Source organism: Acinetobacter sp. CY05 (assembly GCF_059515805.1).
On sequence record NZ_JCAKMW010000007.1, the window covers coordinates 1 to 57,671 of the forward strand.

Sequence of the window (57,671 nt, forward strand, 5' to 3'; positions counted from 1 at the left end):
TGTAGTGGTCAACAAATATTGGACACAGTTTTAAGTTCATTTTCAGCCTGACAAGGACTGATACCATCGTTAAATCGATGAGGTCGTATCTGATTGTAGTATTCCATCAGATACAGACCAACATCTAGCTTCGCTTCTTCAATTGAGCTGTATCCCAATTTGGGAATCCACTCAGTCTTGAGACTTCTAAAAAGCCTTTCTGTTGGGGCATTGTCCCAACAGTTTCCTTTACGACTCATACTTTGTTGCATGGCGTAGCACGCCAACCTATGCCGAACTAAAAGGCTTTTATATTGGCTGCCTTGATCAGAATGGAAGATCACGCCACTCGGTTTACCTCGCCGATGCCATGCTTCATCTAATGCCTTAATGACTAAATGTTGGTCTGCTTGGGACGACATAGACCAACCAATCACTCGACGAGCATACAGATCAAGAACAACTGCAAGATAAGCCCATGTTTTACCTGTCCAAATATAGGTAATGTCACTGCTCCACACATGATTAGGCTGAACAGGTTTAAATTGCCTGTTTAATATATTTGGAACAGCAGGGACTTCAGCTACGTTGCTTTGATATTTGTACTTCTTACGTTGTTTGGAAACAAGACCTGATTCACGCATTAACTTACGTACCAGATAGCGTCCAATCTTAATGCCCTGATTCAACAACATAAATCGAATTCCCCGACTACCAAGAGAGTGACGACTTTGCTTAAATAGACTTTTAATCATCACTTTAAGCTTGATACGATCTGGATGAGGAGTTTTACTTGTTGAACGGTAATGGTAATAGCTTGAACGCAGTACACCAAAGGCACGACAGATTAATTTAACAGAGCTTAGCTTTCTTAATTGATCAATCAACGCATATGTTTGAATTCGTCTGACATTAAGAGAGCTGTAGCCTTTTTTAGGATCATCTTCTCCTGCTCGAGTTGATGGATACGAGCTTTAAGTTGTTGTATTTCCCTTTGCTCAGCTGTTAGAGCAGGCATTGTTGGAGATTGTCCTGTTCGTTCAAATTGAAGTTGATCAACCCAACGTTTTAATGCTGTCTGCCCAACATCTAAAGCACGACAGGCCTGTAAAATTGAATAGCCTTGATCAAGTACAAGGCTTGCTGCTTCTAATTTGAATTCTGGAGTAAATGTTCGTCTTGTTCTCATTGAGCACCTCTTTGGTGAATACATTATCACCTAAATTGGTGTCCAACTTTATTAAACCACTACAAACTAGGCTTATCCATGATTCAGGTTATATTAGCCCAACTCATAATCAGCCTTTATAAAATTCATTTCAATAAATTTACACACGAGTTACATGAAGTTTCTTAATCTTACAAAAATGAGTCATATGCAAGCCCGTTTGATTAAAAAATAATCTCAAGTATTACATTTTTTAAATTTCCTATATTTATTGATCTGATTTTCCTATGGTGTTGAGCAAACCTTGAACGCTTATGGAGAACAAATACACAGATGCTAGACTTTAAAACACATGTTATACACGGCGCAATTTTCGATATGGACGGTACGATGTTCGATACTGAACGTCTACGTTTCAATACTTTACAACAAGCATCAAAAGAACTGATTGGGGTAGAATTTTCGCATGATTATCTTATGCAATGTTTAGGCTTAAGTGCCAAAAGCGCAGAGCAGCTCGCTCAACAACAATATGGAACCGATATTCCCTACGCATTGATTCGTAAACGTGCTGATGAGTTAGAACTAGAGCATGTGCGACAATATGGCGTTCCTGTGAAGCCCGGCTTAGTACAGGTACTTGAACGCCTACGCAAATCTGGCTTAAAGATGGCTGTTGCGACTTCAAGTCGCCGTGCGATTGCAGAAGAATATTTAATTAATGCCAATGTCTATAAATTTTTTGATGTTTTGGTTTGTGGTGATGAAGTACAACGGGGCAAGCCACATCCAGAAATCTTTCTCAATGCGGCTCAGAAGATTAATCTCAGTCCAAAACAGTGTTTAATGTTTGAAGACTCGGATAATGGCTTAAAATCTGCGTATGAAGCGGGTGGCATTACCATCTTGTTTCAAGATATAAAAGTACCAAGCGCTGATATGTTAGATCGAGCTGATTACTTTTACCTTGATGTCCTCAGCTACTTACAGGATCTAGATCGCTGTGTACCCATTTTACCGATGCCCGAATTACATACGCCGTTTCCACAAACTTTAAATCAACATCAAGTGGCTATTCATGGCTTTGGTGCCATTGGTGGGGGATATTTAGCGCAAGTGTTATCCCACTGGGATGGCTATACACGTCCACAAAAAATTTATGCCTCTACCCGTAATCGACTGTATCAATCTACAGTCAATGCCTTTGGCAGCTACTGCATCCGTTATGGACAGCATTCATATGATGAGCGAATTGATCATATTCAGATTGTCGATGCCCATGATCAGTCACAAATGCATGAGATGTATATTCAGTCTAGCTTAGTGGCGATTTGTTTGCCTGAAGCTGCACTGTTAGAAGACATGCCGACCATTGCAAGTGCACTGTATGCGCGTTTTAAACACTATGGCGACCAAGAACAGGGACTGACCTTGTTACTGATTTTAAATAAAGTGGGTGCCAAAACCTTATTTGAACAGGCCTTAAAACACGCCTTGCTTGAACTTACCAATCCGCAAATTGCAGCAGATATTTTAAAACGCCATTTTATCTGCGATACAGTCGTCAACCGCATGGTATCTAAGCTCTCCGAGCAAAAACTCTATCGCCAGCTTCGTATTAAATACAACATTTTTAAGCAACAGCAAGCGGAAGAGGAAAATATCCAAGTTGATTTAGATGATGCAACCGCCTTAAGTCGTGAGCAAGAACATCAAGCCGGACTCTATGTGGCTGATCTACAAAAAAACTTTCAGCCCAGCCATAGTTTGCAGCATATCGATCTCATTTTGTTCCAAGCAGAAACAGATATGCCACTGTATGTGGAAAATAACAGTCCACTCTTGAAAAAAATGCGCCAAATGCATTTGGTGGATGATATCCATCAAATTCAACTTATTAAAAACCGCCTATGGAACGGTGTACATGCCATGTTGGCTTGGTATGCCATGCTGCGAGGCCATCAAAATATTGGGGTGGCCTTAGCAGATGATCAAGTGAAACGCTTTATGCTGCAATTGCTGGCACAGGTACAACAAGGCTTAAGGCAGGCGCTTCCACAGCATAGTCATGAGTTAACTCGCTTAAGCCAAAGCTTTATGGATTCATGTTCACATGCCTATCAAGACCCATGTTTACGTGTTGGACGTGACCCTTTACGAAAGCTCACTGCCAATGAGCGTGTCTTAGGCTCTATTGCCTGTCAATTGCGTTACGGCTTAGCCTATGATGTACTGCTAAAAGGCGCTGTGCTCGGTTACGTCTATGCGATTGAGCAGGGCGAATGTGACTATGTTGAAGCCTTGCTACACTTGCAAATGCAAGTCAAACAACTTGTGCCACAGCAGCAAGCCTATAGCCGCTTATATGATGTCATCGCAGAGCATATTGAAGCTTTAATTCAACAGGACATGAGTATTCAGCAATTTATGCAACATGATTTTCAGCGCCAACTGATTTAAACACAAGCGGCTTATCTTCAAGATAAGCCGCTTTTTCTATTTAACGCTGACTTGAGTCATGCGTGGAATTTTTGGCAAATCTGCCAATGCTGGATCAAGCTCATCATCATTGACATGAACCAGCGCATCGACACGTTGTCTTAGGGCTTTAAACTCAGCGCTTTGCATCACTTCAATATCACGTGGGCGCGGCAAATCGACCTCAATAATTTCTTTGATCTCACCAGGATTGGCTTTTAAAGCCACAATGCGATCGGCCAGTAAAATGGCTTCATCCATGTCATGGGTGACAAAAATAATCGTAATATCAATATTGGCCCATAAATCCATTAAGTGCTTTTGCATTTTTTGTCGAGTATGCGGATCAAGTGCGCCAAAAGGTTCATCCATAAGTAAAACTTTGGGTTCATTGACTAAGGCACGGGCAATGGCAACACGTTGTTTCATCCCGCCTGACAATTGATGCGGATACTGATCTTCATATTTTTCTAGACCAATGATATTGATCCATTCTCTGGCATGTGCTTCTGCCAATGAATGACTTTCGCCTTTCATCAATGGCCCAAACATCACGTTTTCTTTGACGGTTTTCCAAGGAAAAAGGGTATAACCTTGAAACACCATGCCACGTTCAGGGCTTGGACCTGTCACTAAAGCATCGTTTACCCGTAATTCGCCAGAAGTGTAAGGGTCTAGACCTGCGATCACTCGGCTTAAGGTTGATTTACCACAACCTGATGGCCCAATGACACAAATAAACTCACGCTTATAAATTTTAAGATCGATTTGATTTAAAACGGTGCGCTCTGTTTTCGCTTGCTGAAATACTTGGCTAAGTTGTTTCGCTTCTAGGATCACAGGGCGCTGTTTAAGATTTTGAAAGTATGCGGCATGCATCATATTATTTTACTCCTGCTTTCCATTGAAAAAGACGTTGTCCGAGTTTCATTAGAACCACATCACAGATCAGACCAATGATGCCAATAATTAAAATTGCAGCAAATACGTTGTCGAAATTTTGGTAGCGGGCTTGTTGGGTAATAAACCAGGTAATCCCTGAGGTGCTTCCAATCAACTCTGCCACAATTAAGTAAGTCCATGCCCAGCCCAGTAATACCCTTAGATCTCGGTAAATATCAGGCAAGGCAGCAGGAATCACCACATGAAATAAGCTTTTGATTTTATTGGTGCCTAAGGTAAAACCCGCCTCGATGAGACTTTTATCGACGGCTTTGGTGGTGTTGGCAATAATTAGGATTTGTTGAAACAAAGTACCCACCACAATAATGGCGATCTTGGGTGCATCATTAATGCCCAAAATCGCGACGGCAAGTGCGCCAAAGGCAGGGGCTGGCAAATAACGAAAGAATTCAACAAAAGGTTCTGTCAGTTGTGACAAGGTTTTAGAAAAACCACACAAAATCCCTAAAGGAATACCAATCAGAGATGAAATCAAAAAGGCACTAAACACCAGTTGAATACTGTGCCATAAACTCTCATGAAACCATGGCGCATTGTCTTGCGCTGGAGCAGTGGTAAATGCGGTGACTAACGCTCGTGCAACCTCATGCGGTGCAGGCAGATAAATCGGATTGCTGAGTAGACCTTGAGGTGGCTCCAAGCCTTGATCCACGGCAATTTGTGCTTGCTGATAGAACTCTGCCCGATCTACACGGCTGTCGACTTGTAAAAAAGCACTACTACCTGCATCAGTAATGTGCACTTGAGGATGCCAAAACATAGGTAGATAGCTAATGGCACACCACATCAAAATTGGAATCAAAAAGGAGCCAAATCCAAAGAATATTTTCTTTTTTTGGCTGAGTTCTCTTGCAACATAACCCATAGCTTTGCCTTTTAGTCATACTTTTTTTAAAAAACGTAATACTAATAAGCAAAATGAATGCCATAAAAAAAAGCAGCCTAAAGGGCTGCTTGTTCAATCTTAAAGCCTTATTTGGCTTTATAAGGTGTATAAATCACATCACTAAGATCATAACCCATCGATTGCGCATAGTTTAAGTACTCTTGTACCACTGCTTTGTTTGGCTCTGGATCACGAGATAAGACCCATAAATATTTTTTCTTTGGCTCACCCACTAAAACAGTTTGATAGTCTTGGTCAATTTTTAACACCCAATAATCACCACGGGCAATCGGAATCCAACGAATCGCTTTGGGTAAGAAGCTGACTTTGAGTTTTGAGTTTGCAGGGGCATTTTGCACATAAGCTTCGGCTGTTGATTGTTTCATGCTGCCATCTGCTTTATAGCAGCGGTTATCTACATTGACGTTACCTTTGCTATTTAAACTGTAGTTGGCCGTCACGTTGTACGCACAGTCCTTTTGGAAAGTTAAAGGCTTACGTGCCACTTCATGCCATTGACCTAAATATTGATTTAAATCCAATTGATCTACGGCTTTGACTGACTCATTGGCTAAAGCTGGAGTAATCATACTTGCAGCAAGGAATGCACCAACAGTTATTTTTTTCAATTGCTTCATGTATTTATCCAAGTGGGTTGTTATTTGGCTATCATGCTGAATTTCATCTTTAATTGCATAGGGTAAATCACTTACATTTGTATACTTATTGTTCCAAAAACAGCTTAAGTGTTTTATTTTTAAAACTTATTTTTTTATATATCTATTAATAAAATACTGCAAAATGCACATAATTGGATATCTAGCCCTGCCAAATACCTAAAATGCCGGTCACAATCATATCAATGGCAATGGTACCAATGAGTAGGGCGGCCAGTCGCCCGACAATATCCACATACAAATCGATATAGCTGGAATAACGGGTTTTGAGATGATCATGTGCATATTTCATTAAGATTAACAAACTACAACTGAGCAAAAGTGTCGAAGCAATCACAGCTACGGTATGTGCAAATGGCAACTGCACACCCGTAATAACAGCAGCACTGATGGTTCCTGGACCAATCATAAACGGCATGGCAATGGTGCCAGCCAAATGCTGTGGCGCACCGCGCATGACGCCAATGGTATCCGCCCCCTCAAATACATAGCGATAACCAATCACTAAGAAAATAAGCCCACCAAAGATTTGAAACGATTCAAAACGAACATGCAGGACATCATTAAAAAAAGCTTCTCCGGTTTTTGCAAAAATTGTGAAAACAATCAGACTAATCAGACTGCCTTGGATCAACGCTTTGCTAAAGGTCGATGCATCGGTGTGGCGGATAATGCCGAGCATATAAATGCTCATTAAAAATGGGTTGAGTAAGGAAAAAAACAGCGCAAAACTATGTAACCACGGACTGGTCATGTATGTTCTCCTTCATGTTCAGGAAAGAGCGGGCGTGTTCCGGGACTACTACGATTGATATGAAGAAAGTTTAGATGACGCTCATATTTATCCAAGATATCGTTAATCACCTGTTCTTGACTGTAACCCACCAGATCATTGCCTTGAGAGCCTTCAAATAAATAGCTTTCTAAACGATAGTAATATTTTTCAGTGCGCTTACCACGTTGACTAAAACTTGGTGCGATATAGCGTACCGGCCAAATTTGATAAACGAAGTTTTCTTCTGCCTCTAAGGCAATCTGAATATCAAGATGATATAGCTCAGGTTCATCTTCTAGTGCGGTTTGAGCAAGCTGTACGCTGATACCACGTAATTCGAGTTCGTCTGCAACCGCACGCATGGCCGGTTGGCAAACACGATCTAACATTCCACGGGTTTGGCTGGCATTTGGATGTTGCATCACGCGCGTTAAGCGTCTTCGCCAATTGGAAATATCCACATTACCGACCACAGGTGCGGCACTGGCATAGGTACTGGCTTGTCGAAAATCCTCTAAACGCAAAGACTTAAATAACCCTGCTGCTACAAAGAAAATCACAAAGCTAAAAGGTAAGCCCATAATGATGGTGGCATTTTGCAGTGCTGTAATACCATTGGTCATCAACATGGCCAAGGTGAGTAAACCAATGGTAATGGCCCAAAATACACTTAGCCATCGTGGTGAATCATGATTAATATTACTAAATTTAGTGGTGAAATTACCTAGCACCAGCGCGCCGGAGTCCGCTGAAGTGACATAAAAGAGTAGACCTGTAATGGTCGCAACGCCGGCAATAAAACTAAAAAATGGGTATTGTGCCAGTAGGTCGTAGAACCCATGGGCAGGATTAGATAAAACCGTTTCAGCGAGTTGTTGATTGCCTTCAAAAATGACATTGTACAATGCACTATTACCAAAAATAGATAACCAAGTGAGGGTAAATAACAATGGAATAATGAGAGTACCGGCCACAAACTCACGAATGGTACGACCGCGTGAGATGCGGGCTAAAAATAAGCCTACAAAAGGCGACCATGCAATCCACCATGCCCAGAAAAACAGTGTCCAACTGTTCATCCACTCCTTAGGTTGCTCAAAAGGAAAGCTGGTCAAAGACAGTTTGGGGAATTGACTCAAATAGTCACCAAAGTTTTGAATCAATGCAGCCAACAAAAACTCGGTATTGCCTAACAATAAAATAAACAGCAATAAACCCACGGAAACATAAATATTAATTTCCGAGAGAATCCGTAAACCTTTATTGACCCCTGTCACGACAGAAATAATGGTAATAATCACCGCAAGTGCGATCAATGCAGTTTGCATCCAAAGATTTTCAGGTAAGTCAAACAGCACATGCAGACCGTAATTCAGCTGTACCACCCCAATACCACAGGTGGTGGCAATACCAAAAATAGTGCCTAGCACGGCTGCGGTATCGACCGTATGACCAATCGGACCATGAATGCGTTTACCAAAAATGGGATACAGCGCTGAGCGAATGGTTAAAGGTAGGTTATAACGATAACTAAAGTAACCGAGCGCGACGCCCACTAAGGCATACATACTCCAGCCAGTAATGCCATAATGAAACAAAGTCCACACTAAACTTTGCCGTGCTGCTTCATAGGTTTCACCGCTGCCCACAGGTGGATTCATATAATGTGATAAAGGCTCCGCCACGGAGAAGAACATCAGGTCAATACCAATGCCGGCTGAAAACAGCATGGCGGACCAACTGAGTAGGCTAAATTCAGGTTTAGAGTGCTTAGGGCCAAGTTTAATTTCGCCATAACGAGAGCAGGCAATAAACACCACAAAGACAAAATACAGCGCTGCAGCCAAGAGGTAATACCAACTGAAGGTGCGGCTGACCCAATTCAAGGCATGCAAAATGCCTTGATTAACAGGTTTATTAAAAAAAATAGTAATGATAGAAAAACATAAAATCAAAAAAGCCGAACAAAAAAAGACCACTTTATTGAGTTGATCACGATTTTCAGGTTGTTTGTTGTCCATCACGCGTTAAATCGCACCTTTATTATTTACAAATTCACAGCAATTTAGAATTGCTCCTGTCCATAGCTTAAGACTATGATCTTTTTTAATTGAACGTTCAATTAACAAAAAGTTTTTAAATGTAAGTGTAAAGGAAACGCCATGCCTAAGGTGGGAATGCAGCCGATCCGTCGCCAACAGCTCATTGAGGCGACCTTAAGTGCAGTGAATGAGCTTGGCTTTCATGATGCAAGTATCGTGCAAATTGCACGGCGGGCAGGGGTATCAAGCGGCATTATTAGTCATTATTTTAAAGATAAGCATGGTCTGATTGAGGCAACCATGCGCTATTTACTCAAACAGCTCAGTCAAGATGTGGCACTGTGTTTAGCCCAAGCCAAACCGACCGCAGAGGCACGCTTATATGCCATTGTGGCCGGTAATTTTTCCCAATCGCAAGTGGAGCATGCAGCTATGAAAACATGGCTGGCTTTTTGGGCCAACAGCTTACATCACCCTGACTTACAGCGTTTACAGCGCATTAATCATGATCGTTTACATTCTAATTTAAAACATGAATTTGCCAAACAACTCACACCACAAGCTGCCGATCATGCTGCACGTGGACTTGCCGCGTTAATTGATGGTTTTTGGTTACGCGGTGCTTTATGTCCCCATGCATTTGATCCCGATTTAACCTTACACCTTTGTCACGACTACATCCAACAACAGCTTAAACAGATTTAAGGAAGCCTTCATGCCAAAATTTGCCGAACAATATCCGTATATTAACGGTCAATATGATCAAAAAGCGGGCCGTAAAAGTTTTGAAAGTATTAATCCAAGTAATGGTGAAGTTCTTGCTGTGCTGTATGCATGTGACCAGCAGGATATTGATCACGCTGTCAAAGCCGCACAAGCCGCACAACGTGATTGGGCCAAGCGCCCAGCCATTGAACGTGCCCGCATTTTGCGTAAAGCAGTTGATTTACTCCGTGCTCGTAATGATGAATTGGCCGTACTTGAAAGTTTAGACTCGGGCAAAGCCTTCAGCGAAACCTCTACGGTTGATGTGGTCACGGGTGCAGATGTCCTTGAATACTATGCCGGGCTTGCACCTGCGTTAGAAGGCCAGCAAATTCCGCTGCGTGATAGTTCGTTTGCTTATACCCGTCGTGAACCCTTGGGCGTGGTGGCGGGCATTGGCGCATGGAATTACCCAATCCAAATTGCATTATGGAAATCTGCACCTGCACTTGCTGCGGGCAATGCCATGGTGTTTAAGCCGAGTGAAAATACATCATTAACGGCACTCAAACTTGCTGAGCTGTATGTTGAAGCAGGTTTACCCGCTGGCTTATTCAACGTGGTGCTGGGCGGTGGCGAAGTTGGGGATGCGCTCAGCCGCCATCCTGAGATTGCTAAAATTTCATTTACTGGTGGTATTGTGACCGGTAAAAAAGTCATGTCGAGTGCAGCTGAATCGAGCCTTAAAGAAATCACCATGGAATTGGGTGGTAAATCACCTTTGATTATTTGTGAAGATGCCGATTTAGATCTGGCCGCTGATATTGCCATGATGGCCAATTTCTTTAGTTCTGGCCAAGTATGTACCAACGGTACCCGTGTCTTTATTCCTAAAGCCTTGCAAAGTGCCTTTGAAGAAAAACTCTTACAGCGAATCCCCTATATCAAAATTGGTGATCCATTAGCAGCAGGAGTTAACTTCGGTCCACTGGCCAGTTTCCCGCATATGCAAAAAGTGCTTGATTATATCGAGCAAGGCAAAGCCGCAGGTGCACGTGTGGTGACAGGCGGCCAGCGCTATCAAGAAGGCGCATGTGCAAAAGGTGCTTTTGTTGCACCCACCATTTTTAGTGATTGTCATGATGACATGTCAATTGTAAAAGACGAAATTTTTGGTCCTGTGATGTCTATTTTGACCTATGAAACTGAAGAAGAAGTCATTCGCCGTGCCAACACGACCACTTATGGTTTAGCAGCAGGCGTAGTTTCTCCAAATTTAGCCCGTGCCCATCGTATCATTCATCAAATTGAAGCCGGTATTTGTTGGATTAATACTTGGGGGGAATCACCCGCAGAAATGCCTGTTGGAGGATACAAGCACTCTGGCGTGGGTCGTGAAAATGGCCTCACCACCTTATTGGCTTACACACAATTAAAAGCCGTGCAAGTTGAGTTAGCCCCCTTTCAATCGATCTTTCGTGCCCAGGACTAAGGCGGTGTAATGCAATATTTTGATTATATTATTATTGGAGCAGGCTCAGCGGGCAACGTCTTGGCTGCCCGCCTGACTGAAGACCCTCAAGTTCAAGTGCTGTTATTAGAAGCTGGCGGACCTGATTACCGCTTAGATTTTCGCACCCAAATGCCAGCCGCTTTGGCCTATCCCTTGCAAGGTAAACGCTATAATTGGGCCTATTTAACCGACCCTGAGCCTTATATGAACGGGCGTCGTATGGAATGTGGACGCGGCAAAGGTTTAGGTGGTTCATCACTGATTAATGGCATGTGCTACATTCGCGGCAATGCCATGGATTTAGAACAATGGGCCAGTTTAAAAGGCTTAGCGCATTGGCATTATCGTGCCTGCCTGCCTTATTATAAAAAAGCTGAGAGCCGTGACATTGGTGGCAATGACTACCACGGAGATTCAGGGCCAGTCTGTGTAGCAACGCCTAAAAACAACAATAACCCCTTATTTCACGCCATGGTAGAGGCTGGGGTACAAGCCGGTTATCCACGCACCGATGACTTAAATGGCTACCAACAAGAAGGCTTTGGCCCTATGGATCGTACTGTGACGCCACAGGGGCGCCGTTCGAGTACTGCTCGCGGTTACTTAGATTTAGCCAAAACGCGTGACAATTTAACCATTGTGACGCATGCCATGACCAACCGTATTTTATTTTCGGGTAAAACGGCGATTGGTGTAGAGTATATTCAAGGTCAAAATACCCAAGCCCCTATACAAGTTTTTGCTGATCGTGAAGTTTTACTCTGCGCAGGCGCGATTGCATCACCGCAAATTTTGCAACGCTCAGGCGTAGGGGCAGCCCATGTGCTAAAAGAACACCATATTGATGTGGTGCAGGATTTACCTGGTGTTGGGGAAAACTTACAAGATCACTTAGAGATGTATTTACAGTATCGTTGTAAGCAACCTGTGAGTTTGTATCCTGCATTGAAATGGTATAACCAACCTAAAATTGGTGCAGAATGGTTATTTTTAGGTACAGGGATTGGCGCCAGCAATCAATTTGAAGCAGGGGGCTTTATTTGCTCATCTGATGAGTTTACTTGGCCAAATATTCAGTATCACTTTTTACCTGTGGCGATTAACTATAATGGCAGCAATGCCATTCATGAACATGGTTTCCAAGCCCATGTGGGATCTATGCGTTCACCCTCACGAGGCCGCATCCGTTTAAACTCCAAAGATCCGTTTGCACATCCGAGTATCTTGTTTAATTACATGAGTCACGAGCAAGATTGGCGTGAATTTCGTGATGCCATTCGCATTACCCGCGAGATCATGCAGCAACCAGCCCTTGATGAGTATCGTGGCGAAGAAATTAGCCCAAGCCGTCATGCCCACAGCGATGATGAACTCGATGCATTTGTACGTCAGCATGCTGAAACGGCTTATCATCCATGTGGCAGCTGTAAAATGGGGGAGGATGATCTCGCTGTGGTTGATGGCTTTGGCCGTGTGCATGGGGTGGCGCAATTACGGGTGATTGATGCATCGATCATGCCGCTGATTATTACGGGTAACTTAAATGCAACCACGATTATGATGGCAGAAAAATTAGCTGATCACATTCGGGGCAAAGCGCCTTTAAATGATGCACAGGTCGACTTCTATCACCGTTAAATCGTTATTTTTATTGTTTTTCCTGCTACTTTTTGTAAGTGATGCATGAACTTTCAACATTTCATATTATGGTTGAAAGCACCTATAACAATGACGCTAATTTTAACAATGATAAAAAAAGCTGTATTACCGGTTGCAGGTTTTGGAACTCGCTTCCTGCCTGCAAGTAAAGCCATTCCCAAGGAGATGGTAACCATTGTTGATCGTCCTGCCATCGACTATGTGGTGCAAGAGGCCATCGCTGCAGGAATTGAGCATATTATTCTTGTCACCCATGCCAGTAAGGGGGCGATTGAAAATTACTTTGATCGCCATGCTGAGCTTGAGCAATTACTCACCCAAAAAAACAAGCCAGAATTGCGCGAACGTTTACAGGTCATACCCGAACATATTCACATCACCAGCGTACGCCAAGGCCAAGCCTTAGGTTTAGGTCATGCCATTTACGCAGCACGCCATTTAATCGAACCTGACGAAGCATTTGCCGTTTTGCTCCCCGATGTGCTGATTGCAGGTGATCAGGCTGATTTAAAAGATATGATTCATGCCTATGATCGCCACCATGCAGCGCAAGTGATGGTCGAAACAGTAGATGCCTCTCGTGTCGATCAATATGGCATCGTGGCGCTACAAGGGGACTTAGCGCCAGGGCAAAGTGTTGCCATGCAGGGGATTGTCGAAAAACCAGCGCTTGATCAAGCACCTTCTCAATTGGCCGTGGTCGGGCGATATATTCTGCCCGGTCAGATTATGCAAATCTTAGCAGACACACCTGCTGGACAAGGCGGTGAGATTCAACTCACCGACGCTATTGCACAGCTGGATCATGTAGAAGCGTATTTGATGCAAGGGCAGAGCTTTGATTGTGGTAGTCAATTGGGCTATTTACACGCCGTTCTACATTATGCCCATCACCATCCAACTTTTGGAGCTGCCTTTCGTGAGTTAATCAAACATTATAATAATTAGAGGAACCGTATGAAAGTTGCCGTATTTGGAAAAACGCTCTATGCCGGCGTCATCAGTGCCTTATTAGCAGAATCAGGTCATGAAGTGTATTGGTGTGACCACTTGGCAGAAGATTTTAATCTTGAAGATAACTTTGATGATCCAGTTTTAAAACTCATTATTGTCAAACAAAAACAACAAGGCTTTTTAAACTACTGTTATTTTGAAGATTTAGATTTAGATATTGATGCCTACTGGTTTTGTCTGGGGCCGCATGAACAACAACAATCGCTCTCATTAGCACAGCGTCTCAAACAACGTCCCTTAATTCATCCAAAACTCATGATCAATACCGCAACCTTTGGTCTATATGGCACACAGCGCTTACAACAGATCCTAGAAGATGATGAGTGGGTGTATTTACCTGATAACATTCGTGAAGGGGATGCATTGGGCAGCCTCACCGATGCAGAGCAACTGATTGTGGGGTGTGATTGTGGTCACAGTTTAAATAAATTACAAGAGTTGTTGAGACCGCTTTTTCCACTGCCACAGCAATACGTCTGTATGCCCATTTTAGACGCTGAATTTAGTAAGCTCAGTATTTCAGGCATGCTCGGTTCCAGAATCAGTTTTATTAATGATTTGGCAGCAGTTGCTGAAAAAATTGGCGTAGATATTCATCACGTACGTTCTGCCATGGCTGCCGACCCACGTATTGGTGGGACCTATTTGTTTCCAGGGGTGGGTTTTGGGGGAGAACACTTCTCACATGATATTTTAACGTTGACACGGGCTGTGGCAGATGCTGGCGGTAAAAGCCGCTTACTCGAGCAAGTCTGGGAAATCAATGAAGAACAAAAAGAATTCATGTTTCGTAAACTGTGGCGTTATTTTAATGGCGATTTAAATGGGAAAACTATTGCCATTTGGGGTGCATCCTATAAAGAAAATACCGCAAGCGTACACCAGTCGCCTATTCATCCGATGCTCACCGCCTTATGGTCACAAGGCGCCATAGTGCGTTTACATGATCCTGCAGCATTAGATGCCATTTCTCGGATGTATGGCGAACGGGATGACCTGATTTTATGTGATCAACAATATGATGCCATTATTGGTGCACATGCTTTATGTGTACTCACCCCTTGGCGTCAATACTGGAGTTTAGACTATCGACACTTGCTGAATCGCATGCAGCATCCTTTATTGCTCGACGGACGCAATATCTATCGACCTGAATATGTCAAAAATCAAGGCTTAGCTTATATCGGGGTAGGACGTAAATGACCAGACAAGAACAACAACGTTTAAAACATTTAGCCGATCAAATCCGCCAGCAACATTTGCATGATTTATTTCAACACGATCAACAACGTTTTGAACGTTTATCCCTCCAGCACGAACAAGTCATTTTTGATTTTAGCAAGCAACGCTTAAATGACAATATACTGGATGAACTGATTCAATTCGCTGAAAAAAAACAGCTCAAGCAGTGGATTGATCGTTTATTTTCAGAAGAAAAGATTAACTATACCGAACAGCGTGCTGCCATGCATTGGGCACTGCGTTTGCCTGAGCATGGCACACCACATCAAGACTTAGCGCAAGCAGTGCATGAGCAATTACAACGCATGTTCGCACTGGTGGAACAAATTCATGCAGGGCAATATCGCGGCGTGACCGGAGAAGTGATTCAAGACGTGGTCAATATTGGGGTCGGGGGCTCAGATTTAGGCCCCGTTATGGTCAGTCATGCCTTGTCAGATTTTAAACGCCAGACCGCTAAGGATTTAAATCTACATTTTGTCTCTACCATGGATGGCAGCCAACTCTCTGATATTTTGCATAAATTACGTCCTGAGACGACCTTATTTATTATTTCGTCTAAATCCTTTACCACCATAGATACGCTCTCCAATGCACAAACTGCACGGCTATGGTTAGAGGCAAGTTTGGGAGAGGCTGAACTCTTTTTAAAACATCATTTTGTTGGGGTGTCTACCCGAGCAGATAAAATGACAGCTTGGGGCATCGCGCCTGAAAAACAGTTTTTACTTTGGGACTGGGTAGGGGGGCGTTATTCACTGTGGTCATGTATTGGCTTACCCATCGCCTTATCCATTGGGGTCGGACATTTTAAGCGCTTACTTGCCGGTGCGCATTCCATTGATCAACATTTTCAATTGGCCGATTTACGTCATAACATTCCGGTTCTCATGGCTTTAATTGGGCTTTGGAATATTAATTTCTTACATATTAATACCCATGCTGTACTGCCCTATGACGGTCGTTTAAAATACTTTACCTCCTATTTGCAACAGCTTGAAATGGAGTCCAATGGCAAATCTATACAACGTAATCATCAACCGGTGGAAGTCAACACTTGCCCAATTATTTGGGGTGAAGTCGGACCCAATGCCCAGCATGCGTTTTATCAACTGCTACATCAAGGTACCAGTAACGTCAGTTGTGACTTTATTGCACCTATTCATCGTTATGATGACGAACAATTTGGCCATATTGAAAACGCGGCCTCACTGGTGGAGCAGCACTATTTGGCGTTGTCAAACTGTCTCGCACAATCGCGTTTATTGGCATTTGGCAACCATGCTTTAACAGAACAAAACCTGGCCGATTTACCGCTGTATAAACATTATAGTGGTAATCAACCCAGCAGCACCTTATTGATCAAGTCTTTGGATCCTTATTCATTGGGTATGTTAATTGCACTGTATGAACATAAAGTGTTTGTACAATCGGTGTTATGGAATATTAATCCTTTTGATCAATGGGGAGTAGAAAAGGGCAAAGAAATAGCCAATGAGTTATTGCCTGTGTTAACCCGAGAACATGCTGACTTATCGCATTTAGATGCCTCAACGCGCGGTTTGATACAAACGATTCAAATGTTCTAAAGCAACGCATGGCGAAGGCCATGCGTGATGTTATGATGTGCTCTCAATCAATTCGCTTAAGAGCTGCACATAATAATCCAGAGGCTGAGTTGCTTGCTCTTGATTGATTTCAATATTCAGTCTGAGTAAGGGTTCGGTATTTGAGGCTCTGACATTAAAACGCCATGTTTTAAAATCAAAACTTAAACCATCGGTTGTATCTAACTCAGGCTGATCAGCTGAGAAATGCTGGTGTAAGGCCTGCATGGTGGTGGCTGCATCTTTGACCGTAAAATTGATTTCGCCACTACAAGGGAAACGCTGCTGCATGACTTGGGTGAGTTCAGATAAGGGGCGCTGTTTGGCTGACAATAAGTTCACCACCAATAACCAAGGGATCATACCGCTGTCACAGTAGCCAAAATCACGGAAGTAATGATGGGCACTCATTTCGCCGCCATAAACTGCATTTTCTTCACGCATGACCTGCTTCATATAGGCATGCCCAGATTTAGACTGAACTGCAATGCCTTGATAACGCGCCACAATATCCAATGTATTCCAGATTAAACGTGGATCATGCACAATCTTTTGCTGGGCTTGTTTTTGTAAAAATGCTTCTGCCAATAAGCCGACCAAATAATATCCATCAATAAACTGGCCTTTTTCGTCAAATAAAAAGCAACGATCAAAATCACCATCCCAAGCCACACCAAAATCAGCTTGATGTTCAAGTACCGCAGCTGTTGTCGCATGACGATTTTCAATCAACATTGGATTGGGAATGCCTGTTGGAAAACGACCATCCGGTTCATGCTGAATTTTAATCAGTTCAATAGGAAGATGTGCTGCTTTAAAACATTGTTCCAAAGCATCCACCGCATGCCCAGCTGCGCCATGTCCGGGATTGGTGACAATTTTTAAGGGTCGAATCTGTTGATCCAGATAGCCCATAAGATGGGCGGTATAGGCAGGTAAAATATCATAGGCTGTGGTTTGACCCTGTGCTTGCGTAAAGGCAAACACGCCTTGTTCAATAAAGGCTTGAATGTCTTTTAATCCAGTGTCCATACCAATAGGACGTGCGCCTTTGCCCACCAATTTCATACCATTATATTCAATCGGATTATGGCTGGCGGTAATTTCAATGCCACCATCAATATCCAAGGCAAAAGCCGCAAAGTAGATTTCTTCGGTACCGGCTAAACCTAAGTCCAGTACGTCGACACCTGCATCGTTTAAGCCGTGAATCAAGGCTGTTTTGAGCATGGGGCTACTTAAACGAATATCTGCACCCACCGCAATACAACGTGGTTTAAAGATTTCTGCATAAGCGCGACCCAAGGCATAAGCAAATTTAGGGGTAATTTCTGTGTCTAGTTTCCCCCGAATATCATAGGCTTTAAAACAAGTCATTTTTATCTATCTATTTAATTTATATTAGAAATTAAGCTAACAGTGTTTTTAGATACTTTGGGTAAGTAATCATTATTTTTTGTTAAGCAAAAAATAGCCGCATTTTTAGCCCTACAGATTGCTTGACAAGCTGCTTAAAATTTAACTAAATAGAGACACTTTTAGGCAGGGGAGTCTCCAATAGAGACTGAGAGGCTAGTTGAGCTAGCGACCCTTTGAACCTGACCCAGTTAATGCTGGCGTAGGAAGACCATCTTAATACGGCCTGTGCTTTTAAAGCCAAGTCCGTCTTTTCCTGTACGTCGCATGGGTCTCTTGTCGGAGATCAACATGTTTCTTGAGTTATTGATATGAGCCACTGGTCAATTTTGGGCAGTGGCGTCACTGCCTTATGTGTGGCAACAGCCTTACATGCTCACGGCGAATCGCTAGAAGTGATTTGCTCAAATACGCATGCCATGGCTTCACATTTTGCCGGTGGTATGCTGGCACCGTTTTGTGAGGCAGAAGCTGCACCACATTTTAAAGCTTTATACGATTTTGACGCGATTGCTTGGTGGCAGCGCTATAGCACACAGGTGGTGCAACAGGGCACTTTGGTCTTAGCAAATAAGCGTGATCATGCCGAGTTGCAACGTTTTGCCACACGTACGACACAGCATCAATGGCTGAACCCACAGTGCCTGGAGCCTGAGTTGGAACATGTACAGCATGCCTTGTTTTTTAAAGATGAAGCCCATTTAGATCCACGTTTGGTCTTAGCTGAGCTCAAAAATAATTTAATTCAACAAGGCGTCGCCATCCACGCTGGCCAGCCCAGTGGCAGAATCATTGATTGCCGTGGTATTTATGCGCAAGATCAAATTCCCTTACGTGCAGTACGGGGTGAAATGCTGATTTTAGAGCAGCCGGAGTTACATTTTTCCCGACCCATTCGCTTATTACACCCCCGTTTTCCCTGTTATTTAGTACCACGTGCACATGGTCGCTTTATGCTAGGGGCAAGCATGCTTGAAAGCGATTCGCGTCAGCCCATCACAGCACGTAGCATGATGGAATTACTCAGTGCAGCTTATAGCATTCATCCTGCATTGGCAGAAGCTTCTATTGTAGAAACAGGTGTTGGGTTAAGACCAGCTTACTCAGACAATATTCCAAAAATTGCTTATCAACAGCAGACCTTTTACGTCAACGGCATGCATCGTCATGGGTTTTTATGTGCACCATGGCTGGCCGAACAACTGATTCATCAACTTGCAGGGAGCACAGTATGAAGATTTATTTAAATGGTAACCCAATCGACACGCACAGTGAAAATTTAAGCCAACTACTTGAAGAACAGCAGTTTGACGGTAGCGCAGTGGCCACGGCGGTTGATGGCAACTTTGTTCCACGCAGCCAATATACAACCACCTTATTATGTGCTGGGCAAAAAATTGAAGTCCTTGCACCAATGCAAGGAGGTTAACATGCAGGTTTATGGTACAACGCTAAAATCACGTTTATTGTTGGGCACAGCCGGTTATCCTTCCCCGGATTGTCTTCTACGCGCCATTCAAACTGCGGATGTTGATGTCATTACCGTCAGTTTACGCCGTGAAGGCACAGGTGGGCAGGGCTTTCGTGATTTACTCAAGCAAGTCAACTGCCGATTTTTACCCAATACAGCAGGCTGTTACAGTGTCAAAGAAGCGGTCACCACTGCACATATGGCACGTGAAGTGTTTAATACCGCTTGGATTAAACTTGAAGTCATTGGGCATCCAGACACACTCCAGCCCAATCCATTTGCCTTGGTCGAGGCAGCACGGATTTTAGCTGAAGATGGCTTTCAGGTATTTCCCTACACCACAGATGATTTAATTGTGGCTGAAAAACTCTTAGATGCAGGCTGCGAAGTGCTGATGCCTTGGGGAGCACCGATTGGTTCGGGTCAAGGTTTATGCCATCTCGATGCCTTAAAACGAATGCGTCATTATTTTCCCACCACGCCGCTGATTATTGATGCAGGCATTGGGGCACCGAGTCATGCTGCTTTGGCCTTAGAAATGGGGTTTGATGCGGTATTGCTCAATACCGCCGTTGCGCAGGCCCAAGATCCTGTAATGATGGCACAGGCTTTTGCCGCTGCAGTACAGGCAGGCCACTTGGCATATCAGGCTGGGTTAATGCCGAAACGCGATCTTGCCCAAGCCTCGACACCACTTTTTGGTTTGGCGGAGTTCTAATGTTAGACAACGCACGTTATGCCAGACAAATACAATTACCACAGGTGGGAAGCTACGGCCAACAGCAATTACAAGCTGCGCGGGTCTTGGTGGTTGGAGCAGGAGGATTAGCAGCCTCACTACTGCCTATTTTAGCGGCCAGTGGTGTTGGCTATTTACGTATTTATGATGCTGATCGCGTGGAGCTTTCCAATTTGCATCGGCAGATTGTATTTCGTATGGCCGACCTTGGCGCATTTAAAGCCATTGCTGTTGCGCAGCACTTAAAGCAACTGAATCCTGAGATTGATATTGAGCCCCGTACTGAGCATATACACAGCAGCAATCTTGCAGCAGCACTGCAAGACATTGATCTTGTGGTAGATGCAGCCGATCGCTTTGCCACCACGTATTTGCTTTCAGATGCCTGTTTTATGCAAAAAATTCCTTTGATCAGTGCCTCTGTATTGGCTGAACAAGGTTATGTTGGCGGCTTTTGTGGACAAAGTGCGCCAAGCTACCGTGCGCTTTTTCCTGAGTTGCCACAACAGGCAACCTCTTGCCAAAGCACAGGCGTACTGGCTTCAACCGTGGCCACCCTTGCCAGCCTACAAGCGCATATGGTGCTCAATGTCTTGTTAAATGGCCAAAACTCCGCCCTTGGGCAGCTCTTGGGCTTAAATTTACAACAATGGCATATCACGAGTTTACGATTTGATCAGCTGCCTGAACCTCAAGATTCATTGCTGTGGTTAGATCGAGCTCAGCTGCAGCCGGATGATCTGATTTTAGAACTGCGTGAGCCGAGCGAAATTGAATCTCCTCTTCAAGGAGCACATATGACAAGATTAGAGCAGTTACCGACACAGATCACACCACAACGGGTGGTCTGTGTGTGTAAAAGTGGTATTCGTGCGGCCAAAGCCGCAAAACTGCTCAAGCAACGTGGTTTCACTCACGTCTTTATTATGGCGGACTAAAAATACTTGACCTTCCCATTATGGGAAGGTTTATGCTATTGGCATGCTGGTAAAATTTATAGGTCTGATCATGCAAAGCGTTCAACTTCACATTTTAGGCATGAGCTGTGCTTCCTGCGTAGCGCGGGTGGAAAAAGCCTTAAATAAAGTTGAAGGTGTGACGGCAACGGTCAATTTGGCGACCGAATCTGCTCAAGTTCAGGCTGAAATCATCGACTATCCTGCTTTACAAAATGCCGTACACAAGGCGGGCTTTGACATTGAGGTACAGCAATTTCATTTAAAAATTGTCGGCATGAGCTGTGCCTCGTGCGTGGCACGTGTTGAAAAATCCCTGAAAAAAGTATCTGGTGTGCTTCAAGCCAAAGTTAATTTGGCGACAGAACAGGCTCAGGTACACGTTTTAGCACCAACCTCACAAGCAGAGTTAATTCAAGCCGTACAAAAAGCCGGCTTTGATGTTGCTTTAGAAAAAATACAGTTGCATATTTCTGGCATGACGTGTGCCTCCTGTGTGGCACGCGTGGAAAAAGCGCTCAAGAAAGTTGAAGGCGTAACAGAAGCTGGGGTGAATTTAACGACCGAACAAGCAACCATTCAGGTTGATCGTCAAGTTGAGCCACAACGTCTCATTGAACAGATTAAAAAAGCAGGTTTTTCTGCCAACCTATTGCAAGATCAAGTTATAGATCAAAAACAACAGCAACAGCAGACCCTCAAGCGTGATCTTATGATGGCCATCGTGTTGGCGCTACCTGTCTTTATTCTAGAGATGGGCGGGCATCTGATCCCTGCTTTTCATCATTGGGTTATGCATACGATCGGACAGCACAACAGTTGGCTGATCCAGTGCATCCTTACAACACTTATTTTGCTCTTGCCAGGCCGTCATTTTTATCAAAAAGGTTTGCCAGCCTTATGGCGTTTGCATCCTGATATGAACTCCCTTGTCGCCGTGGGAACGTTGGCGGCCTATAGCTATTCGCTGGTTGCTATTTTGTTACCACATGTATTGCCTGCTGGTAGTCAAAACGTCTATTTCGAAGCGGCCGCAGTGATTATTGCCTTAATTCTATTGGGACGTTATTTTGAAGCACGGGCCAAAGGGCGTACCTCTTTAGCCATTCAACACCTTATCGGATTACAGCCAAAAACTGCCGCCATTGAACAACATGGTCAGGCTGTTGAGCTGCCTATTGAACACGTGACGCCTGGGATGTCTCTGTTGGTCCGTCCAGGAGAGCGGATTGCCGCAGATGGTCAGATTATCACGGGTCATAGTTATATCGATGAATCCATGCTCAGCGGTGAATCCATGCCAGTCTCCAAGCGCATTGGCGATCATGTGGTTGCAGGCAGTATTAACCAAAATGGTCACTTAAAAGTTAAAGTGAGCGCCGTGGGGCATAACACGGTATTGGCAAACATTATTCATATGGTCGAACAAGCACAGAGTGGAAAACTCCCCATTCAAGCTTTAATTGATCAAGTCACGCTATGGTTTGTACCTGTGGTGATGGGCTTATCATTGCTGACCTTTGCAGTATGGTTAGCGTTTGGTCCTGAACCGAGTTTAAGCTTAGCGCTGGTTAATGCAGTGGCCGTACTGATTATTGCTTGTCCCTGTGCGATGGGATTGGCCACACCTACGTCTATTCTTGTGGGCACAGGACGCGGTGCGCAATTGGGGATTTTATTTCGTCAGGGTGAGGCACTACAACTATTGCAACAAGCCAAAGTGGTCGCATTCGATAAAACAGGCACATTAACTGAAGGCAAACCAACGCTGACCGATCTATATAGCCTCGATGCTAGAGATGACAACGACTTACTTAGCTTAGTGGCAGCAGTCGAGCGTCAATCTGAACATCCTATTGCGCATGCCATTATCAAAGCTGCTGATGATCTCCAGCTTCCTCATTATCCTGCAACAGATTTCCAAGCGCTCACTGGCTACGGTATTCAAGCTCGAGTCAATCAGCACATGGTACATATTGGTGCTGAGCGTCTCATGCAGCAGCTTCATCTCGATACTCAAAGCCTAAAGCAACAGATGCAGCAGTGGGGCAGCGAAGGAAAAACGCCAATTTTTGTGGCCATTGATCAAAAACTTGCGGGTATATTGGCTGTGGCAGATCCCATCAAACCCAGCAGCTTCGCGGCAATTCAAGCATTGCATCAGCAAGGAATTCGCGTGGCAATGATTACAGGCGACCAGCAACATACGGCCCACGCGATTGCTAAGCAGCTTAAGATTGATCAGGTGTTTGCTCAAGTATTACCAAATGCTAAAGTCGAAGCCATTCAAACATTGCAACAACAGGCTGGACGAGTTGCATTTGTCGGTGATGGCATCAATGACGCACCAGCCTTGGCACAAGCAGATATTGGCATCGCCGTGGGTACGGGTACCGATATTGCGATTGAAGCGGCCGACGTGGTCCTTATGTCAGGCAATATGCAGGGCGTGGCTCATGCAATCGCTTTAAGTCATGCAACCTTAAATAACATTCGTCAGAATCTATTTTGGGCTTTTGTTTATAATGCTGCATTAATCCCCATTGCAGCAGGTATTCTTTATCCTGCTTTTGGCATTTTACTCTCGCCTATGTTTGCCGCGGCTGCCATGGCGTTATCTTCAGTCTTTGTGGTCAGCAATGCGCTACGCCTGCGTCAATTTAAAGCCGTGAATGAGGCGAAAACATGAATATAGGTACAGTGGCGTTACACAGTGGGATTTCCGCCAAGATGATCCGTTATTACGAACAGATCGGCCTGATTCAAGTCAAGCGTCTTGGCAATGGTTATCGTGATTACCAGCCCGAAGATGTTGAAACTTTAAAATTTATTAAGCATGCCCGTGACTTAGGGTTTGATCTAGCGAAAATTCAGACCTTACTACAGCTTTGGCATAATCCAGAACGTCATAGCCGTGACGTCAAAGCCCTTACACGTCAACATATTGCTGATTTAGATCTTAAGATTCATAGCCTCCAACAGATCCACCAGACGCTGAGTAACTCGTTAGCCCATTGCCACGGCAATGATTCATCGGAATGTAGTATTTTAAGCCAGATTGAATTTGGCAACACCATCTTAACAGGAGAACCAAAGATGAAATTTCGTATTGATAATATGACCTGTGGTGGCTGTGCACGCAGTGTGACGGCAACCATTCAAGACTTAGACCCTCAGGCTCAAGTTAACATTGATGTGGCGACAAAGCTTGTTGAGGTCCACTCTACGCTAGATGCAGCGCAAATTGTGGCTGCGTTAACCGAAGATGGCTTCCCACCCGTCGATGCTTAATCGCTTAGGCGGGTTGCAGATGCTGCCCGCCTATTATGTTAAAAGCTGCTGAATTTATTGTTTAAGCTTTTGAATTATTACTATATCTACCCACTGTCCTAGATTGAGATAAGTACAATAACTCTGCACTAAAGTATAGATCGGTTGTTTATTCAAATAACAGGTTATATAAGCTATCTTTTTTGTCGTGTTGACAACCAACACAGCATTGCACCTAAAGTGACACACAATACCCCTTGCCAAAACATCCAGGACAAGGTGGTATTGAGCAAAAAGGCAGCAAAAAAAGCGGAAAATACTGGCGTGAAATAAGAAGCACCGGCCATCAAGGTCATATTGCCAGATAAAATGCCGATATTCCAAGCACCATAGCCTAAACCCAATCCAGCTGCAGCAAAAAAGAGGGCTACGCTATTATCAAAATTAAAAGCTAAGCTTGGAGCACCCATCAGCCAGTACTTCACCCACAGCACAATTGCCACCAAAGCAAAAAACAAAGTCACCACATTTTTGCCTTGCGAACGACTGACAGTGACTGAGCAATATAAGCCCCACAGCACAGCTGCTGCCAAAGCCAAACCATAACTGAGAGGATTACTCTGTATATTTCCCCACACCTGAGCCAGCTCAAGTCCTGTTTCCGCCGCTAACACCCAAAAGATCCCGATTAGCGCAGCCAAACAACCTGGAATAATCAAAATATTGGCTTTGACATTATTGAATAAGATTGCAAAGAGTAGGGTAAAGGTGGGCCACAAGTAATTAATCATACCCACTTCTATGGCCTGTTTTGGATGATGTGCATAACCGATTGAGAGGGCAAAACACAATTCATAAGCAATAAACAGTAAGCTTCCCCAAAATAAATAAGTTTTTGGAATGCTATTGAGTTTAGGTAAACCAATGGTAAAAAATAAAATGATGGTGGCCACACTGTAGATCAATGCAGCCCCTGCCACAGCGCCAAAACTTTCACTGACGCTACGCATTAGGCCAACATTGGTACTCCATAACAAAACAGCACTCAAACCAATCGCAGTTGCAGTATTTTTACTTAATGGTTTTGCAAAATGAAGTCGCATAGATTTGCTCTTATTGTATTATTTCCTACCAGTATGCAAGTAAACATGTCTTAGATACAGCATATTTTGAAAGAACATTTACAAGCCTCCATTCAAAAAATCCGAGCAATTGATTGAAGTATAATCAAAGCAATTACGGTGTGATCTCTGCTCTGTTATATTGAACACAATTTAAAACTCTAGGAATCACTATGTATACCGGTATTGTGCTTGGCACAGAACGTATTGAAAAAATTGAACAACATGACGGCTTCCATACTATTTTCGTAAGCAATACAAAAGGCTTTATGGATGATGTTTTTGTGGGCGCAAGTGTCGCGATTGATGGCACCTGCTTAACGGTAACAGGCATCACGGATGACAAAACTCAGGTCAGCTTTGACGTTGCAGCCTTGACACTTTCTCTCACCACATTAGCTGATTTGCAGGTTGGCGATTTGGTCAATGTAGAACGCTCATTTAAAGTCGGCATGGAAAATGGCGGGCATAACATATATGGTCATATTGAGGGTAAAGCAAGTATTGTGAATATCATCCATATTGGACAAACCCTACAATTTGATATTCAAATTCCTAAGCAATGTATGAAATACTTTTTCCTCAAAGGTTTTATTGGTTTACATGGCTGTAGCTTAACCGTCAATCAGGTGGATTTAGCACGCGATCAAATCTCCGTTAACCTGATTCCAGAGACCATTCGCTTGACCAAATTTGGACAGCTGCAGGTAGGTGACCAACTCAATTTCGAAATTGATCAAACCACACGCACCTTAGTCGATACCTTAGAAAATATTTACGCTCGCCAGCAAGCTATCTAGCTTAAATTCAGGCGCCTTTATATTTTAAAGGCGCTGAAATCCTTCAGATTTTCTTCATTAAAAAAAATCAACTATCAATCTAAATATTAAAATTCAATAAAAAACATAAACTTAATCTAAAAGACAGCAAATCTTTTTATATCCTATTGAAATAAAGACTCAAACTTGTGGTTTGGATTGCTAAAAACAATTCCTTTTTCATTGAAAAGTGTACAAGTTTTGCTACAAAATATAAATGATAATAATTATCTTTATTATATGGAAATGATCATGTTATTCAAAAACACACTTTTAAATCGTTCTATTAAACTTGCTTTATTGGGCATATCGAGTGTAGCTGTTACACATACCCAAGCCAGTGAGGTCACTGTACTAGAAACGATTGAAAGTATGGCTGAGCAAGAGAGTGCATATAAAGTTAAAAATTCGACATCAGCAACCAAGTTTAATTTAGCTTTAAAAGAAACACCGCAAGCGGTCAGCATCGTTACTAGTCAACAAATGCAAGACCAAAATTTAGATACGCTAGGTGATGTGCTGGCACAAACTGTGGGGGTCAGTGGCACACAATATGCAGCACCAGGGACGGACGATACCTTTAATAATTATTTTGCACGTGGTTTTAGTATTACCAATTATCAAGTAGATGGAATCAATAGCACCAGTGCTGCAATAGGCAATACCACTTCATTAAACACAAACGTATATGAAAATGTCACAGTCCTCAAAGGTGCAAATGGTTTGCTGAGTGGCACAGGTAATCCAAGTGCAACGATTAATTTAGTGCGCAAAAAACCTACCAAGGAATTACATAGTGATGCTCGTATCGAATTAGGCTCTTGGAATAAAGTTCGCTCTGAGGTTGATGTCTCAGGCAGCTTAAATCAAGATCAATCGCTACGTGCGCGTGTAGTGGCATCTTATGAAGACTATGACAGCTACCAAAAACGTGGAACAGGCAAGCAAGCAGGGATCTATGCGATTGTTGAAGCTGACCTTGATGAGTCGACTACATTACACGCAGGTATTGATGCTTATCAAAAAGAAAATGATGGTGTCACTGCTCATGGCTTTAATATTTTAGATATCAGTAAAACTAAGCGCACACCTTTTGGACCCAAAGACAATCACGCTGCTGCTTGGTCCTATGATGATGTGCAGCGTATCAACGTCTTTGCTGGGATCGAGCATATATTTAACAATGATTGGAAGACGTCCTTAAATACAGGTTACACCTGGTCAGATACAGATATTGTGTACGGCATCGCAGGGCGATCTAACATTAATCTCGCGGCAGACACAATGGCCTTTAGCGCTGACCGTAACACCAGAACACCTGAGCAATGGAACATTGATGCTTCAGCACAAGGTCCATTTCAATTGTTTGGACGCACACATGAAGCAGTATTGGGGATAACCGCCTATGATATGGAGCGCCATGATGATGACTGGAAAATTGAAGGTGTACCAAGTACAGTGCCTGTGTCAACATGGGACGGCACAGTGGCGGCGCCGATCATTACAGCCTCAGGTACATTAGAAGAAAAACAACGCCAAATTAGCAGCTATGGTGCCTTACGCTTAAACCCGATGGATCACTTACATGTCATTTTGGGTGCGAGTGTCAATAACTATCAAAATAAAGGCAATATCACGAGTGCCACTAACGAAAATGGAGAATTTGTACCGTATGCGGGTATTGTTTATGATTTAACCCCTGCATGGTCTGTGTATGGAAGTTATACCAATATTTTTAAGCCACAATCTAGTCGCGCTTATGACGGTGCAACTTTGGATCCAGTGACCGGAGATACCTTTGAGCTAGGCGTCAAAGCTGATCTCCTTCAAGAGCGACTTAACCTCAGCTTATCCGCTTTTAAAACCAAGCAAGAAAATGTAGCCGTGCGTGCGGGGGAATATACGCAACAAGACCTAGATCAAGGGCTTATTCCACCTGATTTAAGCATAGATGATGCCTACTACCGTGCAGCGCAAGGGGTAGAAAGTGAGGGGATTGAATTAGAAGTAGGTGGTGAACTACTGCCAAACTGGCGTATCGCTGGTGGCTATAGTTATGTCAATACAGAAGATAAAAGTGTACGTATTAATACCAATATTCCACAGAATCAGTTGAAGTTATTTACCAGTTATCAATTTAGTGGTGCACTAGAAAAACTATCCTTAGGTGCTGGGGTAAAATGGCAAAGTGATATTTATGCCTCAGTTGCTGACCGTAATACGTATAAACAAGATGCTTATACCCTCGTTGACCTAATGGGACGTTATCAAGCAACCGAGAATATAATTTTAGGCTTAAATATTTCCAACTTAACTGACGAAGAGTACTTGGTGGGTACTATGGCGCGCAGCAATGTTTGGGGGGCACCGCGTACCGTGACGGGTTCGGTACAATTTAAGTATTAATATTTTCAAAGTAGCCAATCCAAAGATTGGCTACTGCTTTTAGCTAAATAAATTCATATGAAATTTCCATTAATTTTATAAAAATATCTTTATGAAAGATCAACTTATATTTTAAAAAAAACATTAATTACAAAAAAATAAATAATTTAACGTTTCAATTTATGAATGCTTTAAATTATCTAAGCCATTACTTTACAATAAAAAAATTATTATTTTTTACTCAAAATTAAAAATGAATGATAGAAATATAATTTTAATAAAAATAAGTATTTGATATAAAAATGAAAATTAAAATAATAGAAAATTATCTTAAACATATTTTTTTAATTTATTTCATCAATAATAAGATCCAGATTCAACAATGAAGAGGGAACGATCATGTTTAAGTTATTTACCGCGAAACTCAGTAGTATTTTTACTCCAGCATATCAAGGTGTCACTCAAGTTGTAGGGAACACCATAAGTTATACTGCAGGTTTAGTCGACACTGCAGCCACAATTGTCGCACCGGTCACTGATGCACTCAGCCACATTCCAGTGGTGGGCTCAGTGATTGAGTCGACAGTGACAACCGCAGGCAACCTAGTGGCAGATGCAACCACTACTTTAAATCAAGTCGGCCAACATGTAGCTGCAGGTGACATTTCAGGTGCAGTAGATCAATTGCTTGACCATGCCACAGATCTCGTCGGTGGAACACTCAATCATGCATCAGACATTATTACCGACGTGGGTAATCTTGTTGATCCAATTACAGGTCATCCTTTATCAGATGTACCAATCCTAGGCGATGTGCTTAATGCCGCAGGTGTTACTGTAGGCAATGCAAGTGGCTTAGTTGATGAGTTGGGCGATTATGTAGCAGGTATTGATCCTCTAGATACTTTAGGACAACTGGCAAGTGATCCATTTGCCACCGTAGGTGGTGTAGTACAAGATGTCTCTGGCATTTTAGACAATATTTTAGAAGACATTGCACCTGTCACTGATCTTGTTTCCAATGTACCTATCGTCGGACATGTGGCTGATGGGCTAGGTTATGTGGCTCAACATACGATTGATGGTCTAGGCTTCTTAGGCGGGCATATCAGCCAATTGCCAAGTTTCAATCCATTTGATAGCGGCTCTTGGTGGACTTAATTCATACACATGCCTATGTAGCACTCTACATAGGCATTTTTAATGTCCTGTTGAACTAGAAAAAATATGAATAACCAACACACCACTTACAATCATTAGCATGCCAATGATTGCTGCAGTATCTAAAACCTGTTTAAAAAATACATAACCAATAATAGCGGTCAATACAATCCCTACACCACTCCAGATGGCATACGCCACTCCTAAGGGAATAGTTTTTATGACGTGTGAAAGTAAAAAGAATGCCACACTAAACAATAAAACCACCATCACCGAAGGTAACAGTTTAGTAAAACCTTGAGATTTTAATAAAAAGCTTGATCCTGTAACTTCGCACACGATTGCGATGGCCAATAATAAATAAGCGGTAAGGATTGGGCTCATAGCAGCTTCCTGAGTACTGTTGTGATTGAATTATTTTGATCACATGTGGATATTAAATTTGTACAAATCTAAGACACCTATGTGATTTATAAAACTTTAATTTTTAATCTATAGCGTTCACTGAAAGATTTAATCATTTTCCCCAGTAAAAGCTACACATTTCAATCTATTTTAAAAACAAGAATGATCAAAAAAAGCTACTTAAGCTTAACAACAATCAGCAAACACTCAAATCTTAGGCTTAAAAATAATGCTGACGTTTACTTGAACTTAGATATTCTGCAGCTTAATAAGGAAAATGCGAACTATTGAAGCAGAAAAGGAAAATTGCCTTATCAAGCACTTGATTCATACTCGGCCTATGAACTTAATAGGATCAAGTGATGAAACATAGACGTATTCGTACCTTTAACACTCAGGCCACCTATCGAGAACAACATTTAGATAATGATTTATGCCAAGCCGTGGTTGCACGTGGCAGTACCGTGTTTTTGCGTGGTCAAATTGGACAGAACTTAGATACATCTGAAAGCGTTTGTATTGGTGATGCAGCGGGTCAAGCTGAGCAAGCGATGTATAACATTAAGATGTTACTGGAAGAGGCCGGCGGTGAGCTTGAGGATATTTGTAAAATCACCATTTACATTATTGATCCACGTTACCGTGAAGAGGTTTATCGCGTGGTGGGGAAGTGGCTTAAAGGCGTGTTCCCCGTTTCAACCGGTATTGTGGTCTCTGCACTGGCTCGCCCAGAGTGGTTAGTTGAAATTGATGCCACCGCTGTGATTCCTGATGCCTAAGGTTGGAGGTTGTTTATGACTTTTTCCATTATTGCACGTTGCCCTAAAACTGGGCAATTTGGCGGCGCCATTAGCTCATCTTCACCCGCAGTTGCCGCACGCTGCCTACATGCCAAAGCAGGTATCGGGGTTGCCACCTCACAAAACATTACGGATCCATACTTGGCAAACATTTTGCTAGATATGCTGAAGTATGATCTGGCTCCTGAGCAGGCGATCTCAGAATTGGTAAAGAATACCGATTTTATTGAATATCGTCAGCTAACTGCACTCAATACCTCAGCACCACCCGCTGCATTTAGTGGCACTTATAGTTTAGGTGTACATGCTGAGTGCATTGGAGAACACGCAGTTGCTGCAGGCAATTTACTTGCCGATGCTCGAATCCCTGAAATCATGGTGAATACTTTTCACCAAGCATCAGGAAGTTTAGCTGAGCGTCTGTTACAGGCGCTACAAGCAGGTTTAGCTGCAGGTGGAGAAATGGGGCCTGTTCATTCTGCTGGCGTATTGGTAGTTGATAAACTCGAATGGCCAGTCATTAATTTACGTGTTGATTGGTCGGATACGCCAATTGAAGATCTCTATCAACTTTGGAAGCTATATGAACCTCAAGTCGAAGATTACGTAGTACGCGCTTTAAACCCAGCTATTTCACCCGATTACGGTGTACCGGGTAGCCAAGTTTCTTCGAGAGGTTAACGTTAGGATAATTAGGTGCTTAATCGAATCTCACTCCGTCAGATGCAATATTTTGTCGCGACTGCACAAAGTGGCAGCATTATTATTGCCTCAGAGAAAATCCATGTTTCTTCACCTTCGATTTCTGCAGCCATCGCACATATTGAATCTGAATTACAAGTGCAACTTTTTATTCGCCAACATGCCAAAGGCTTAATCTTGACCAATATTGGTGAGCGTGTCATGCAAGAATGTTTGTTGATCTTAAACCAATCAACGAACCTATACGCTTTAGCTGCCGATTTCTCTGGGTCGATTCGTGGCCCCTTACGCTTAGGATGCTTTAGCGCATTTTCACCGATGATTTACGCTGAAATTATCCACGGCTTTACTAACTTATATAAAAAAGTTGATCTCGCTTTATGTGAGGATGATCAGCAGGTATTGCTTCATCGTTTGGTCAGAAATGAACTGGATGTCGTGCTGACTTATGATTTGAACATTGATCATGATGTGGTGAATTTTGAATCTTTAGCAGTATTGCCCCCACATGTTTTGGTCAGTGAAGCACATCCTTTAGCAAAAAACTCAGCGGTCACTTTGCAAGAATTGGCTGACTATCCCATGGTGTTATTAGATATGCCCTACAGTAGTGATTATTTTATTTCGCTATTTCGGCAGCATAAACTCAGTCCCAAAGTTGAGCACTCGTCTAAACATGTAGATGTGGTACGGGCGATGGTGGCAAATAATTTAGGCTATACCATTTTAAACGTGCGTCCTAAAAACAATTATGCCTTAGATGGGAAACGTTTGGTGCGTATTCGCTTGGCAGGAGAACATCGTCCAATGCAAATTGGCTTGGCCACAGCAAAAAATGCACATTTAAATACGGTGTCGCAAGCGTTTATCAGCCGTTGCCGTGCTTTCTTGTCCAATCAATATATTCCTGGCATGGCAGATGCACATTTCTTTGATGCGCATATGAAAACTAAGCCATCACTGGTCGAGGTAGATTAATTGCAGCAACTCAATCATCTTACACTTCTCAAACAACTGATTTCTTTTGACACCACATCCTATAAAAGTAATTTAAACTTAATTTTTTATTTGCGTGATGTGTTTGAAGCTGCCGAGATTGACGTCCATCTTGATTTTAATGCAGAAAAAAATAAAGCCAATTTGTTGGCCAGTGTTGGCCCTTTAGATCAAGCCGGTATTTTGCTGTCAGGTCACTCCGATGTGGTACCCATCGATGGACAAAATTGGGATACACCAGCGTTCCAAGCCACGGTGAAACAGGGCAATATCTATGGACGTGGCACGGCGGATATGAAAGGCTTTCTGGCCTGCGCCGTGCTTGCATTATTAAAAGCCAGTCAACTCAAGCTACAGCGCCCATTACATTTATGTATCTCTTATGATGAAGAAATTGGCTGTATTGGGGTACGTGGTATTTTAGATCAACTGAAACAGCAGCTTAGACCCCCACTGATCTGCGTCATTGGCGAACCCACAATGATGCAATTGGCACTCGCCCATAAGGGGAAAACTGTATTTCGTGCCAAGTGTTGTGGTCAAGAAGGGCATTCGGCTTTAGCGCCCAATTATGTAAATGCCATCCATGTCGCTAGTGCTCTCATTCATGCGATTCAAACTGTACAAACTGATCTACAACAGCATGGCCATCAAGATGTAGGCTACGACATTGCCTACAGTACTTTACATGTGGGGAAAATTTCAGGGGGTACAGCTTTAAATATTGTCCCAAATCTATGTGTAGTCGATTACGAACTTCGACATTTGGCTGAAGATCAAAGCCATAGCATTCAAGAAAAAATTTTAAGTTGTCTTCAAGAAGAATTCCGCCACAAGATTCAACTTGAAGAAATCAATCAATATCCTGGGCTTAAAACATCCCCAACAGTACAAGCCGTTTCATTTATACAAGATTTATTGCCTTGCAATACCCGCACACAAAATATTTCCTTTGGTACTGAAGGGGGGCTATTTCAAGATGCCTTAGATTGTCCAGTGGTGGTATGTGGGCCAGGCGATATTGCTGTTGCACATAAACCCAATGAATACGTGGCAATTGAGCAGTTACAGCAATGTGACACATTTTTAGAGAAACTCATTCAGAATTTAATTTAAATCTAATTAATTATTTAAAAATAAAAGTGCACCTGTATGTGTGCGCTTTTATCGCTATATGCTTATCACTTCAGCCTTTTTGATTGCTTAATTAAAGCTGTATTAATAACTCAATTTTTCCAAATTACTTCCCGCTTAAATTTCCGCTATAACAGAATCAATCAAACATTGAATAGGCGGGGGATTGGAATGGATTTTAACTGGGCATATACCTTAAGTTTATTCTCACATCAAAGTTTTTGGAGTGCCACTTGGACCGTCATTCAGCTGAGTGTCTTAGTGTGGCTGCTAGGTATTGTGCTAGGTTTCATTTTAGTTTTTGCCAAACAATCACGTTATAAACCTTTAGCTTGGTCGAGTGACTTATATATTTGGTTTTTCCGCAGTTTGCCGCTGCTGGTGCTCTTGGTCTTTGTGTATAACTTACCGCAAATTTTCCCGGCATCGAGCGTTGTACTGGCATCACCATTTTTAGCAGGTCTGATTGCCATGACCTTAAGTGAAGCTGCCTATATTGCTGAAATTCATCGGGGTGGGTTAACGGCCATCCATAAAGGCCAAATCGAAGCAGGTAAAGCCTTAGGACTTAAATACGCAGGTATTCAACGCCTGATTGTCATTCCTCAAGCCTTTCGTGTGGCATTACCAGCGCTGGGTAACGAATATGTATCCATCGTAAAACTCACGTCTTTGGTCTCAGTCATCTCTTTAACTGAAATTTTGTTGGTAGGTCAGCGTCTTTACACCCAAAACTTTTTAGTGATGGAAACCATGTTGGCGGTTGCATTTTATTATGTCTTAATTGTGACTGTGTTTGGCTGGTTAATTCAGTATTTTGAACGCAAAATTGATATTAGCCAACGCAAACCTGGCATGCTCAGCGAACAAGATCCACTGAATCAGCTTCCGCTGGCCTCTATCCGTGCTCGTCAAGACGTACAACATGTAAAGCAAGGTGATTATGCTTTAGAAGCGTTAAACATTCATAAATCTTATGGGCAGCATGAAGTACTAAAAGGGATTAACCTGCAAGTCAAATGGGGGGAGGTGATCTCCATTATCGGTCCATCTGGTTCAGGAAAAACCACCTTGATTCGTACACTCAATGGTCTGGAATCACTCAATCAAGGCACAGTAAATTTACTGGGCCAACCCTTTTTAAAAGATCAGCACTTAACTGAAAATTCACCTGAATACAAAAAAAATATTGTCCATGTTGGAATGGTATTTCAAAGCTTTAATTTATTCCCACATAAAACCATTTTACAAAATGTCATGCTGGCGCCGATGTATCACCATATGGGAACTGTTTTAGACAACAAAATGACCGCTTTAGCCATGCTTGACAAAGTCGGTATGAAGCAACATGCCCATAAATACCCACATCAACTTTCTGGTGGCCAACAACAGCGTGTCGCAATTGCTCGTGCGTTGGCGATGCAACCCTCTATCATTTTGTTTGATGAGCCCACATCTGCACTCGATCCAGAATTGGTCAATGAAGTCCTGAAAGTGATTGAAGCATTAGCGGCTGAAGGCTTAACCATGATTATTGTGACCCATGAAATGCGCTTTGCTTTTCAAGTATCTGATCGGGTGATGTTTATGGAAGGTGGACATGTGGTGTTAAACGATAGTCCAGATGTATTGATGCGTACCCAACATGAACGCTTTCAACGCTTTATTGCCCAAGATCAATAGTTTTTATAAACAGGCGCTTAGAAAAATACGAATCGGATTTAAGTCTTCAAACACTTATATTAAAAACATCATAAAAACTCTAGCGAGTAAGAACAATGAACTATAAATCTCTAATGATCACAACTTTATGTAGTAGCTTTTTCCTCACTGCATGTGGCCAATCGAAGCAACCAGCGGCAGACTCAAACCATAAAGTGCTTGCGGTCGGTTCAGATCTCACCTTTCCACCTTATGAATTTTTAAAAGATGGCACACCAAGTGGCGTAAGCGTGGAAATTATGGAAAAAATTGCAACCGTACAAGGGTCAAAAACCAATTGGGTCGATACGCGCTGGGCCAATCTTATTCCAGGCCTAAAAGGCGAAAAATTCGATATTTTATTTTCTTCGATGTACATCACCCAAGAGCGTTTACAGCAAATTGACATGATTCCGTATTACAAAACCGATATCTCTTTATTGGTGCGTCAGGATTCACCCCTTAACCCACAAGGGCCCAATGATTTATGTGGCAAAACAGTGGGTGCCATGAAAGGCACCGCCTTCTCAAGCCAAGTATATGAAATCTCTAAACAACGCTGTGAAGCAAAAGGGTTGGCTGCGATTACCGTGCGTGAATTTGAGACTTCACCACAAACTACACAAGCCCTGCTTGCTCATGCCGTAGATATTCAATACGACGATGCAGCGGTGATGAAGGCGGCTGAACAAAACCTACAAGGCAAAGTCAAAGTGACCTCGACCGAAGCATTCTTCCCCACAGTCGGTGGCATTGGTATTCGTAAAGGGGATAAAGCCACCTACGCCTTGGTTGAAGAGGGAATTGCCAAGCTCAAAGCCTCAGGTGAGTTTGAGAAAATTTTGGCCAGCTATGGCTTAAAAGCACCCACAGATGCTGATATTGCTGCTGTGATGAATCCTCAGTAATAAGGAATAGGAATATGCTACATCCACAACAGATTGAACAATTCCATCGCGATGGATATTTAGTGGTTGAAGATGTCTTAACTGAACAAGAGCTGAAAGGCCTTCGTGACCAGTTAGAAATATGGATTGAAGAAAGTCGTGAGTTTGAGGCCGCCTATGGTGAAACGATAGATCAGCGGGCACGCTTTGATGTCGACCCTGTGGATCATCGTCGCGATCATCCTGCCTTAAGACGCGTCAGCTCACCGACCGAAATTTCTGATGCCTATTATCAAATTGCGATGCAATCGGCGATGACCAAAATGGCGGGACAGCTCATTGGGGGCAGCGGTACGCGTTTTCATCATAGTAAAGTCAATGCCAAACTTCCGCATACCGCAACCACTGTAAAATGGCATCAAGATTTCCCTTTTACCCCACACACCAATGATGACATGATTACTGCATTGCTGATGGTCGGGGAAGTCACGGCAGAGAATGGTCCCTTACAGGTGATTTCAGGTAGCCACCGCGGAGAATTATATAGCCACTGGCAAGATGGTCGATTTACGGGCAAAGTTGCTGACGAAATTGAAGGTACTTGCCAAAACTATGTTTCATGCACAGGAAAAGCAGGCGCCGTATGTTTTATGCATACACGATTATTGCATGCCTCGGGTGCCAATCGAACCGAATTGCCACGCTATTTGTTTATTAGCGTTTATGCAGCAGAAGATGCGGTACCTCTATCAGATAATCCATTGCCTAGCCTACATCAAGGTCAGTTGGTGTATGGCCAAGAAAGTGGACAGGTTAGAATGAGCCCAAATCAGCTCCAAATGCCACAAAAGCCTAAAGGCGCCTCATTCTTTGTCCAGCAGGCTGGCCTAGAAATGGCCTAATCAAAAAAGAGAGCCTAAGAGCTCTCTTTTTTTAGGCTGCGTATTTAATCCAATACGCTCGGATCTTCTGCAATCATGATGGCTTTCATTTCATTAAAATGTGCCAAGCTAAAATCTTCAATCCCTTGCCAATCTCGCGCGGTTTTTTCTGCCACGTCATCACTCAAAATATTCAAAGCTTGGCCTGTGGCGTAGGCATTTACCACAATTTGACAGGCTCGCTCAAAGGTATACATATCATCAAAGGCAATGCCAATCTCATGTGAGGCAATTAATACCCCATGATTGCCCATCATTAAGCGTTGATGTTGCCCTAAACACATGGCTAAACGTTGCCCTTCAGCGATGTGGTCTGCCATACCAGCGTAAGCCAAGTCATATGCCACACGGTTAAAATAGCGTGCACTATTTTGCTCAAGTGGAATTAACACCGGTGATTGCAAACAAGACAGCGTTGTCGCATAAATAGGGTGCAAATGCATAATCACTTTCAGCTCAGGACGGAGTTTGTGAATCTGGCCATGAATGGCCCAAGCCGTGGCATCAATTTTACTGTGATCAAAGCTTTGCTCATCATTCGCATCTAATAATATTAAATCACTGGCTTTAAGTTTAGAAAAATGTTTCCACTTGGGATTTAGTAAAAAGTGTCGACCGTCGTCGGATACCGCAGCACTAAAATGATTGGCCACTGCCTCATGTAGACCTAGTTTTGCCACTAAACGTAGTGCTACAGCCAAATCAACTCGGATCTCTGCCTCTGTCTTCATTGCTTTTCTCATTTAGGATTTTCTTTAGTCTAAGCAGTTCAGTCGTAATCTTTGCATCGTATTTTTTGGAGTATTGGCTAAGAAATTCAAAATTACTTTTGCGCAACAACTCGCGTATAAATGATTTAAAACCTTAAAAATAAGCGAGTTAAACAATGTTTAAAGTTATTCCTTTGATTGGGGCACTAGGTTTAAGTTTCATCACGGCGTGTAGCCAACAAACACCGCCAGAACAGACACCAAACACCCAAGTTTATAACATTGGCAGTGACATGACTTTTCCGCCATTTGAATACATAGAAAATGATCAACCTGTAGGTTTTGATATTGATGTCGCTAGACAAATTTTTGCCCATTCCAATGCCGATGTAAATTTTATTGATAGCCGTTTTTCTAATCTCATTACTGGCTTAGAAGCCAAAAAATTTGATTTGGTGATGTCAGCGTTATACATCACCAAAGAACGTCTCAATAAAGTGGATATGGTGCCGTATTACATGACCACAGAAGCGCTCGTTGCTCTAAAAAACTCAAATTACCAACCTAAAACCCGCGATGATTTATGCGGTAAAACCATTTCTTCGCAAAAAGGCTCAATGTTCCCTGAACAACTCAGAACCATGTCACAAGATTCTTGTGTCGCAAAGGGCAAAGCGCCAATTACCATCCGTGAGTTTGACACCTCACCTGAAGCTGTACAGGCGTTATTGGCCAAAGCCGTCGATGCCCATTACGACGATGCCAGTGTGGCAAAAAGTACCGTCGATAAACTCAAAGACCGTGTCGTGATCAGTTCAACTGAAGATTTCTTCCCCGTACTCGGTGGCATTGCTATTCCTAAAGGCGATCAGGCGATGTTAGCAAAGGTTCAAGATGGCTTAAATGCAATGAAGCAATCCGGCGAATATGACAAGCTCTTAGCCAAATATCATCTGCAGGCACCCTCTGAAGAAGAAATTGCCCAATATATGCCGCAATAATACTCACACCATATAAGACCATAACTATGCAAAGATTCTTTAAAGCATCCCTGTGTTGCGTTTTAATGAGCTGCTTCAGCCTGCCTAGCTTGGCAGGACCACTCAAGATTGGCGATGCAAACTCCGCACAGGGAGAACTCTCTGTTTCCGGATTTTTACGGGCAAAATATCAAGATAAAAGTTGGACCGATAACGATCATCAACTGAGTTTTGACACTGCACGCATTAACCTTGCGTATCAATCACCCACATGGTTTGGCTATGCGGAATATCGCTGTTATCAATTTGATAAGCTTTGTGATTTTTCAACCTTAGTCGATGGTTACATCGGCTACAAGCTCAATGATCAGCATGTGGTTCAAGCAGGGTTACAAGCTGTCCCTTTTGGTCCTGGGCGTTTTTGGGAAAGTAACTATTATGGCGGCATTATTACCCAAATTGGTCTAGAAGATGTACATAATGTAGGTCTTAAATATCAGGCCACCTTTGATCAGGGCTCAAATTTAGAACTGGGTTATTTTAGTGGTGATGGTGGCGCATATAGTGGCCCTTACGCTGATGATGCAAGTCGCTATACCACGAATTTTGTTAAACCAGAAGATCCCAATATAAGCCATTTAGATGAGAAAAATATGTGGATTGCCCGATTTACCCAGACCTTACCAGGGCTTCCGCCAAGTATGACCAGCTCCCTTGGTGCATCCTATTGGTACTCAGAGATAGACAATAAAAGTTTTAATCGAGAAGGCGAGCGCAAAGCTTGGGCACTCTTTGGTCATCTTGCTTACCAAGATTGGACCTTTGCTTTAACGGTGGGCCAAAATGATGTGAATAATCAAGATCCGCGTCATTCAAAAGCCTCATTAATGGGTTCATTTGATGATAACTTTATGGTGGCCAATAAGGGGACGTTTTATACTGCCGATGTCAGCTATAGCTTTAAAGACGTTGGCCCATTGACCAAGGTGAGCCCGTATGCCATGTATAGTCTGTATGATAAATCAGAAAGCGGTTACCGAGATTCATCACGTCATTTAATTGGTGTGGCAACATACTATAAAGATATAAGCTTGGTGGCTGAATATATTATAGGCAAAAATGACTTCCTCATTGGCGGGCCGAGCGATGCGTATGCAGAAGGGAGTGACACTCAAAGCCATGAGCTACTCAACTTACAATTGTATTATCATTTTTAGTTCAAAAAAGGGGCGATAAGCCCCTTTTTTATCGCTTTATTTAAGCCACTTGACCCAGCCCTTTTGGAATGCCATTTCGACCAGGAAAATCTTCAGCGAGACGCCGTGCATTGGGCATTTTTAACCAGACTCTTAACAATTTACGACGTTGATGAATATCATCAAAATCTTCGAAGGCTGAACGTGAGTGCATCACAGCATAATTATTACAAAATTGTAGATCGCCCGGCTCTAACATCATATCTAATTTAAGCTCAGGCAGTTGACTGACCTGATCAAAAATATCTAAGGCATCGCGTTGCACGCGAGACAGCGGGATATTTTTCCGTTGATGCCCCAGTTCAATATAGTAACGTAAGTAACGACAAGATAGTTTCCCATCAAAATAGCTAAAAATTGGGGTTAATGAGGGTTCAAGCTCACCTAAGTGGTCATACCATGCCGGATGGTAATAATAAGCGAGGTATTGAGGATAATGCTTTAAAATATAGTTATAGACACTCGCAGAACTGACTAAACTGCTTAAGCCACCCTGTTTGGCTTTACGCACAGAAAGTAAGCCAACCACATCGCTTAAGTCGGCATGATAGGGCAGATTGGCATTGGTTTCGTAGACACGGGTCATTTTATTGTTCAAATCTCCGACGTTTTCTACATAACCAATTAAGTCACCACGGGCATTTTGAGTGACAGGTTCACCTAAGTATAGGCTCAAAATATAGTAGACGTTGGCCAACTCTGCTTCAGTATAATGCTGCGCATCTAGTCCTCGAATCACGATAAAACCATAACCGTTTTCAAGTTCTTCACGAATGTTGTCGATTCGATCTAAGAACATGGCATCATCAATGAGCACATCTGATCGATTAAAGTGAGGGGCATGTAAATTTTTATGGTGTATTTGCATAAGGGCTGAATCAAGTACCATTAACTCATGCCCAGTGAAATGATAAATCCAGTCGTACTGTGTCGCAAGCACCTGACCGAGCCAAGCGGCTTTGGTGGTCATCGGGTTGGTTAGCATGGTATTCATAGTGACTCCAAATTAAAAAAAATCAGCCCAGAGCAAGATGGGCTGAAACATGGAACATTACGCACATTTAGAGGTGTCTTCAGAGATTTTGTATTGATGATATTTATTTTGAATATCAATATGTTCTGCAATGTGTTTTGCATCGTGCCATACCCCCCAGATAAAGCTTGAACCGCGTCCTGTTAAATACGGTAAGCCTAGGAAATACACACCACGCTCAGACGATATGCCACGGGTATGTTGTGGTTGTTGGTTTTCATCAAAGGCATTGACTTGTAACCAGCTAAAGTCATAACGAAAACCTGATGCCCAAATCACACTTGTAATCCCTGCAGCCTTAAGATCTAAACTGAGTAGTGGATTAGTGACACAATCAGGATCAGGTAATTGCTGACGTGCGTTCGGCTCCTCTGGCAGGTCCAGCCCATTTTTGCTGACATAAGCATCGGCTTGATCATAAAATGCTATCAGAGCAGCATCGCCGTGTTTTAAGTTGTCAGCTAAATCAGATTTAAAGTACACATTATGCTGATCAAAACGGTCCGTCATCCCCAATAAGGTAATACCTTGCTGAGCCAAGTGACGAAAATCAATATTGATCCCGCCATGTGCACCACTGACAGCCAAACCTTTTAAGGGGCCAGTGTCTTTACGCATAAAATCCCAACCGCCCAATACGCCAAGCCACCACACATTATCACGATTACGGTAGCTACGTGGAGGACGCTCATGCTGTCCCACGGAGAGATATACTTTTTTACCTGAGCGATTGATTTCATCGGCAATTTGTACACCAGATGAGCCCGAGCCAATCACCAGTACTGCACCTTCAGGCAGTTGTTGCGGATTTTTATATTGGTCAGAATGAATTTGGTAAAAATCGGGCAGAGCAGGAGCAATACTTGGAATCACTGCTGTCTGAAAAGCCCCTGTGGCTGACACAACATGCTGAGCAAAAAGCGTACCTTCGGAGCTTTCTATGGTAAAACCTAACGCTCCTTCAGATTTATAGACTTGATAAACGGTAACACCTGTATAAATCGGCAGTTGAAATTTTTCCGCATATTGTTGAAAATAATCAGCCACCTGATCATGATGGACAAAACTATCTGGATCCGCATCAAAGGCTAAATTGGGGAAGCAGTCATGCCAACAAGGGCCATTGGCGACCAGTGAATCCCAGCGCCGTGTACGCCATGCTTCAGCAATACGGTGCTTTTCAAGTACAACATGACCAATACCTAAGCGTGTCAGATGCTCACTCATGGCTACACCAGCTTGACCTGCACCGACGACCACGGTATCTACCTTGATTTGATCTAATTTCATACGTCTTTCCCGTGTCTGTTGCCATAACACTGTTATTGATTTGGATAAATTGACTATAGAACGTACACACACAATGCGAAAATCATATAAGCAGAAGTGTTAGATCAAAAAAACTGAAGTGACCCAAAAGAAAAAGATCAATACTGAGCTATTGATCTTTCTCATTTACTTTTTCTTTTATTCAGACATAATCGGAAATTCATCTTCGGGTAATGCATCACCTGTGCGAAGCACCCCGATTAAATGCGGATATTGAGGCGATGTTTTTCCGCCCCGATCTACATAAACTGCATGATCACCTAGCCAACGAAAAGATACCGCACGGCGCGCATGCGTATTAGACAAATTACCCGGTGCACCATGTACAGTCAGATAATCAAAAGCAATTGCATCACCAGGCTCCAAAGCCCAACCCACAATATCATAGGCATCACGTTGTGCGTCAATATCAGGTAAAATCACCTCTTTCGCTGCACCATGATCATAATATTCACCATTAAAACTCTGCGGACGAAAGTGTTGCCCCCATTGATGAGATCCCGCAATAAACTCAATGGCCGACTCTCGTTCTACGGGATCAAGTGGAATCCAAAGACTTAATGTTTGTTGTGCATCTACTGGATAATAAGGTGCATCATGATGCCAAGGCGTAGCTTTATTCGAGCCAGCAGCTTTAACCAGAACATGTTCATGAAAAATTCTGACGTGTTTGGCCCCCATGATGGTTTTGGCAATATAGGCCGCAGGACTTTGCTCAATAAAATCTTTAAAGGGTTGAATTCTCTGCCAATTACAATAGTCTGCCCAAAATTGTCCTTGTGTTTTTTCAGGGGAATAATCTTTAAACCATGGTCCAGGTTGCTGTTCATTTTGTTGAACCCCTTGTTCAAGTAATGCTAACCAATCCTTAAATAAGCCTCGAATCACCACAACGCCATCACGTTGAAATGCTATTTTTTCTTGCTCTAACATATTGATTCTCCATTTAAGTACCTTCTTAAAGTAATCCGAATTGCTAAGGCAAGAAATTTAGCTTTTTAAAAGCTAAGCTTTGATTTTTTGGAATGACCTAGTTAAATATTCAACAGCACATAGACATCATGGCATATCAGAGAGGGTTATCTGGATCACAAGTGTGATCTGTGTATATAAAAGGGGTTATTTTATTTTTATATGCTGAGGTACGGAATAACCCATGAATAGCGTCATTCCGAAAATAATTTTTATCCAAAAATTTTAACAAACCGAATAAAAATCATAATCTTAATAAATTTTTTTAGAAAAATCTTGAGCAAGAAGTGTCTCTACAAAATGAGCAGAAATATGAGACAAATCTTGGGATGTTTTATAGATAATTCCTACAGGGAATAATGGACCATGATCTGCGATTTCAATTAAACAATTATGTTCTAGGTCTATAAAGTTTTGAAAATGTCGAGGAATAGCACTGACTCCTAAACCATAAGACGTAAAATGAGACAGAGAGTTAATGTGGTGGCATTCAACTTTCACATTTAATTTAATTTCATGCACTTGGCATTGATTTTCAATAATTTGGCGTACGATAGAAGGGTGTTGCAAAGTAACAAAAGGCTCTTTGCATAAGTCTTGCCAGGCAACCGATGAGCACTGACTTAAAGGATGCTTTTTGGGTACAACAGCAATAAAACCTTCGTCAAATAATGGATGAAAGGTCAACTGATGATATGCCTCAGGCCGAAAACAGATACCAATTTCAAAAATACCTTCTTGTACCTTTTCTATAATTTTTTCATGCGTAATATCATGAATGGAAAAATTAATATTGGGATGTAATTTCGAAAATCGATCAATTACCGCAGGCAACATAGAGTGAGTCACAAAGCTCATAGATGCAACGTTTAAGGTACCACGATTAAGTTTAAATCGTTGTTTAACATCCTTTTCCATCTCTTCCCAATGCGCCAATAATTTCTTAGCATAAGGAATTAAAGACTGACCTTCCGCAGTCATTTCTACACGGCGCGTTGTACGTTTAAATAACTTCCCACCTAACTCGTCTTCTAAAGTCTTAATACTTAAACTTAATGCCGATTGGCTAAGACATAGTTCATTCGCTGCATTAGCATAATTTAAAGTACGTGCCAAAACTAAAAAAGCTTTTAATTGTTTAAAGGTCATACGCTCTCTTTTAGCATTTTATTTATGCTCAACATCCACTTCTACTCATCAACTACCACTTGAGTATTCATGAGTTTTCCTGCTTAGCCAAGCACTATTTTCAAATAATCTCTTGATCAATCTGACTTATAGTAAGCCCAACTGCTGCATGATCTTGCATTATTCACCAGGCTGTAAATGGAACTTTACCGCTCGAGATCAGCAGTTTTCAGGATGAATAAGATAAGGACAACATACAGTTATGTGGGATTTAGGCATTATTTTACTTTCGTTAGGGCTGTTAATGTATACCGCCTATCGTGGATTTTCCGTAATTTTAATGGCACCTATTTGTGCCTTATTAGCGGTATTGCTGATTAATCCAGCCAACGTCTTACCATTTTATTCAGGGGTATTTATGCCCAAGATGGTGGGGTTTATCAAAGATTACTTTTTAGTCTTTTTACTCGGTGCAATTTTTGGCAAAGTGGTTGAGATGTCAGGCATTGCAGCTTCGATTGCAAAAACAATCGTCAATTTAATTGGTTCTAAGAATGCCATGCTGACTGTGGTACTTTTAGGTGCAATTTTAACCTATAGCGGTGTCAGTTTATTTGTAGTGGTTTTTGCAGTTTATCCTTTTGCTAATCAACTATTTAAACAAGCCAATATTCCAAAACGTTTATTGCCTGGTACGATTGCTTTAGGTGCATTTACCTTTACTATGGATGCCTTACCTGGTACTCCACAAATCCAAAATGTAATTCCAACGACGTTCTTTGGCACAAATATTTATGCTGCTCCGATACTTGGGATTTTAGGTGCTATTTTTGTACTGGGTATGGGACTCAGTTATTTAGAATGGCGTCGCCGTGTAGCCGCTAAAAAAGGACAAGGATATAGCGATGGTCTTGGCTTAAATGATACAGAATTACAGCAGTTAAATACGATAAGTTCTAAAGAAAATGGAACCGTCTTACGCCAATGCTTAGCTTTTGTTCCTCTTATTTTAGTGGCTGTAATGAATAAATATCTCTCTGGAGCAATTCAAGATTGGTATCCAAATGGCTTTGATTTTAGTGCTTTAGGTCTAATGAACTATAGTGTCGATGTTGCCAAAAGTGCTGCTATTTGGGCAGTAGGCTTAGCTTTAATCGTTGGGATCATCAGTGCAGTATTATTTGATTTCCGCCGTGTATATGACACCTTTAAGGAAGGCGTAAATACCAGTATCTCAGGTGCGCTATTAGCAGTAATGAATACGGCTTCTGAATATGGCTTCGGAGCAATTATTGCAGCTTTACCTGGATTTATTATTATCAGTCAGGCCTTAGGTAATACCTTTACAAATCCACTCGTGAATGGAGCTGTGACTACGACTGTATTAGCAGGTGTTACAGGCTCTGCATCTGGGGGGATGAGTATTGCTTTAAGCGCTATGGCAGATCAATATAATACGGCTATTACGGCTATGGGCATTCCCCCTGAAGTAATGCATCGTATCGTGGCGATGGCATCTGGAGGGATGGACACTTTACCGCATAATGGTGCTGTGATTACTTTACTTGCAGTCACAGGACTCACACATAAGCAATCTTATAAAGATATTTTTGCGATTACTATCATTAAAACACTGGCTGTATTTGTCGCGATTGCTGCATTTACATGGTTTGGTATTATTTAAATAAAGAGAATGAGTATGGAACACTTATTACAAGACAAAGTTGCATTTATTAGCGGTTCTGCTAGTGGTATTGGTTTAGAAATTGCGCAGAAATTTGCGCAAGCCGGTGCCAAAGTCGTGATTTCCGATTTAAATCAAGAAAAATGCCAACAGGCAACCCAAATCCTACAACAACAAGGCTTTGATGTCTTATCTGCACCTTGCGATGTCAGCAATGAGACCGACTATCAAGCTGCGATTCAACTCACTGAGCGTCATTTCGGCCGTCTGGACATTTTAATTAATAATGCCGGCTTTCAGCATGTGGCTGCGATTGAAGACTTCCCTACAGAAACCTTTCAAAAACTTATCAATGTGATGTTAGTGGGTTCATTTATTGGGATTAAACATGCCTTACCCATCATGAAACGTCAAAAATTTGGCCGTATTATTAATATGGCTTCGATCAATGGACTGATTGGCTTTGCGGGAAAAGCTGGCTATAACAGCGCGAAACATGGCGTCATTGGACTGACCAAAGTGGCCGCACTCGAATGTGCACGCGAGGGCATTACGGTCAATGCTTTATGCCCAGGCTATGTAGATACGCCATTGGTACGTGGACAAATTACGGATTTAGCCAAAACGCGCCAAGTGAGTGAAAGCAGTGCTTTAGAAGATGTCATTTTGGCCATGGTGCCACAAAAACGCTTACTTAGTGTGGCAGAGATTGCCGACTATGCCATTTTTTTGGCTAGCGATAAAGCAGGTGGGATCACCGGTCAAGCAGTAGTCATGGATGGTGGCTATACAGCACAGTAAAAAACCACAAATAAAAAAGCCTCAACGAATTGAGGCTTTTTTATGACTGAACCTTACGCGTGTTTTTTCACTTTTAAACGTGCTTCATGCAAAAGCGGTTCGGTGTAACCAGAAGGTTGCAATTGACCTTTGAAAATTAGATCCGACGCTGCCTGAAATGCGATGCTGTGTTCAAAATCATCTGACATCGCACGATACTCAGGATCATCGGCATTTTGTTGATCAACAATTTTCGCCATCCGTTGTAAAGCTGCTGCAACTTCGGCTTGTGTAACCACGCCGTGACAGAGCCAATTGGCAAGATGCTGTGATGAAATACGTAAAGTGGCACGATCTTCCATCAAACCAACATCATCAATATCAGGTACTTTCGAGCATCCAACACCTAAATCCACCCAACGCACCACATAACCTAGAATCCCTTGGCAGTTGTTTTCAATTTCACGGCGTTTTTCTTCAGCACTCCAATTATAATCTAGGGCCAGTGCAGGGCTAAGTAAGTCATCTAAGCTAAGAATAGGCTCATGTTTGAGTTGTTGCTGGCGTTGGCTTACATTCACTTGATGATAATGTAGCGCATGCAACACAGCACCTGTTGGTGAGGGCACCCAAGCACAACTTGCACCAGCGTGTGGATGTTCAGCTTTAGAGTCATACATAGCTTTAAGCAAATCGGTTTTGGCCCACATGCCTTTACCAATTTGGGCTTTACCTTGTAGACCTACTTGTAAGCCAATCATGACATTGCGATTTTCATAGGCATCAAACCATGCTTGGTTTTTAATTTGTGCTTTAGGTAAAAATGCACCTGCATGCATGAGAGTATGAATTTCATCCCCAGTACGGTCCATAAAACCAGTATTGATAAAAATCACGCGATCTTTGGCTTCAGCAATACAATTTTTTAAGTTAACCGAGGTACGACGCTCTTCATCCATAATACCAATTTTCAGTGTTTTTGCAGGAAGATTGAGTGCTTGTTCAACCCGACCAAACAACGCCACCGTAAAGGCCACTTCTTCTGGGCCGTGCATTTTGGGCTTCACAATATACATCGAACCCGTACGCGAGTTGGTGAAAGGGTTTTCACCACGTAGGTCCGTTAAACTGAGTAAAGGTGTAATCAATGCATCCATAATGCCTTCAAAGATTTCCTCACCATTAATTAAAATCGCGGGATTGGTCATCAGGTGTCCAACATTACGTAGCAGCATCAATGAACGTCCTTTTAATACGTGCTGAGTGCCGGATAAATCTTGATAGCTATGATCTTGATTGAGCTGGCGTGTAATGGTTTTACCATTTTTTTCCAGTGTCTCTTGTAAAGTACCGCGCATGAGACCCAACCAGTTACGGTAAGCTTCAACTTTATCCTCAGCATCTACCGCAGACACAGAATCTTCTAAATCCTGAATGGTAGTGACAGCTGCTTCAACTAAAATATCTTTAATACCAGCTAGGTCTTGCTGACCAATAGGATGTTGGTCATCAAATTGAACGATGATATGTAAGCCATTATTCTTGAAAATAATTTCAGATGGTGCATTTGAGTCACCGTTTAATCCTACACATTGACTTGGATCTTTTAAGCCTGTGGTTGTGCCATCTTGTAAGGTTATCGATAGGGCGCCATTTTGGATTGACCATTGTGTAGCTTGATGATAACTCGCATTTTGTAGTGGGAAGGTCTGATCTAAGAAATCTTTGGCAAAAGCAATGACCTTTTCACCACGTAGCGGATTATAGCGTGCAGTTTTTTCACAGCCATCCGTTTCTGCAATCATGTCTGTGCCATAGAGTGCATCATAAAGTGACCCCCAACGTGCATTGGCGGCATTTAAGCTATAACGCGCGTTACGTACAGGAACAACCAGCTGTGGACCGGCAAGCGTAGCGATCTCTTCATCTACATTGGTGGTCGTGACTTGGAAGTCCTCAACCTCTGGCAGTAAATAGCCAATGTCTGTTAAGAAAGCTTTATAAGCATTTAATTCGAAAGTATTGTTGCGATGCCATGTATCAATTTGACTTTGTAGCGCATCGCGTTTGGCCAACAGATCTTTATTCTTTTGGGTAAATTCCAGGGCAATTGTTTCAAAATTTTGCCAATAGGTTTGACTGTCAATCCCAGTGCCGATTAAAGCTTCGTTTTCAATAAAGTCGTAAAGTTCTTTGGCAATCGCTAAGTGACCGTGTTCAGTAAATAATTTCATGTTGTCTATCCTATTTTTTATACACACGACGATCTAAATCGCTGCGCCGTGAGTGATATACTTTTGTGCAGTAGGCAGGTCTTAGATGGATTGCATACTTAAAGCAACCAGTACCGTGATCAGTTGTAAGACACAGACGAGGGCAAATAACTGCCAACCGCGTTTTTTATTTTTTTGCCGTAATTCAGAGACAAAATTTGACATGATTTTAGCCTCCGTAGATACGGATTAAGCAGCAGCCAATACAGTTTGAATTTCATGGCGTATCAAAACTGCTGTGGCAGCAGATAGGGTAAACCCCAAATGGCCATGCCCTGTATTATAAAAGACCCGTGATTGGCAACTGCGTTGTACACGTGGCATCATGTCCGGCATCATTGGACGTAAGCCCGCCCATGAGATCACATTATCTGTGGCAATATCGAAGTTCTTATTGACCCAATCGACCAAAGGCTGAATACGGTCATGGCGGATATCCTTGTTATAGCCATTAAACTCTGCCGTCCCAGCAACACGGAAGCGATCTTTGCCCAAACGTGAAGTGACAATTTTTGCACTTTCATCTAATAGACTCACCCAAGGCGCATTGTTAACACTCTGTTCATCTTGTAAATTGACCGTAATTGAGTAGCCTTTGACTGGATAAATATGAATTTTGTCGCCCAGTTGTTCGCCTAAATGGTAACTATTGACACCACCACAAATCACTACACCATCAAATGTCTGTTGCTGTTGGGCATCTTGTTGGCTGTAGAGAATATCAACCCGATCAAGATGCGGGCTAATATTTAACACATTGGCTCCTAAACAGAACTTCACCCCATATTTTTCACATGCTGCGGCTAGGCCGCGGGTAAATTTATGAATATCACCCGTCGCATCATCTGGTGTATAAAAACCAGCGTAATATTGACCGGTTAAGGTGGGCTCAATGGCCTTAATTTCATCAGGTGTGACTGCATGGCGCTCTAAGCCACCTTTTTGCAGCAACTGATTGACTTTTTTAGCCACCTCAAATTCATATTGATTATGATAAAAATGCAAAATCCCTTTTTTTTCTAAATTAAAATCAAAGCCTTCTTCATCAGCAATGCGAAACATATGCTGACGCGCCTCTAAGGCAAGGCGTACTGTGGCAATGGTATTGTTTTCATAATGTTTAATGTTATTTAAAAATGACACTAACCATGTGTATTTATGCAGATTAAAAGAAGGATTGAGCAGCAATGGCGCGTCTTTTTGCGACATCCACTTTAAGCCTTTAGCGATGGTGGATTTCTGATTCCACACCTCTGCATTACAGGCAGACAATTGACCGCCGTTGGCAAAGGAAGTTTCCATTGCGGGGTAGAGGTTTTTTTCAAAAACAGTGACATCAAAGCCTTGCTTGACAAGTTCATATGCAGTGGTCACACCCGTGATCCCTGCACCAATAATAGCAATATGATGGGTCATATCGTCCTCACTAATTTAGGTGATATCCCATCTGTCCTTGGACCTGAGAGTTTCGGGATTGCCCCTTCCTCCTTCGGTGTGCTGATGCACTCTCCAGATTTTTTATTATGCGTTACAGTCCTTTTGCCTGAGAGTTTCCGGGATGTTGCACCTTCGGCGAATCATTGAAGATTTCTCTCCTGTAACGATTTTTTTATTATGCAATTACGATGCCATCCTTGATTTTAAGTTCCAGAATAAAATAATCGTAATTGAAGCAATGTGCAGCCGTTATTCCTTGTGTGACCGCACTGAAAACAACAGTAGCAAAAATTAATTGCACCATAATGATACATCGTGTTGTTCATCTGTTAAAAAAGGTGAATCATTGATTCACCTCGTTGCATAGATCAAAACACTAGACTGACTTATGTCGAGCTTTAGCTTGAGCAGGTCGGTAAAAGCCAAAATAACCAATGCTTTGGCATTTTAAATTTAGATGCTTGATGCAAGTGAGGTTGCGTTTTGTAATAGCGTAAATAACAACACATAATCAATGCCCAAATACTAATAAATAAAATCACGCATAAAGCACTGGCAAGCGTAAATAGCTCCATAGTATTGGGCACAAATATTGTAAAGCTGCTTTTGATAACTGTCCAAATCGAGCAGGTGCTAAACGATATTGTGATAAACCAAAAAGCATGAATGGTCAGTGATGGCGATATCACACCCAGCTTTGATGGCCTTACAATACATAAAAGCATTTTATTAGCAGCAGGGCATAGCACATCTCATCTCACTATTCCTTCGGTGAGTCAAATTAGTTTGATTGCTCTCTTATCATCATGGTTTATGATGCATAAGCATATGCCAAGAAGATAAATAACTAGGATGAGCTGCTTGTTGTTATCGTTTTCTACACTACAGTCAAATCTTCAAGCACTCATCTGCTGCTACAATAATGTCAAATCCTTGTCAGCTTACAATAGCTTTCATTCAAGATCAGGCGATGTCTAGCCATCAGCGTTATGACAAGAAAAATATTACCCATCAAGAGATAAGTTTTATGCAAGCGATTATTGTTCAACATCCTGCAGGTTTTGATCAGCTACAAGCCGTTGCACTACCTGAAATTTCTGCACCAAACAATGGCGAAATTCAAGTGAGAATTCATGCCAATTCATTAAATTTCCATGATTTGGTGGTTGCACGTGGCGACTTCCCGACTGAAGATGGACGTATTTTAATGTCTGACGGTGCAGGGGTGGTTACAGCCGTTGGTGCGGACGTGACTGAATTTGCAGTGGGGGATCATGTGGTGTCCTGTTTCTTTCCGACTTGGCAAAGCGGCCCTGCCACTTTGTCCGATTTTAAAACTGTACCCGGTGATGGGATAGATGGTTATGCACGTAACATGGTCAATGCACCTGCAACTGCATTTACGCATGCCCCTAAAAATTATAGCCATGAAGAGGCAGCCACCTTAACCACCGCAGGCTTAACGGCTTGGCGCGCGTTGGTTGTGGATGGTCAACTTCAAGCGGGTGATACAGTATTGATCTTAGGTACAGGTGGTGTGTCAATTTTTGCCTTACAAATGGCAAAATCTTTAGGGGCTAAAGTCATTGCAACTACGTCGTCTGAAGAAAAAGCTGAAAAATTACGTGCGCTTGGCGCAGATCATGTGATTAATTATCGTGAAATTCCAAATTGGGGCGATCAAGTTTTAGCACTCACCCAAGGCCAAGGCGCTGATATTGTAGTTGAAGTAGGTGGGCCTGGCACTTTAGCGCAATCTATTCGTGCCTGTAAAATTGGCGGTCATATTGCTTTAATTGGCATTTTAACAGGCTATGCGGGTGAGATTCCAACGGTTGAATTAATGGCGAAACAACTGAGCTTAAAAGGTTTAATTGTCGGCAGCCGTACCCATCAACAAGACATGATTCAGGCGCTAGAAAGCTTTGAATGGAAACCTGTCATCGACTGTGTATTTAATCTTGAAGATTTGGCGAAAGCCTTCCGTTACCAAGAATCTGGTCAGCATTTTGGCAAAATCTGTATTCGCCACTAATACCTCTATGATCTATCTCTTCGTAGAGATAGATCATTTTTCAGTGAGTATATGAAAGGACAAAATAAAATCATTGATTCAACCATGATCTATATTGATTCTTTTAGTAGCTTCCAGATGTTGTCAAAGAAACATACATGGTAGACATCAGCCGTGTTATTCCCCAATTTCTTTTAGCCCCAAGCAAGAAGATCGTGATGTTCATGCTGTGATTTAAGTTTTGCAAGACAGTAAGCCTATAACATGCCATACAGACTGAATCAGTGTTTCATACGACGATTGTCTTGAAAACTTGGATAATTTGTCTATAAATCAAACAAAGTACGCTTTTATTTTGATATGTTATAACATAACATTATTAAACTTTTTTGGGTTAAGAGATCTGAACCAATATGCCTCATCATCCACTGCCTGTGACTGTGTTATCTGGCTTTTTAGGTGCCGGTAAAACCACCTTACTCAATCACATTTTAAACAACAGAGAAGGGCGTAAAATCGCAGTGATTGTCAATGATCTGTCGGAGGTCAATATTGATGCCGCTTTGGTGCGTCAAGGGGGAGCTAGCCTTTCCCGGACTGATGAGACATTGGTTGAGATGAGCAACGGTTGCATTTGTTGCACCTTACGCGAAGATTTGCTGGTGGAAATTAAACGCTTGGCACAAGAACAGCGTTTTGATCAATTGGTGATTGAGTCTACAGGAATTTCAGAACCCTTACCGGTGGCAGAAACCTTTAGCTTTGCCGATGAAGATGGACACAGCTTAAGTGACTTTGCCCGTTTAGACACGATGGTGACCGTAATTGATGCCTTTAACTTCCTTAAAGACTATCGGTCTTATGACAGTTTATCTACACGTGGAGAATCTTTGGGTGAAGAGGATGATCGCAATGTTGTAGATTTATTGATTGATCAAATTGAATTTTGTAATATCATGATTTTAAATAAGATTGATTTGATTGATGATAACCAGCGTCAAGAACTTTTCGCAATCTTAAACGCTTTAAATCCAGCAGCAAAAATTGAAGTTTCCAGTTTTGGGCAAGTGCCTTTAGCGCGTATTTTAGATACTCAACTGTTTGATTTTGATCAAGCCGCGCAAGCACCGGGTTGGCTGAGCACATTACGTGGTGAACAGTTGCCCGAGACACAAGAATATGGCATTCATAGTTTTGTATACCGCGCACGTCGACCTTTTCATCCAGAACGTTTTTATCAATTGATTCAAGAAGACTGGCCAGGCGTGATTCGTTCCAAAGGTTTCTTTTGGTTAGCCGCGTGTCCTGAATTTGCAGGCAGCTGGTCACAAGCTGGCTCAATTGCCAGACATAGTGTTGCAGGCTATTGGTGGACTGCGTTAGCCTCCGACCAATGGCCTGAGGACGAACTAAGTCTTAAAGCCATTCAACAAGACTGGCATCCAGAAACAGGCGATGCACGACAAGAAATTGTCATAATTGGCATACGAATGAATCAAGCACAGCTCGTCGCCAAATTAGATCAGTGTCTCCTCAGTAATGAAGAGATGGCCTTAGGGCAAGATGCATGGAAAACGTGGCCTAATCCTTTTGGAGATTGGTCTGAGTTGGTGGTCTAATCCATCATAGATGAGATTAAAAAACCGCAGTAGCGCGGTTTTTTATCGACCTTAACAAATCAAAAGCAACCGATAACGACCGTCTTCTATAGGAGCACGGTGTACACAAGGTAAAACTTGCTGCTGTGGATGATCTACAGCAAGACGCCAGAGATGACCTACACCTAAGTTGACGGGCTGTGCATGTGCTTGAGGTTGATAATGTAAATCAAAAAAATACTCCGTTAAAAACGCATCGAAACCTGCCGCCGGGCCATCATAAAGTGCGCTTAGTTGTTCACGGATTTCTGGAATTAAGATTTTTTGTTGCACTTGATCAGTGGGCAATAGCTCACTCGCAGCTCCAAAATAGGTACATAAAAAGGTATCGGTTGCCACGGGTGAACGATCAACATGGTAGGAATATACATCCGTCGCAATAAAATCAAATTCATCATCACGCGCATAGCATCGAATTAAATTCAGACTCGGCTGTGCACCGTACCGACTCAGCAATTGCATGTCCTCAATAATCACATCACGCGCGATCGCACCTTGTGATGTCAGCTCAAGTTCTTGTAAATCTTCAATGTAAACTTCGGTTATATCATCATCTAAGGCGAGCTTATTAACAATTTCTTGAAAATCGCCGTGTAATTGTCTTGACCAACACAGGGCGTTAGTTTGCCCTTGAAATGGGGTCTGAGTCAGCTCAGAAAATGTAGAAACAAGCTGAATATTGGGAGAATTGCAAATAGAAGATGACATAATAGGGATGAATAGGTACTCGTAAGACATTATATACTTAAGCTGATGTTGCTCAATCATATGATGTTTAAAATTGGACTTAGACCGTGGCTCATTTTGCAATGACTGAAATAAAGATGATCAGTCGCCATATGAGCATGAGGTTGGTCATCAATTGCTGCTTCTATAACTTTAAAAACTTATGACCAGCGCTCTCATAATGTTGGCTAAGTGAGCTCGAAAATTTCAAATACACAATAAATCAAAGAGACCTACTTTAAAGCAAAATACTTGCAAAACTCACCACTAATTTGTACCAAAAAAGAGTTTAAAAGCATGCTATTTTAAAGAAAATTACAACAAGCTAAGCAGAAAATGGAGGCTATCAAAGTGCTTAAGACCACACATCATTCGGAAGACTCTCAAGGAGACCAGTATCTTGATCTAGGTTACTTACGTCGTATTGATTTAAAATCTAGTCAGTCTGCGGGTGCTATAATTGTAGATAAAGATGGAGTGTTCTCCAAAGACCTTCTTTTATATCTATATAAAAAAAATCATATTGCTTTGCCAGCCTCTTTAACAAAAGTAATGACGACAATCGTGCTCTTAGATTTAGGGATCGATTTGCAGACTAAAGTTACCAAGACACAGGAAGACTCGTCTAAAGGGAATGGACCTAAACTGAATGAGGGTGAATCTCTTACACTTGAAGATGCTTTACATAATTTAATGCTTAGCTCGTCGAATGTAACAGCTAATATGATTGCAAGAATTTATGGTGGAAAAGCTTTAACAAAGGCAGGAATTACAACATTTAGCACTACCGAGGCCCATACGAAATGGGTGGAGATGTTGAATACCAAAGCCCAAGCCATTGGAATGAGTAGTACTATATTTTCATCTTCATCTGGGTTAGATGTAGACAGCTCAGCAGCAGCCAAAACCAACGTCCTCGACATGTTAAAGATGTTTTGCTACGCCACGCGTTACAATGTTTTGATGGAAGTCTGGTCAAAGCCAAAATACACCATGTCTATAATAACAACTCAGGGGACAATACGTAGTGTGGAGCTCACCTCCAGTGTCGTGCCATTAAGAGAAGGCGATCAAGATATATTAGGAGGTAAAACAGGTACATTGAAACGATATGGCTACAATCTTGGCGAGATTGCTGTGCTGCCTGATGGGCGTTATGTTGCAATCGTATGTTTGGGAGCCACATCAGACGCAGACCGGACATCCGATATACGTAGTATAGTTTCAAGAATACGCCGCAGGTATTCACGTAATGCTAAAGCACGCAGCTTGAAAATTCATGATCTATAGTAGTTAAATCTTGAATAGCAAGGCTAGATAGCTCACTCAAGAGCTTAAATAAGGCTTTTACACCTGACAAATGATCCGCTTTTCTTGTAAAGACTTAACACAAACGGATTTATTTTTGAAAAGATAATCAATTTTGCCAGATATACACAAGATGACTGGCTTTTGATTTTGTATGCCAACTCACTTATTAACTCAGTCATCTAGTATGCTAAGGCTCAGATGTGGATAACTAAGATTTCTGTTTGGCTTTTTGACGTAGTACATACAAATATAGGCTTTCTACTTTTTCACGTGCCCATGGTGTGGTACGCAAAAATCGTAATGATGATTTAACACTTGGATCTATACAAAAACATCGAATTTCAATTTTACGACTTAAGCCTTCAAAACCACCGTAGTAATCTAATAATTCATCCAAGATGTCAGCAAGCTTTTTGCCGTGTAAAGGGTCATTAGGAGTGTTCATCATGGAGCAACTATATGTAGGGAGCCCATTAGTATAACCTGAACATATTTAAAAATGAGAGCATCACAACGTAAATGATGCATAACATACGTCAAATCAAGCTTTATAAATAATGTTAGGTATTTACGGTCTAAAGCCACAGTTGATTAAATTTTTCCTTGCCGAATAGATAAATCATGCTAACACTGTAGCGTGGTAGTGATGCCATGATGTTCATATTATAAAAGAACAAGAAAGGGCTTCTTTTTAGATAAACACTATTTAACTTATGTTCACCTGAGTTCTAGTTCATAATAAATTATTAAAATTTATATTTTAGTTTCA

Annotated in this window: 48 protein-coding genes, 3 pseudogenes and 2 riboswitches; of the genes and pseudogenes, 31 read left to right on the forward strand and 20 right to left on the reverse strand. The window is 42.2% G+C overall.

Annotated elements, in window-relative coordinates; translation table 11 throughout:
* Window positions 1-8 precede the first annotated feature (8 nt).
* A protein-coding gene (locus tag AC5YCD_RS07545) for an IS3 family transposase (RefSeq protein ID WP_496129453.1) occupies window positions 9-1,192 on the reverse strand; the annotation gives its coding sequence in 2 pieces (ribosomal slippage) (window positions 9-916 and window positions 916-1,192; 1,185 coding nt in all).
* 288 nt (window positions 1,193-1,480) lie between these two features.
* On the opposite strand from AC5YCD_RS07545, the gene mtlD reads away from it, so the two are divergent.
* Complete coding sequence (gene mtlD / locus AC5YCD_RS07550) at window positions 1,481-3,607, forward strand: bifunctional mannitol-1-phosphate dehydrogenase/phosphatase (protein WP_496129454.1); 2,127 nt, start codon at window positions 1,481-1,483, stop codon at window positions 3,605-3,607.
* A gap of 36 nt (window positions 3,608-3,643) precedes the next feature.
* On the opposite strand, the gene AC5YCD_RS07555 is transcribed toward mtlD, so the two are convergent.
* From AC5YCD_RS07555 to AC5YCD_RS07575, 5 genes are all read right to left on the reverse strand, one after another.
* On the reverse strand, window positions 3,644-4,507 hold the full coding sequence (locus AC5YCD_RS07555) for an ABC transporter ATP-binding protein (RefSeq protein WP_496129455.1): 864 nt from the start codon (window positions 4,505-4,507) through the stop codon (window positions 3,644-3,646).
* A gap of 1 nt (window position 4,508) precedes the next feature.
* Window positions 4,509-5,453 (reverse strand): ABC transporter permease, encoded by a 945-nt coding sequence (locus tag AC5YCD_RS07560; RefSeq protein WP_496129456.1) that lies wholly within the window; start codon window positions 5,451-5,453, stop codon window positions 4,509-4,511.
* Window positions 5,454-5,560: 107 nt separating this feature from the next.
* Window positions 5,561-6,112, reverse strand: a complete 552-nt coding sequence (locus tag AC5YCD_RS07565) for a lipocalin family protein (RefSeq protein ID WP_496129457.1) — start codon at window positions 6,110-6,112, stop codon at window positions 5,561-5,563.
* Window positions 6,113-6,293: 181 nt separating this feature from the next.
* Complete coding sequence (locus tag AC5YCD_RS07570) at window positions 6,294-6,905, reverse strand: MarC family protein (protein ID WP_496129458.1); 612 nt, start codon at window positions 6,903-6,905, stop codon at window positions 6,294-6,296.
* On the reverse strand, window positions 6,902-8,947 hold the full coding sequence (locus AC5YCD_RS07575; RefSeq protein WP_496129459.1) for a choline transporter: 2,046 nt from the start codon (window positions 8,945-8,947) through the stop codon (window positions 6,902-6,904). The genes AC5YCD_RS07570 and AC5YCD_RS07575 overlap by 4 nt, the downstream gene beginning before the upstream one ends.
* A 141-nt stretch (window positions 8,948-9,088) precedes the next feature.
* On the opposite strand from AC5YCD_RS07575, the gene betI reads away from it, so the two are divergent.
* The 6 genes and pseudogenes from betI (at window position 9,089) to pgi (ending at window position 16,690) form a co-directional block, all read left to right on the forward strand.
* Window positions 9,089-9,673, forward strand: a complete 585-nt coding sequence (gene betI, locus AC5YCD_RS07580) for a transcriptional regulator BetI (RefSeq protein WP_496129460.1) — start codon at window positions 9,089-9,091, stop codon at window positions 9,671-9,673.
* Window positions 9,674-9,683: 10 nt separating this feature from the next.
* Window positions 9,684-11,165 (forward strand): betaine-aldehyde dehydrogenase, encoded by a 1,482-nt coding sequence (gene betB / locus AC5YCD_RS07585; protein ID WP_496129461.1) that lies wholly within the window; start codon window positions 9,684-9,686, stop codon window positions 11,163-11,165.
* Window positions 11,166-11,174: 9 nt separating this feature from the next.
* The gene (betA, locus tag AC5YCD_RS07590) at window positions 11,175-12,824 is read left to right on the forward strand and encodes a choline dehydrogenase (protein ID WP_496129462.1); all 1,650 of its coding nucleotides are present in this window, start codon (window positions 11,175-11,177) and stop codon (window positions 12,822-12,824) included.
* A 108-nt stretch (window positions 12,825-12,932) separates the two neighbouring features.
* Window positions 12,933-13,793, forward strand: a complete 861-nt coding sequence (locus AC5YCD_RS07595; RefSeq protein WP_496129463.1) for a UTP--glucose-1-phosphate uridylyltransferase — start codon at window positions 12,933-12,935, stop codon at window positions 13,791-13,793.
* 165 nt (window positions 13,794-13,958) lie between these two features.
* A pseudogene (locus AC5YCD_RS07600) lies at window positions 13,959-15,062 on the forward strand (UDP binding domain-containing protein); the annotation flags it as partial.
* A complete protein-coding gene (gene pgi, locus AC5YCD_RS07605) occupies window positions 15,059-16,690 on the forward strand; it encodes a glucose-6-phosphate isomerase (RefSeq protein WP_496129464.1) in 1,632 nt (543 codons plus the stop codon). The pseudogene AC5YCD_RS07600 and the gene pgi, both read left to right, overlap by 4 nt.
* Window positions 16,691-16,720: 30 nt before the next feature.
* Here the strand turns inward: pgi and AC5YCD_RS07610 are convergent, their stop codons facing one another.
* The gene (locus tag AC5YCD_RS07610) at window positions 16,721-18,085 is read right to left on the reverse strand and encodes a phosphohexomutase domain-containing protein (RefSeq protein WP_496129465.1); all 1,365 of its coding nucleotides are present in this window, start codon (window positions 18,083-18,085) and stop codon (window positions 16,721-16,723) included.
* Between the two features lie 157 nt (window positions 18,086-18,242).
* Window positions 18,243-18,350: riboswitch (TPP riboswitch) on the forward strand.
* Between the two features lie 85 nt (window positions 18,351-18,435).
* Between AC5YCD_RS07610 and AC5YCD_RS07615 the strand changes: the two genes are divergently transcribed.
* From AC5YCD_RS07615 to AC5YCD_RS07645, 7 genes and pseudogenes are all read left to right on the forward strand, one after another.
* The gene (locus tag AC5YCD_RS07615) at window positions 18,436-19,359 is read left to right on the forward strand and encodes an FAD-dependent oxidoreductase (protein ID WP_496129466.1); all 924 of its coding nucleotides are present in this window, start codon (window positions 18,436-18,438) and stop codon (window positions 19,357-19,359) included.
* The gene (thiS, locus tag AC5YCD_RS07620; protein WP_496129467.1) at window positions 19,356-19,553 is read left to right on the forward strand and encodes a sulfur carrier protein ThiS; all 198 of its coding nucleotides are present in this window, start codon (window positions 19,356-19,358) and stop codon (window positions 19,551-19,553) included. The genes AC5YCD_RS07615 and thiS overlap by 4 nt, the downstream gene beginning before the upstream one ends.
* A gap of 1 nt (window position 19,554) precedes the next feature.
* Window positions 19,555-20,313 (forward strand): thiazole synthase, encoded by a 759-nt coding sequence (locus AC5YCD_RS07625; RefSeq protein ID WP_496129468.1) that lies wholly within the window; start codon window positions 19,555-19,557, stop codon window positions 20,311-20,313.
* Window positions 20,313-21,272 carry a ThiF family adenylyltransferase gene (locus AC5YCD_RS07630; RefSeq protein ID WP_496129469.1) on the forward strand — a complete coding sequence of 320 codons (960 nt, stop codon included), beginning with the start codon at window positions 20,313-20,315 and terminating at the stop codon, window positions 21,270-21,272. Before AC5YCD_RS07625 ends, AC5YCD_RS07630 begins: the two co-directional genes overlap by 1 nt.
* 70 nt (window positions 21,273-21,342) lie before the next feature.
* The gene (locus AC5YCD_RS07635) at window positions 21,343-23,979 is read left to right on the forward strand and encodes a heavy metal translocating P-type ATPase (RefSeq protein WP_496129470.1); all 2,637 of its coding nucleotides are present in this window, start codon (window positions 21,343-21,345) and stop codon (window positions 23,977-23,979) included.
* Window positions 23,976-24,290, forward strand: a pseudogene (locus tag AC5YCD_RS07640) (MerR family DNA-binding protein); the annotation flags it as partial. The gene AC5YCD_RS07635 and the pseudogene AC5YCD_RS07640, both read left to right, overlap by 4 nt.
* Window positions 24,291-24,386: 96 nt before the next feature.
* Window positions 24,387-24,581 carry a heavy-metal-associated domain-containing protein gene (locus AC5YCD_RS07645; RefSeq protein ID WP_496129536.1) on the forward strand — a complete coding sequence of 65 codons (195 nt, stop codon included), beginning with the start codon at window positions 24,387-24,389 and terminating at the stop codon, window positions 24,579-24,581.
* Window positions 24,582-24,754: 173 nt separating this feature from the next.
* Here AC5YCD_RS07645 and yddG read toward each other — a convergent pair whose 3' ends face one another.
* Entirely contained in the window at window positions 24,755-25,663 is a 909-nt protein-coding gene (yddG, locus tag AC5YCD_RS07650) for an aromatic amino acid DMT transporter YddG (protein WP_496129471.1), read from the reverse strand.
* A gap of 191 nt (window positions 25,664-25,854) precedes the next feature.
* Here yddG and AC5YCD_RS07655 point away from each other — a divergent pair, with 191 nt between their 5' ends.
* The 3 genes from AC5YCD_RS07655 (at window position 25,855) to AC5YCD_RS07665 (ending at window position 30,045) form a co-directional block, all read left to right on the forward strand.
* The gene (locus AC5YCD_RS07655) at window positions 25,855-26,481 is read left to right on the forward strand and encodes a riboflavin synthase subunit alpha (RefSeq protein ID WP_496129472.1); all 627 of its coding nucleotides are present in this window, start codon (window positions 25,855-25,857) and stop codon (window positions 26,479-26,481) included.
* A gap of 270 nt (window positions 26,482-26,751) precedes the next feature.
* Window positions 26,752-28,905, forward strand: a complete 2,154-nt coding sequence (locus AC5YCD_RS07660) for a TonB-dependent siderophore receptor (RefSeq protein WP_496129473.1) — start codon at window positions 26,752-26,754, stop codon at window positions 28,903-28,905.
* Window positions 28,906-29,283: 378 nt separating this feature from the next.
* Window positions 29,284-30,045 (forward strand): hypothetical protein, encoded by a 762-nt coding sequence (locus tag AC5YCD_RS07665; protein ID WP_496129474.1) that lies wholly within the window; start codon window positions 29,284-29,286, stop codon window positions 30,043-30,045.
* Between the two features lie 39 nt (window positions 30,046-30,084).
* Here the strand turns inward: AC5YCD_RS07665 and AC5YCD_RS07670 are convergent, their stop codons facing one another.
* Window positions 30,085-30,429, reverse strand: a complete 345-nt coding sequence (locus tag AC5YCD_RS07670; protein WP_496129475.1) for a DMT family transporter — start codon at window positions 30,427-30,429, stop codon at window positions 30,085-30,087.
* Between the two features lie 383 nt (window positions 30,430-30,812).
* Here AC5YCD_RS07670 and AC5YCD_RS07675 point away from each other — a divergent pair, with 383 nt between their 5' ends.
* The 7 genes from AC5YCD_RS07675 to AC5YCD_RS07705 all read left to right on the forward strand — a co-directional run bounded on the left by AC5YCD_RS07675 (window position 30,813) and on the right by AC5YCD_RS07705 (window position 37,572).
* Complete coding sequence (locus AC5YCD_RS07675) at window positions 30,813-31,229, forward strand: RidA family protein (RefSeq protein ID WP_496129476.1); 417 nt, start codon at window positions 30,813-30,815, stop codon at window positions 31,227-31,229.
* 15 nt (window positions 31,230-31,244) lie between these two features.
* A complete protein-coding gene (locus AC5YCD_RS07680; RefSeq protein ID WP_496129477.1) occupies window positions 31,245-31,931 on the forward strand; it encodes a DUF1028 domain-containing protein in 687 nt (228 codons plus the stop codon).
* Between the two features lie 15 nt (window positions 31,932-31,946).
* Entirely contained in the window at window positions 31,947-32,930 is a 984-nt protein-coding gene (locus AC5YCD_RS07685) for a LysR family transcriptional regulator (protein ID WP_496129478.1), read from the forward strand.
* Window positions 32,931-34,064, forward strand: a complete 1,134-nt coding sequence (argE, locus tag AC5YCD_RS07690) for an acetylornithine deacetylase (protein ID WP_496129479.1) — start codon at window positions 32,931-32,933, stop codon at window positions 34,062-34,064.
* A gap of 189 nt (window positions 34,065-34,253) precedes the next feature.
* Window positions 34,254-35,765, forward strand: coding sequence for an amino acid ABC transporter permease/ATP-binding protein (locus AC5YCD_RS07695; protein WP_496129480.1), 1,512 nt, complete (start codon window positions 34,254-34,256; stop codon window positions 35,763-35,765).
* A gap of 95 nt (window positions 35,766-35,860) precedes the next feature.
* Window positions 35,861-36,691 (forward strand): ABC transporter substrate-binding protein, encoded by an 831-nt coding sequence (locus AC5YCD_RS07700; RefSeq protein ID WP_496129481.1) that lies wholly within the window; start codon window positions 35,861-35,863, stop codon window positions 36,689-36,691.
* A 14-nt stretch (window positions 36,692-36,705) separates the two neighbouring features.
* A complete protein-coding gene (locus tag AC5YCD_RS07705) occupies window positions 36,706-37,572 on the forward strand; it encodes a phytanoyl-CoA dioxygenase family protein (RefSeq protein ID WP_496129482.1) in 867 nt (288 codons plus the stop codon).
* Window positions 37,573-37,616: 44 nt separating this feature from the next.
* Here the strand turns inward: AC5YCD_RS07705 and AC5YCD_RS07710 are convergent, their stop codons facing one another.
* The gene (locus tag AC5YCD_RS07710; RefSeq protein ID WP_496129483.1) at window positions 37,617-38,342 is read right to left on the reverse strand and encodes a class II aldolase/adducin family protein; all 726 of its coding nucleotides are present in this window, start codon (window positions 38,340-38,342) and stop codon (window positions 37,617-37,619) included.
* 155 nt (window positions 38,343-38,497) lie between these two features.
* Between AC5YCD_RS07710 and AC5YCD_RS07715 the strand changes: the two genes are divergently transcribed.
* Complete coding sequence (locus AC5YCD_RS07715) at window positions 38,498-39,322, forward strand: ABC transporter substrate-binding protein (RefSeq protein WP_496129484.1); 825 nt, start codon at window positions 38,498-38,500, stop codon at window positions 39,320-39,322.
* Window positions 39,323-39,387: 65 nt separating this feature from the next.
* On the forward strand, window positions 39,388-40,518 hold the full coding sequence (locus AC5YCD_RS07720) for a hypothetical protein (RefSeq protein ID WP_496129485.1): 1,131 nt from the start codon (window positions 39,388-39,390) through the stop codon (window positions 40,516-40,518).
* 40 nt (window positions 40,519-40,558) lie between these two features.
* Here the strand turns inward: AC5YCD_RS07720 and AC5YCD_RS07725 are convergent, their stop codons facing one another.
* The 4 genes from AC5YCD_RS07725 to AC5YCD_RS07740 form a co-directional block, all read right to left on the reverse strand.
* On the reverse strand, window positions 40,559-41,551 hold the full coding sequence (locus AC5YCD_RS07725; RefSeq protein ID WP_496129486.1) for a TauD/TfdA family dioxygenase: 993 nt from the start codon (window positions 41,549-41,551) through the stop codon (window positions 40,559-40,561).
* Between the two features lie 57 nt (window positions 41,552-41,608).
* Window positions 41,609-42,880 carry a flavin-containing monooxygenase gene (locus AC5YCD_RS07730; RefSeq protein ID WP_496129487.1) on the reverse strand — a complete coding sequence of 424 codons (1,272 nt, stop codon included), beginning with the start codon at window positions 42,878-42,880 and terminating at the stop codon, window positions 41,609-41,611.
* Between the two features lie 177 nt (window positions 42,881-43,057).
* A complete protein-coding gene (locus AC5YCD_RS07735; RefSeq protein ID WP_496129488.1) occupies window positions 43,058-43,852 on the reverse strand; it encodes a phytanoyl-CoA dioxygenase family protein in 795 nt (264 codons plus the stop codon).
* A 291-nt stretch (window positions 43,853-44,143) separates the two neighbouring features.
* Window positions 44,144-45,040, reverse strand: coding sequence for a LysR family transcriptional regulator (locus AC5YCD_RS07740; protein WP_496129489.1), 897 nt, complete (start codon window positions 45,038-45,040; stop codon window positions 44,144-44,146).
* A 241-nt stretch (window positions 45,041-45,281) separates the two neighbouring features.
* Here AC5YCD_RS07740 and AC5YCD_RS07745 point away from each other — a divergent pair, with 241 nt between their 5' ends.
* Together AC5YCD_RS07745 and AC5YCD_RS07750 are read left to right on the forward strand one after the other, a co-directional pair.
* Entirely contained in the window at window positions 45,282-46,703 is a 1,422-nt protein-coding gene (locus AC5YCD_RS07745) for a GntP family permease (protein WP_496129490.1), read from the forward strand.
* A 15-nt stretch (window positions 46,704-46,718) separates the two neighbouring features.
* Window positions 46,719-47,504: a 3-hydroxybutyrate dehydrogenase gene (locus AC5YCD_RS07750; RefSeq protein ID WP_496129491.1), complete on the forward strand. Its 786-nt coding sequence runs from the start codon at window positions 46,719-46,721 to the stop codon at window positions 47,502-47,504.
* A 53-nt stretch (window positions 47,505-47,557) separates the two neighbouring features.
* On the opposite strand, the gene AC5YCD_RS07755 is transcribed toward AC5YCD_RS07750, so the two are convergent.
* The 4 genes and pseudogenes from AC5YCD_RS07755 to AC5YCD_RS07770 form a co-directional block, all read right to left on the reverse strand.
* Window positions 47,558-49,717, reverse strand: coding sequence for a malate synthase G (locus tag AC5YCD_RS07755; protein ID WP_496129492.1), 2,160 nt, complete (start codon window positions 49,715-49,717; stop codon window positions 47,558-47,560).
* Between the two features lie 81 nt (window positions 49,718-49,798).
* On the reverse strand, window positions 49,799-49,921 hold the full coding sequence (locus tag AC5YCD_RS07760) for a hypothetical protein (protein ID WP_496129493.1): 123 nt from the start codon (window positions 49,919-49,921) through the stop codon (window positions 49,799-49,801).
* A 24-nt stretch (window positions 49,922-49,945) separates the two neighbouring features.
* Window positions 49,946-51,172: a D-amino acid dehydrogenase gene (locus AC5YCD_RS07765; RefSeq protein WP_496129494.1), complete on the reverse strand. Its 1,227-nt coding sequence runs from the start codon at window positions 51,170-51,172 to the stop codon at window positions 49,946-49,948.
* Between the two features lie 105 nt (window positions 51,173-51,277).
* Window positions 51,278-51,364: riboswitch (glycine riboswitch) on the reverse strand.
* A gap of 269 nt (window positions 51,365-51,633) precedes the next feature.
* Window positions 51,634-51,857, reverse strand: a pseudogene (locus AC5YCD_RS07770) (amino acid transporter); the annotation flags it as partial.
* 306 nt (window positions 51,858-52,163) lie between these two features.
* Between AC5YCD_RS07770 and AC5YCD_RS07775 the strand changes: the two are divergent.
* The gene (locus AC5YCD_RS07775) at window positions 52,164-53,228 is read left to right on the forward strand and encodes a zinc-dependent alcohol dehydrogenase family protein (RefSeq protein ID WP_496129495.1); all 1,065 of its coding nucleotides are present in this window, start codon (window positions 52,164-52,166) and stop codon (window positions 53,226-53,228) included.
* A gap of 392 nt (window positions 53,229-53,620) precedes the next feature.
* Window positions 53,621-54,826 (forward strand): zinc metallochaperone GTPase ZigA, encoded by a 1,206-nt coding sequence (zigA, locus tag AC5YCD_RS07780; protein ID WP_496129496.1) that lies wholly within the window; start codon window positions 53,621-53,623, stop codon window positions 54,824-54,826.
* 51 nt (window positions 54,827-54,877) lie between these two features.
* Here zigA and AC5YCD_RS07785 read toward each other — a convergent pair whose 3' ends face one another.
* Window positions 54,878-55,573 carry a DUF1826 domain-containing protein gene (locus AC5YCD_RS07785; protein WP_496129497.1) on the reverse strand — a complete coding sequence of 232 codons (696 nt, stop codon included), beginning with the start codon at window positions 55,571-55,573 and terminating at the stop codon, window positions 54,878-54,880.
* A gap of 354 nt (window positions 55,574-55,927) precedes the next feature.
* Here AC5YCD_RS07785 and AC5YCD_RS07790 point away from each other — a divergent pair, with 354 nt between their 5' ends.
* Entirely contained in the window at window positions 55,928-56,881 is a 954-nt protein-coding gene (locus AC5YCD_RS07790) for a serine hydrolase (protein WP_496129498.1), read from the forward strand.
* 229 nt (window positions 56,882-57,110) lie between these two features.
* On the opposite strand, the gene AC5YCD_RS07795 is transcribed toward AC5YCD_RS07790, so the two are convergent.
* On the reverse strand, window positions 57,111-57,347 hold the full coding sequence (locus AC5YCD_RS07795) for a VF530 family protein (RefSeq protein WP_496129537.1): 237 nt from the start codon (window positions 57,345-57,347) through the stop codon (window positions 57,111-57,113).
* Window positions 57,348-57,671 lie beyond the last annotated feature (324 nt).

Bases quoted from the DNA above. Each gene is read 5' to 3' on its own strand.
- mtlD (WP_496129454.1), top strand. From the start codon at position 1,481: ATGCTAGACTTTAAAACACATGTTATACACGGCGCAATTTTCGATATG.
- AC5YCD_RS07555 (WP_496129455.1), bottom strand. From the start codon at position 4,507: ATGATGCATGCCGCATACTTTCAAAATCTTAAACAGCGCCCTGTGATC.
- AC5YCD_RS07560 (WP_496129456.1), bottom strand. From the start codon at position 5,453: ATGGGTTATGTTGCAAGAGAACTCAGCCAAAAAAAGAAAATATTCTTT.
- AC5YCD_RS07565 (WP_496129457.1), bottom strand. From the start codon at position 6,112: ATGAAGCAATTGAAAAAAATAACTGTTGGTGCATTCCTTGCTGCAAGT.
- AC5YCD_RS07570 (WP_496129458.1), bottom strand. From the start codon at position 6,905: ATGACCAGTCCGTGGTTACATAGTTTTGCGCTGTTTTTTTCCTTACTC.
- AC5YCD_RS07575 (WP_496129459.1), bottom strand. From the start codon at position 8,947: ATGGACAACAAACAACCTGAAAATCGTGATCAACTCAATAAAGTGGTC.
- betI (WP_496129460.1), top strand. From the start codon at position 9,089: ATGCCTAAGGTGGGAATGCAGCCGATCCGTCGCCAACAGCTCATTGAG.
- betB (WP_496129461.1), top strand. From the start codon at position 9,684: ATGCCAAAATTTGCCGAACAATATCCGTATATTAACGGTCAATATGAT.
- betA (WP_496129462.1), top strand. From the start codon at position 11,175: ATGCAATATTTTGATTATATTATTATTGGAGCAGGCTCAGCGGGCAAC.
- AC5YCD_RS07595 (WP_496129463.1), top strand. From the start codon at position 12,933: ATGATAAAAAAAGCTGTATTACCGGTTGCAGGTTTTGGAACTCGCTTC.
- pgi (WP_496129464.1), top strand. From the start codon at position 15,059: ATGACCAGACAAGAACAACAACGTTTAAAACATTTAGCCGATCAAATC.
- AC5YCD_RS07610 (WP_496129465.1), bottom strand. From the start codon at position 18,085: ATGACTTGTTTTAAAGCCTATGATATTCGGGGGAAACTAGACACAGAA.
- AC5YCD_RS07615 (WP_496129466.1), top strand. From the start codon at position 18,436: ATGAGCCACTGGTCAATTTTGGGCAGTGGCGTCACTGCCTTATGTGTG.
- thiS (WP_496129467.1), top strand. From the start codon at position 19,356: ATGAAGATTTATTTAAATGGTAACCCAATCGACACGCACAGTGAAAAT.
- AC5YCD_RS07625 (WP_496129468.1), top strand. From the start codon at position 19,555: ATGCAGGTTTATGGTACAACGCTAAAATCACGTTTATTGTTGGGCACA.
- AC5YCD_RS07630 (WP_496129469.1), top strand. From the start codon at position 20,313: ATGTTAGACAACGCACGTTATGCCAGACAAATACAATTACCACAGGTG.
- AC5YCD_RS07635 (WP_496129470.1), top strand. From the start codon at position 21,343: ATGCAAAGCGTTCAACTTCACATTTTAGGCATGAGCTGTGCTTCCTGC.
- AC5YCD_RS07645 (WP_496129536.1), top strand. From the start codon at position 24,387: ATGAAATTTCGTATTGATAATATGACCTGTGGTGGCTGTGCACGCAGT.
- yddG (WP_496129471.1), bottom strand. From the start codon at position 25,663: ATGCGACTTCATTTTGCAAAACCATTAAGTAAAAATACTGCAACTGCG.
- AC5YCD_RS07655 (WP_496129472.1), top strand. From the start codon at position 25,855: ATGTATACCGGTATTGTGCTTGGCACAGAACGTATTGAAAAAATTGAA.
- AC5YCD_RS07660 (WP_496129473.1), top strand. From the start codon at position 26,752: ATGTTATTCAAAAACACACTTTTAAATCGTTCTATTAAACTTGCTTTA.
- AC5YCD_RS07665 (WP_496129474.1), top strand. From the start codon at position 29,284: ATGTTTAAGTTATTTACCGCGAAACTCAGTAGTATTTTTACTCCAGCA.
- AC5YCD_RS07670 (WP_496129475.1), bottom strand. From the start codon at position 30,429: ATGAGCCCAATCCTTACCGCTTATTTATTATTGGCCATCGCAATCGTG.
- AC5YCD_RS07675 (WP_496129476.1), top strand. From the start codon at position 30,813: ATGAAACATAGACGTATTCGTACCTTTAACACTCAGGCCACCTATCGA.
- AC5YCD_RS07680 (WP_496129477.1), top strand. From the start codon at position 31,245: ATGACTTTTTCCATTATTGCACGTTGCCCTAAAACTGGGCAATTTGGC.
- AC5YCD_RS07695 (WP_496129480.1), top strand. From the start codon at position 34,254: ATGGATTTTAACTGGGCATATACCTTAAGTTTATTCTCACATCAAAGT.
- AC5YCD_RS07700 (WP_496129481.1), top strand. From the start codon at position 35,861: ATGAACTATAAATCTCTAATGATCACAACTTTATGTAGTAGCTTTTTC.
- AC5YCD_RS07705 (WP_496129482.1), top strand. From the start codon at position 36,706: ATGCTACATCCACAACAGATTGAACAATTCCATCGCGATGGATATTTA.
- AC5YCD_RS07710 (WP_496129483.1), bottom strand. From the start codon at position 38,342: ATGAAGACAGAGGCAGAGATCCGAGTTGATTTGGCTGTAGCACTACGT.
- AC5YCD_RS07715 (WP_496129484.1), top strand. From the start codon at position 38,498: ATGTTTAAAGTTATTCCTTTGATTGGGGCACTAGGTTTAAGTTTCATC.
- AC5YCD_RS07720 (WP_496129485.1), top strand. From the start codon at position 39,388: ATGAGCTGCTTCAGCCTGCCTAGCTTGGCAGGACCACTCAAGATTGGC.
- AC5YCD_RS07725 (WP_496129486.1), bottom strand. From the start codon at position 41,551: ATGAATACCATGCTAACCAACCCGATGACCACCAAAGCCGCTTGGCTC.
- AC5YCD_RS07730 (WP_496129487.1), bottom strand. From the start codon at position 42,880: ATGAAATTAGATCAAATCAAGGTAGATACCGTGGTCGTCGGTGCAGGT.
- AC5YCD_RS07735 (WP_496129488.1), bottom strand. From the start codon at position 43,852: ATGTTAGAGCAAGAAAAAATAGCATTTCAACGTGATGGCGTTGTGGTG.
- AC5YCD_RS07740 (WP_496129489.1), bottom strand. From the start codon at position 45,040: ATGACCTTTAAACAATTAAAAGCTTTTTTAGTTTTGGCACGTACTTTA.
- AC5YCD_RS07745 (WP_496129490.1), top strand. From the start codon at position 45,282: ATGTGGGATTTAGGCATTATTTTACTTTCGTTAGGGCTGTTAATGTAT.
- AC5YCD_RS07750 (WP_496129491.1), top strand. From the start codon at position 46,719: ATGGAACACTTATTACAAGACAAAGTTGCATTTATTAGCGGTTCTGCT.
- AC5YCD_RS07755 (WP_496129492.1), bottom strand. From the start codon at position 49,717: ATGAAATTATTTACTGAACACGGTCACTTAGCGATTGCCAAAGAACTT.
- AC5YCD_RS07760 (WP_496129493.1), bottom strand. From the start codon at position 49,921: ATGTCAAATTTTGTCTCTGAATTACGGCAAAAAAATAAAAAACGCGGT.
- AC5YCD_RS07765 (WP_496129494.1), bottom strand. From the start codon at position 51,172: ATGACCCATCATATTGCTATTATTGGTGCAGGGATCACGGGTGTGACC.
- AC5YCD_RS07775 (WP_496129495.1), top strand. From the start codon at position 52,164: ATGTCTAGCCATCAGCGTTATGACAAGAAAAATATTACCCATCAAGAG.
- zigA (WP_496129496.1), top strand. From the start codon at position 53,621: ATGCCTCATCATCCACTGCCTGTGACTGTGTTATCTGGCTTTTTAGGT.
- AC5YCD_RS07785 (WP_496129497.1), bottom strand. From the start codon at position 55,573: ATGTCATCTTCTATTTGCAATTCTCCCAATATTCAGCTTGTTTCTACA.
- AC5YCD_RS07790 (WP_496129498.1), top strand. From the start codon at position 55,928: ATGGAGGCTATCAAAGTGCTTAAGACCACACATCATTCGGAAGACTCT.
- AC5YCD_RS07795 (WP_496129537.1), bottom strand. From the start codon at position 57,347: ATGAACACTCCTAATGACCCTTTACACGGCAAAAAGCTTGCTGACATC.